This window comes from Pseudomonas sp. PDM28 (assembly GCF_019219115.1).
GTDB lineage: Bacteria > Pseudomonadota > Gammaproteobacteria > Pseudomonadales > Pseudomonadaceae > Aquipseudomonas > Aquipseudomonas laurylsulfatiphila.
The window spans coordinates 227,175-282,605 of record NZ_JAHUWG010000012.1 but is presented as its reverse complement, the minus strand read 5'-3'; the positions used below and the strand labels follow the sequence as shown (position 1 = coordinate 282,605).

Genomic DNA, 55,431 nt, shown 5'->3' with positions numbered 1-55,431 from the left:
AAGGTACGCCGGTGCTGATCATGACCAGCTACGCGAGCCTGCGCTCGGCAGTCGACTCGATGAAAATGGGTGCGGTGGATTACATTGCCAAGCCATTCGACCACGACGAAATGCTGCAAGCCGCCGCACGAATCCTGCGTGACCGACAAACGGCACAAACCGGTGGTGAAGCGGTTGCCGGCAAAACCGCCAACAACGGTGCGGCGAAGTCCGGTGCCGACAACAGCAACGGCGAAATCGGCATTATCGGCTCATGTCCGCCGATGCAGGACCTGTATGGCAAGATCCGCAAAGTCGCGCCGACCGATTCCAACGTGCTGATCCAGGGCGAATCGGGCACCGGTAAAGAACTGGTGGCCCGCGCCCTGCACAACCTGTCCCGGCGCGCAAAGGCACCGATGATTTCGGTGAACTGCGCAGCCATTCCGGAAAGCCTGATCGAGTCCGAACTGTTCGGCCACGAAAAAGGCGCATTCACCGGCGCCAGCGCCGGGCGCGCCGGCCTGGTGGAAGCAGCGGACGGTGGCACCTTGTTCCTCGACGAAATTGGCGAACTGCCACTGGAAGCCCAGGCTCGCCTGCTGCGCGTATTGCAGGAAGGCGAAATTCGTCGCGTAGGTTCGGTGCAGTCGCAAAAAGTCGATGTGCGCCTGATCGCCGCGACTCACCGCGACCTCAAGAGCCTGGCGAAGATCGGCCAGTTCCGCGAAGACTTGTATTACCGCCTCCACGTTATTGCGCTGAAGCTGCCAGCCCTGCGCGAACGCGGTGCGGACGTCAACGAAATCGCCAACGCCTTCCTCGCGCGGCAAAGTGCGCGAATCAACCGCACCGACCTGAAGTTCGCCGCGGATGCCGAGCAAGCCATTCGTCACTACTCCTGGCCGGGCAACGTTCGCGAACTGGAAAACGCCGTCGAGCGCGCGGTTATCCTGTGCGAAAGCCCGGAAATCTCCGCCGAGTTGCTGGGCATCGACATCGAACTGGGCGACCTGGAAGATGACGAATTCATTGGCCTGCCCCCACAACAGGGCAATGGCAATGCCAGTAACAGCAATCACGAGCCGACCGAAGACCTCTCCCTGGAAGACTACTTCCAGCATTTCGTCCTCGAGCATCAGGACCACATGACTGAAACCGAGCTGGCCCGCAAACTCGGGGTCAGCCGCAAATGCCTGTGGGAACGCCGTCAGCGCCTGGGCATCCCTCGACGCAAGACCGGGGTGGCCAGCGAAAGCTGAACCCCACCTGTCTCATGTGCGGGTAACACGTGACATTGTGAAAAAACTGTTACCTCAGCTTTTTCACGTAACAGAAGCCGGGGCTTACGGTAACGAAGCCCCGGCTTTTTTTCGCCTTCGAAATGCCTGGCAACCGGCCTAACCCCTTGTTTTATTGGGTTTCGCAAAAGTTGGCACGCACCCTGCTATATGTTTGGTACAAGAACAATAACAAGCAATGCACAAGACAATAAAAATAAGACGAATCGACTCACGCACAATAAAAACAAGACGGCGAGAGGCGCAGCTAACTGATTCTTTTGGAGAGGCGTTGTATTTGGGGCTTGCCCCACGACCAGGCCGAGAACAACAAAAACTGTCCTAAGACAGAGCCTGTACTGGTTGGATCGAAAGATCACTGCAATTCAGCGACCAAAGCAATCCGTTTGCTCTTGGCTCCCGATTGGGAGGGTCATGAAGGAAAGCTTCATGGCAAGGGCACTTAACAAAAACAAAAAGCCCGAAACCAAAAATAAAAATAGAGCATGCAACTACTTCTTGGGGAGCTTCGGCTCCCCTTGTAGTTTCTGCGATTCAGAAAAACCCGCGTATCACTGTAGGAGCGAGCCTGCTCGCGAAAATCCCACAGACACCTCGGGGCATCTGGTTTTACGCGTAATCGTTCACGTCCATCGCGAGCAAGCTCGCTCCTACACCCTGCGCCTTACAGCTCATATCTGCTGTGTCCTACACCATCCCCCGACTAAATGCTAGAATCCCCGCCCATCATGCGGTCATTCTTCTGTTATGGCCGAATATTCCTTCAAACAGTGCATCCCATGCTGAAGAAGCTGTTCCAGTCATTCCGTTCTCCCAAGCGTCCTACGCAACACATTCGCAGCACGCCTGAAGTGCTCAACAGCGGCCAACACTCGCTGCAAAAGGCGCAATTCAGCCGCTATGCGGTGAATATCGTTGAACGCCTGCAGAGCGCCGGTTATCAGGCTTACCTGGTGGGCGGCTGCGTGCGCGACATGTTGCTGGGCATTACACCGAAAGATTTCGACGTTGCCACCAGTGCCACCCCCGAGCAGGTACGGGCCGAATTCCGTAACGCTCGAATCATCGGGCGTCGGTTCAAACTGGTGCACATCCACTTCGGCCGCGAAATCATCGAAGTCGCGACCTTCCGCGCCAATCACCCGCAAAACGAAGACGAGGAAGACAGCAACCAGTCTTCGCGTAACGAAAGCGGGCGCATCCTGCGCGACAACGTCTATGGCACCCTGGAAGAAGACGCGCAACGTCGCGACTTCACCATCAATGCCCTGTATTACGATCCGGTCAGCGAGCGCATTCTCGATTACGCCAACGGCGTTCACGACATCCGCAACCACCTGATCCGCCTGATCGGCGATCCGAAGCAACGCTACCAGGAAGACCCGGTACGCATGCTGCGGGCCGTGCGTTTCGCCGCCAAGCTTAATTTCGGTATCGAAAAGCACAGTGCCCTGCCGATCCGCGACCTGGCGCCGATGCTGCGCGAGATCCCGTCGGCTCGCCTGTTCGAAGAAGTGCTCAAGCTGTTCCTCTCCGGCCACGCCGCGGATACGTTTGAAATGCTGGTCGACTTGCAGTTGTTCGATCCACTGTTCCCGGCCAGCGCCGAAGCACTGGAATACAACCCGACCTACACCCACACCCTGATCAGCGAAGCCCTGATCAATACCGACCTGCGGATCAAGCAGAACAAACCGGTCACCCCGGCGTTCCTGTTTGCGGCCCTGCTCTGGCCTGCCCTGCCGGCGCGCGTCCTGCGTCTGCAGGAGCGTGGCATGCCGCCGATTCCGGCGATGCAGGAAGCAGCGCATGAGCTGATTTCCGAACAGTGCCAGCGAATCGCGATTCCGAAACGCTTCACCATGCCGATCCGCGAGATCTGGGACATGCAGGAACGCCTGCCGCGCCGCAGCGGCAAGCGTGCCGATCTGTTGCTGGACAACCCGCGCTTCCGCGCCGGCTATGACTTCCTGCTGTTGCGCGAGAGTGCGGGCGAGCAGACTGACGGCCTCGGCGAATGGTGGACCGACTATCAGGACGCCAATGAAAGCGAGCGCCGCGACATGATCCGCGACCTCAGCGGCAAGGAAGAAGGCACTGGCGCCCCGCGCAAGCGTCGCCGCAGCGGTGGTTCCAAGCGCAAGCGCGCCGCCGGTGCTTCGAGCAACACGGGCGAGTAATCCATGGAACGCATCTACATCGGCATGGGCAGCAATCTGGCTGACCCCGCCGAACAATTGCGCAGCGCCGCCGAGGCGCTGGCGTCCTTGCCGCAATCCCGACTGGTCGGGGTTTCTGCGTTTTATCAAAGCGACTCGCTGCTTCCCGGACAACCGCGCTACACCAATGCGGTGGCCGCTCTCGACAGCACGCTGGCACCTCTGGAATTGCTGGATGCCTTGCAGGCCATCGAAAACGGCCAGGGTCGCAAGCGCCTTGAACGCTGGGGACCGCGTACGCTGGACCTCGACATCTTGCTGTTCGGTGATCGCCTGATCGACGAACCGCGCCTCAAGGTTCCCCACTACCACATGCAGGAACGGGCCTTCGTGCTATATCCATTGGCCGAGCTGGCACCTGCCGATCTGCAGCTGGCCGATGGCCGGACCCTGGCCGAACTGCTCAATGCATGCCCGTTCGTCGGCCTGGAACGCCTGCTCCCGACGTGACACAAATCACCTGTGGGAGCGGGCTTGCTCGCGAAAGCGGTGTGTCATCCAGAATCAATGTTGACTGAAACTCCGCCTTCGCGAGCAAGCCCGCTCCCACATTGGTTTTGTGTCGGGCACAAGATCTGCTGCTGAATCGCATCAGTTACTCCGGTAACACCCCACCCGTAACAATGCGGTAACACACGCAATTGACTTCCCTCGTTCTCCTCACGACTATAGGCGTCCCGCTGCCGCCAACACGGCGTTCAAGGGCGCAATCCAGGCCTTAAAAGCACGACGAAAGAGCGTGCGCCTGTATTCAACGAAGAATCACGCGCGTTACTCGCAGTAGTTTCCACAGCGCCTGAATGAGGAACTTTTCATGCCAGCCATCACCCTGACCACCCTGCAAGGTCTGAAGCAAAAAGGTGAAAAGATCACCATGCTGACCTGCTACGACGCAACCTTCGCCCACGCCTGCAACCAGGCCGGCGTCGAAGTGCTGCTGGTGGGCGACTCCCTCGGCATGGTTTTACAGGGCCACGACAGCACCTTGCCTGTCACCAGCGCAGAAATGGCTTACCACGTGGCTGCCGTCAAACGCGGTAACAGCGATGCCCTGATCCTCGCCGACCTGCCTTTCATGGCCTATGCCACCACCGAACAAGCCATGACCAACAGCGCCCTGTTGATGCAGGCCGGCGCGCACATGGTCAAGGTCGAAGGAGCGTTGTGGCTGGCCGATTCGATTCGCCTGCTGGCCGAGCGCGGCATCCCTGTCTGCGCGCACATGGGTCTGACGCCGCAGTCGGTGAACATCCTTGGCGGCTACAAGGTCCAGGGTCGCAATGAAAATCAGGCGCGGCAGATGCGTGCCGACGCGATCGCCCTGGAACAGGCTGGCGCGGCCATGCTGCTGCTCGAGTGCGTCCCGAGCGAGCTGGCTGAAGAAATCACCCAGGCGGTGAAGATTCCGGTGATCGGGATTGGCGCCGGCAATCGCACCGACGGCCAGGTGCTGGTTCTGCACGACATGCTGGGGCTGTCCATTACCGGCCGCGTGCCAAAATTCGTGAAGAACTTCATGACTGGCCAGACCAGCATTGAAGCTGCATTGAATGCCTACGTGACTGAAGTCAAGGCGGCGACTTTCCCTGGAATCGAACACGGATTCTCTGCATGAACACCGTAAAAACCGTACGTGAACTTCGGGCCGCTGTGGCCCGTGCCCGTAGCGAAGGCAAGCGCATTGCCTTTGTGCCGACCATGGGCAACCTGCACAGCGGTCACGTTGCGCTGGTGACCAAGGCCTCCCAACGGGCGGACTTCGTGGTGGCGAGCGTTTTCGTCAACCCGCTGCAATTCGGTGCTGGCGAAGACCTCGACAAGTACCCGCGCACCCTCGCCGCCGACCAGGAAAAACTGCTCCAGGCCGGTTGCCATCTGCTGTTCGCGCCGACCGTCGAGGAGATGTATCCCGACGGCATGGCCGGCCAGACCCGCGTCAGTGTCCCGCAATTGTCCGAAGGCCTGTGCGGCGCAAGCCGGCCGGGGCATTTCGAAGGCGTGGCGACGGTGGTCAGCAAGCTGTTCAACATGGTTCAGCCGGACCTTGCAATCTTTGGCGAGAAGGACTTCCAGCAACTGGCGGTGATTCGCGCGCTGGTACATGACCTGAACATGCCGATCCAGATCATCGGTGAGCCGACCGTACGGGCGGCCGATGGCCTGGCGCTGTCGTCGCGCAACGGGTTCCTCAACGAACAGCAACGCGCTGTGGCACCGGTGGTCTACCGCACGCTGAATGCGATCAGCGAGGCGATCAAGCAGGGCGAACGCGATTTCCCGGCGCTGATCGACACGCAGGTCAAACAGCTCGAAACGGCTGGCCTGCGTCCTGACTATCTGGAAATCCGCCATGCCCTGACCCTGCGCCCGGCGACGGCTCAGGATCGTGACCTGGTGATTCTGGTGGCGGCGTTCCTCGGTACGACGCGGTTGATCGACAACCTGCACCTGAACCTCGACGCGCCAATCTAGACAACAAAAAAACCTGTGGGAGCGAGCCTGCTCGCGATAGCGGATGTTCAGTCACAACAGTTTTGCCTGATCCACCGCTATCGCGAGCAGGCTCGCTCCCACAGGGGTTCTGCTGCGCCCATACAGACCTTACTGACGCCCACAAACCCTTCGGGCCACTTGCCCGCCGACCTGGGAAACATTCATGCACGCCATCATGCTCAAAGCCAAGCTGCATCGCGCCGAAGTCACCCACGCTGTACTCGATTACGAAGGCTCCTGCGCCATCGACGGTGAATGGCTGGACCTGTCCGGTATCCGCGAGTACGAACAGATCCAGATCTACAACGTCGACAACGGCGAGCGCTTCACCACCTACGCCATCCGTGGCGAAGAAGGTTCGCGCATGATCTCGGTCAACGGCGCCGCGGCGCACAAGGCCAAGGTCGGTGATCGCGTGATCATCTGCGCTTACGCTCATTACAGCGAAGCCGAACTGCTCAACTTCAAGCCGCGCATGCTCTACATGGCACCGGGCAATGAACTGAGCCACACCAGCAATGCCATTCCGGTCCAGGTCGCCTGATCCGAGCCCTGTCTCTTCCGTTTGTCGGACCATTCCTAACTTCGATGTTAAAAAAGTACCGGAAACAGGTCAGACAAAGTCAAGACAGATCATTGCGCGGGGTTTACTGTATTCGCCCTGCGCCATGAAATCGTGTCGACGCAGTTGACCGGAACGCCCACCCACAGCGCTCCGGGATTTTTAGTGTTCTAAAGGCCGTTCAAGTAATAAGGAAACCCGCAGCGATGGCGTATTACCGCACTCCTCACGACGTTACCGCTCTGCCCGCCTGGCAAGCGTTGAATGACCACCGCCAAGCCATGCAGGATTTCAGCATGCGCGAAGCCTTCAATGCCGATCCGCAGCGCTTTACTCAATTCACCCTCAGCAGCTGCGGCCTGTTTCTCGACTATTCGAAAAACCTGATCAACGCCGAGACCCGCAACCTGCTGGTGGGCCTGGCCAACGAAGTCGACCTCAAGGGCGCGATCAAATCGCTGTTCGATGGCGAAATCGTCAATGCTTCCGAAGGCCGTCCAGCCCTGCATACCGCGCTTCGCCGCCCGGTCGGCGACAAGCTGTCGGTCAATGGCGTCAACGTGATGCCGGAAGTGCACAAGGTGCTGAACCAGATCACCGACCTCGTCGGCCGTATCCACGACGGTCTGTGGCGCGGTTACACCGAGAAGCCGATCACCGACGTGGTGAACATCGGCATCGGTGGCTCCTTCCTCGGCCCCGAACTGGTGTCCGAAGCCTTGCTGTCCTACGCCCAGAAAGGCGTGCGTTGCCATTACCTGGCGAACATCGACGGCAGCGAATTCCACGAACTGACCATGAAGCTGCGTGCCGAAACCACGCTGTTCATCGTCTCGTCGAAATCCTTCAACACCCTCGAAACCCTGAAAAACGCCCAGGCCGCCCGTGCCTGGTACCTGGCCCAGGGGGGTTCGGAAGCCGAGCTGTATCGCCACTTCATCGCGGTATCGAGCAACAACGCCGCCGCCGTGGCGTTCGGCATTCGCGAAGAAAACATCTTCCCGATGTGGGACTGGGTCGGCGGCCGTTACTCGCTGTGGTCGGCCATCGGTTTGCCGATTGCCCTGGCCATCGGCATGTCCAACTTCAAGGAGCTGCTGTCCGGTGCCTACACCATGGACCAGCACTTCCAGAGCGCACCGTTCGAACAGAACATGCCGGTGCTGCTGGCCTTGCTCGGCGTGTGGTACGGCAACTTCTGGGGCGCGCAAAGCCACGCGATCCTGCCGTACGATCACTACCTGCGTAACATCACCAAGCACCTGCAACAGCTGGACATGGAATCCAACGGCAAGAGCGTGCGCCAGGACGGCAAGCCCGTGTCCACCGATACCGGGCCGGTGATCTGGGGCGGCGTCGGCTGCAACGGTCAGCACGCCTACCACCAGCTGCTGCATCAGGGCACCCAACTGATTCCGGCCGATTTCATCGTGCCGATCGTCAGCTTCAACCCGGTGTCCGACCACCACCAGTGGCTGTACGCCAACTGCCTGTCGCAAAGCCAGGCGCTGATGCTCGGCAAGACCCTGGCCGAGGCCGAAACCGAGCTGCGCGACAAAGGCATGAGCGAAGCCGAGGTACACAAACTCGCGCCGCACAAGGTGATCCCGGGCAATCGTCCGAGCAACACCCTGGTGGTCGAGCGCATCAGCCCGCGTCGCCTCGGCGCACTGGTGGCGATGTACGAACACAAAGTCTTCGTGCAAAGCGTGATCTGGGGCATCAATGCCTTCGACCAGTGGGGCGTGGAGCTGGGCAAAGAGCTGGGCAAAGGTGTCTACAACCGCCTGGTCGGTAGCGAGGAAACCCCGGCCGAGGACGCCTCGACTCAAGGGCTGATCAACTACTTCCGCGGTCGTCACCGCGGGTGATTTGAAGCCTGCCCACAAAGGGTGTATTGAGTACAAACTTTGTGGGCAACGGATATCCAGTGTGGGAGCGGGCTTGCTCGCGAAGGGGCCGGTACATTCAACAACCTTGTTGACTGAACCACCGTCTTCGCGAGCAAGCCCGCTCCCACAGTTGTTTTGTGTACGGCTTGAACCCATTGACCACTCGGCGCATCTTTATCTTTGTCGCAAAACAAGAATAAGGAACCGTCATGTTCGATATCAGCAAGTTCCCCAAAGCCGATGCCGTCCGCCGGGCTGCACAACTGAGTCAAGACGACTATCAGCGCCTGTACCGCGAATCCATTGAACACCCCAGCACCTTCTGGGCCGAACAGGCCACGCGTTTTCTCGACTGGAGCGCGCCCTGGGAAACCGTCCAGCGCTACAACCTGAAGACCGGTGAGGCCAGCTGGTTTGCCGGTGCGCAATTGAATGTCAGCTACAACTGCATCGACCGGCACCTGGAGAAACGCGGCGATCAGGTCGCCATCATCTGGGAAGGCGACGACCCTGCTGACTCGACATCGATCACCTACAAACAACTGCATGAAAACGTCTGCCGCCTGGCCAACGTGCTGAAAAGCCGTGGCGTGAAAAAAGGCGACCGCGTGTGCATCTACATGCCGATGATTCCCGAGGCGGCCTACGCCATGCTTGCCTGTACCCGCATCGGTGCGGTGCACTCGGTGGTGTTCGGCGGTTTCTCCCCGGACTCGTTGCGCGACCGCATTCTCGACGCTGACTGCCGCACCGTGATCACCGCCGACGAAGGCGTGCGCGGCGGCCGGCCCGTGCCACTCAAGCAGAACGTCGACAAAGCGCTGCAAAGCTGCCCGAACGTGAGCACCGTGCTGGTGGTCGAGCGTAGAATTGCACAGGTGAACTGGATCGAAGGACGGGACATCAAGTACCAGCAGGCCCTGCGCGAAGTCAGCGCCGATTGCCCGCCCGAGCCGATGGACGCCGAAGCCCCGCTGTTCATCCTCTACACCTCCGGTAGCACCGGTAAACCCAAAGGCGTGCTGCACACCACCGGCGGCTACCTGCTGCAAGCGACGATGACCTTCAAGTACGTGCTGGATTACCGCGATGGCGAGGTCTTCTGGTGCACCGCCGACGTCGGTTGGGTCACTGGCCACAGCTACATCGTCTACGGTCCGCTGGCCAACGGCGCGACCACGCTGATCTTCGAGGGCGTGCCGAGCTACCCGACGACCTCGCGCTTCTGGCAGGTAATCGACAAGCACAAGGTGAACATTTTCTACACCGCCCCGACGGCCCTGCGCTCGTTGATGCGCGAAGGGCCCGCCGCGTTGAAGGGAACCTCCCGCGCCAGCGTCAGGTTACTCGGTACGGTCGGCGAACCGATCAATCCGGAAGCGTGGGAGTGGTACTTCCATGAGGTGGGCGAAGAGCGTTGCCCGATCGTCGATACCTGGTGGCAGACCGAGACCGGCGGCATCATGCTCAGCCCTTTGGTCAGCGCCCAACGAATCAAGCCCGGTTGCGCCACACAACCGATGTTCGGCGTGCAGCCAGTGCTGCTCGACGAGCAAGGCAAGGAAATCCAAGGCGCCGGCAGCGGCGTACTGGCCATAAAATCCAGCTGGCCGGCGCAGATCCGTAGCGTCTATGGCGACCCGCAGCGCATGGTCGACACCTATTTCAAGCCGTATCCCGGCTACTACTTCACCGGCGATGGCGCGCGGCGCGATGAAGATGGCGACTACTGGATCACCGGGCGCATCGACGATGTGATCAACGTGTCCGGCCACCGTATCGGCACGGCCGAAGTGGAAAGCGCCCTGGTGCTGCACGACAGCATTGCCGAGGCCGCTGCGGTCGGTTACCCCCACGACATCAAGGGCCAGGGCATCTATGTCTTCGTCACGCCCATGAACGGCGTCGAAACCAACGATGAACTGAAGCAGCAATTGCTGGCCCTGGTCGGCAAGGAAATCGGCAATTTCGCCAAACCGGACTTGATCCAGTGGGCGCCGGCCTTGCCGAAAACCCGCTCAGGCAAGATCATGCGGCGCATTCTGCGCAAGATCGCCTGCAACGAACTCGATAGCCTGGGCGATACTTCGACCCTGGCCGACCCGAGCGTGGTGCAGGGCCTGATCGATAAACGCCTGCATCAATAATGCTCGCTCTTTGTAGGAGCTGCCGCAGGCTGCGATCTTTTGACTTTGCTCTGCAGGATCAAAAGATCGCAGCCTGCGGCAGCTCCTACAGGAAATTACCGGGACACCATGGAATTCATCCGCAGCCGCATCGAAACCCAGATCATGAGCCTGACCGGTTTGTCCCTGGGCAAGCTCGACCTGGAGAACCCCAAGGGCGACCCGGGGCTGTTCGGACCGGACTCGGTGAGCTGGCAAGTCCATGGCGATTTCAGCAGCATGCTGATCGGTGGCATCAGCGCCCTGATGCTGCAGGCCCTGCACCCGCTGGCATTGGCCGGGGTGTGGGACCATTCGAATTTTCGTGAAGACATGCTCGGTCGCTTGCGTCGCACCGGGCAGTTCATCTCCGGTACCACCTTCGGTTCGCGGCAAGACGCCGACTGGTTGATCGAGAAGGTTCGCACCATCCATTTGCAGGTGACCGGCACGGCGCCGGATGGACGCCCCTATGCCGCCAGCGATCCCGACCTGCTGACCTGGGTGCACGTCGCCGAGGTCAGCAATTTCCTCGCTGCGCATTTGCGCTATCGCAACCCGCATCTGTCCCTAGTCGATCAGGATCGCTATTACGCAGAGATCGCCTTGGTCGCCGAGCGTCTTGGTGCCCGGGATGTGCCCCGTTCGCGGCAGGCAATTGCCGACTACCTTGAGCGCATCCGCCCGCAACTGCTGTGCGACGAGCGCAGCCGCGAGGTGCTGCGCCTGTTGTTGAACGCGCCCTCTCCCAGTCGATTGGCCAGGCCGTTCGGCGGGTTGATGATGCAGGCGGGGATCGATCTGCTGCCGGATTGGGCCAGTGACATGCTCGGCGTCAGCCAGAACCCGCTGCAACGCAAGCTGATCCGCGCCAGCGTCAATCGCAGCGCGCCAATGCTGCGCTGGGCGGTGCGTAATGGATCGGTGCATCGGGCCAAGCGACGGATGGGGATATTGACCTAGCAGGTATTGCTGCGATTTTTTCTGTGGCGAGGGGGCTTGCCCCCGTTGGGCTGCGAAGCGGCCCCCAGCTCTCGAGCGTTTCCGAAATTTTGCCAGTGCTACGCACTGGAACGGGGGCAAGCCCCCTCGCCACAGTGTTAAACTCCCGCGCCCAATTCTCTCCTGCAAGGCGCCCAGCATGTCTTCCTTGAATCAGGCGCTGCGCGCCGCCCTCGATCAACGCCAGGACTTGCTCGCCGAACTGCACCAGCAGGGTACCGACTGCTATCGCCTGTTCCACGGCAGCCAGGAGGGTGCCGGTGGCTTGACCATCGACCGCTACGGCCCGCAATTGCTGGTACAGAGCTTCCACCAGCCGCTGGAGCGCGAGGCGCTGCTGCAACTGCACGAAGCGATCAACCAATACCTGGGCTTTGAAACCCTGCTGGTCTACAACGACCGCTCCCGCGGAAACTCGCGCATCGATCGCGAAGACATTGTCTACCGCGCCGACGAAGCCGCCCTGCAAGACCTGGTAGGCCACGAATGGGGCCTGAACTATCGAGTGCGTGGCCGCCATGCCGGACAAGACCCGCTGCTGTTCCTCGACCTGCGCAACACCCGCGGCTGGGTCAAGGATCACAGCAAGAACAAAAGCGTTCTGAACCTGTTCGCCTACACCTGTGGCGTCGGCCTCAGTGCCGCGGCCGGTGGTGCGCGCGAGGTGTGCAACCTGGACTTCGCCGAAGGCAACCTGGCGGTCGGTCGCGAGAACGGTTTACTCAACCCGCAGTTGCCGACTATGGAGTTTATCCAGTCCGACTACTTCCCGGCCATTCGCCAACTGGCCGGCCTGCCGATCAGCCAGCGCCGCGGGCAAAAACTGCCGAGCTATCAGCGCCTGGACCAGCGCCAGTACGATCTGGTGCTGCTGGACCCTCCGGCCTGGGCCAAGAGCGCTTTCGGCACCGTCGACCTGCTGCGTGACTATCAGAGCCTGCTCAAGCCGGCCTTGTTGACCACCGCCGACAACGGCGTGCTGATCTGCTGCAACAACCTGGCGAAAGTCAGCATGGACGACTGGCGCGAACAGGTTTTGCGTTGTGCGGAGAAGGCCGGGCGGCCAGTGCGTGAGTGGAGCGTGATGAAACCAGGCGCCGACTTTCCGTCGATGGATCAGCAACCACCGCTGAAAACCCTGATTCTGCAGCTCTGACAGCTGTGGGAGAAATCTGAAACTTCCTCGACAGGTCAATCACTTCGGAACCGGAAACGCGTGCCATACTCCAAGGCACTCCGATTCAGACAGATGAAGCCGCACATGTACAAAGGATTGATTCGCGCTATCGGCGCCTTGTTGACTGCTCTGGCCCTCTACAGCTTGCTGGGTTTTCTGATTTTACCGGGTGTGGCGTTGCGCGTTGCCAACCAGCAACTGGCCAACTACGCCACCACCCCCGCCACGATCCAGCGGATCGAGTTCAATCCGTTCAGCCTTGAACTGACCCTCTGGGGCTTGAACATCGGCGAGCCCGGCAAGGAGCAGGTCGCTTTCGAACGCCTGTACGCCAATCTGCAACTCGACAGCCTGTGGACCAAGGCGGTGCATCTGTCCGATGTCGAACTGGACAAGCCCAAGACCGAAATCCTGTTCGGCAAGGATGGCAAACTCAATCTGCTCGGGCTGTTCAAACTGCCAGCAAGCGAACCCACGCCCGCCGACCCGAACGCCCAGCCGTTTCCACTGCGCATCGAGCGGATCAAGCTGGCCGGCGGCGCCCTGCACTTTGTAGACGCCCGGCCCAGTGAGCCCATCGAATTTCTCTACGACTCCCTCGATTTCGAACTGAAGAACCTCAGCACCCTGCCCGATGACAGCGCCGACATGACCCTGGTGGCCGTCGGCCCCAACGGCGGACAGATCGACTGGACAGGCAACTTCAGCCTGATCCCGATCGCCTCCGAAGGTAAGCTGAAAATCACCGATGGCAAGATGAAAGCCTTTTGGCCCTATGTGCGCGATGCCGTGCCACTGGACCTCGAAAGCGGCATCATGACCATCAGCACCGACTACAAGCTCAACCTGTCCAAGCAAACCGAGCTGCTGTTGAGCAATGTAGCGGTCACTGTCGCCCCCTTCGCGATCAAGGCGCCGGATGGCCGGCCGCTGGTAAAGCTTGAGCGTCTGGACGTCAGCGAAACCACGGTGGACCTGGCCAAACAGCAGGTGGTGGTGGGCAAGATCCGCAGCCACAAACTGGAAACCTGGGCCGCACTGGAACCGGACGGCCAACTCGACTGGCAGAAACTGTTCGCCAGCCAACCGTCCAAGTCCACCGCCAAAGCCAAGGCGGATGCCGAACCGACCAACACTCCGGCGGCGGCAGACTCACCGAAACCCGAACCGGGCGCACCCGACAAACCCTGGCAGGTGGTGATCAAGGATGTGCAGCTGCGCGACTACAAGGTGCATCTGGCTGACCGCAAGGCACAGCCTGCCGTCGCCCTGGACCTGGCTCCGCTGAACCTCGACCTGCAAAACTTCGACAGCCTCAACGGTTCGCCCTTTACTCTCAAGCTCGATACCGGCGTGGGCAAGCAAGGCAAGATCATGGCCGACGGCGAGGTCAACCTGGCCCCGGTCAGCGCCAGGCTGAAGGTGCAGACCAAAGACATCGACCTGCGGGTCGCCCAGTCCTACATCACGCCATTCATTCGCCTGGAACTGCGCAGCGGCATGCTCGGCAGCGATCTGGCGGTCAATCTCAAAAGCACCGAGCCCCTGGCCTTCAACGTCACCGGTCGCGCCCAGGTCGATCAGTTGCATACCCTGGACACCCTGAAAACCCGCGACTTCCTCAAGTGGCAACAGGTCGTGGTCGAAGGCCTGAACTATCAGCATGGGGACAGCCTGTCGATCGACAAGGTCAACCTGTTCCAGCCCTATGCGCGTTTCATGATCAACGATGATCGCACCACCAACATCGACGATCTGCTGATTCCGCAACCGGCGGACTCCGGGGCAAAACCGGCAGCGAGCAAATCGACAAGCAACGAAAAACCGCTAGGCATCCACATCGGCGGCATTTTCATCAATGACGGTTCGGCCAACTTCGCCGACTTCAGCCTGACCCCGAACTTCGCCACCGCCATCCAGCAACTCAACGGGCAGATCGGCACCATCGACAGCCGCCAGCCGAAACCGGCCAGTGTTGACGTCAAGGGCAAGGTCGACCGCTACGCGCCGGTGACCATCAAGGGCTCGGTCAATCCGTTCGACCCGATGGCCAGCCTCGACATCGCCACCAGCTTCAAACGCGTGGAGCTGACCACACTGACCCCCTACTCCGGCAAGTTCGCCGGCTACCGTATCCGCAAGGGCCGGCTCAATCTCGACCTGCATTACCAGATCACCAAGGGGCAGCTCAAAGCCGAAAACAAAGTGGTGGTCGAGCAACTGCAGCTGGGTGAAAAAGTCGACAGCCCGGATGCCGTGAGCCTGCCGCTGAAACTGGCGATTGCCTTGCTCAAGGACGTCGACGGCAAGATCTCCATCGAGCTGCCGGTCACCGGCGATCTGAACAACCCTCAGTTCAGCGTCATGCCGATTATCTGGCAGACCCTGCGCAACCTGATCGTCAAAGCCGCAGCGGCACCGTTCAAACTCATTGGCGGGCTAGTCAACGGTGGTGGTTCGGAAGACCTGGGCAGCGTTTCATTCGCGGCGGGTTCCAGCGAGTTGGGCAAGGACGCCGAAGGCGCTCTGGACAAACTGTCCAATGCGCTCAAGGAACGCCCGGCCCTGCGCCTGGAAATCGAAGGCACTGCCGCTCAGAGCAGCGATGGCCCGCTGATCGCCGAGCAACGCCTGGAACGGGAATACCAGTACAACTACTACAAAATGCTCCAGCGCCGCGGTGACAAGGTCCCGGCCCAGGCTTCGTTGCTGGAAGTGCCGGACGGGGAAAAAGGTCCGTTGCTCGAAGGTATCTACCGTACCCGCCTTAAAACCCAGCCCCCTGCCGAATGGAAGGACCTGGGCAAGGAAGAGCGCACCGCGAAAATGCGCGCCGAGGTGATCAAGTTCTGGAGCTCCAGTGACGTACTGTTGCGTCAACTGGGCCAGGAGCGCGCCAGCAGCATCAAGGATTACCTGGTCGACAAGGCCAAACTGGAAGATGAGCGGGTGTACTTCATCGACGCCAATCTGGGCGAAGCGGAAAGTGACGGCCGCGTGGTGACACCGATGCATCTGGATGCCGAGTGATGATGCGGCGGCTGGCAAGCCTGGTCCTGGCGCTATCCGCCAGCCAGGCCTGGGCGGCCGATACCCTGCGCTGCGGCAGCCAATTGATCAGCGTCGGCGATCGCTCGAGTGAGGTGGTGCAGAAATGCGGTGAACCGGTGAGTCGCGATCTGCTGGGTTACAAGCGCAGTGCAGACCGGCGCGAGGAATTTCAGCTCGAGGAATGGACCTACGGACCGAATGGCGGCATGTATCAATACTTGCGGTTCGAAGGTAATCGGTTGAAACAGATCACCAGCAAACGCGGCAATTGATTAACCACGATTCAAAGTGGGAGCGGGCTTGCTCCGGGCGGCGATCCGACGAAGGCGGACTGACATTCAACACAGGCGTTGAATGAAAAACCGCTTTCGCGAGCAAGCCCGCTCCCACAATTGTTTACGGCGCACCACATAAAACAGGCCCCGGCAAAAATGCGCGGGGCCTGTGGCGGCCAACATCCGTTTGGCCCTTCGCATGAACACTCAGGTTGCAACAGACGTATGACTCGGCCCGTCTGTCGCGCCTCCTCCCGGTCCAGGCGAGAAGTCTTGCCTTACTCGGCTTTCAGGCCGTCAGCGGAGACCGCCTTGACGCCTTTGATTTTCTTGGTAATGGCCACAGCCATTTCTTTTTGCGAATCGGTTACGGCGGTGGTCGACGACAGCGATACCACACCTTTGTTGGTTTCAACCTTGATGTCGCTACCTGGAATGCCTTTTTCGGTCATCAGGTCAGCTTTGACTTTGGTGGTGATCCAGGTATCGGAAGTAGCTTCTTTCGCTTCGGTCATCTCACCGGCAGCCAGCACCATTGGCGACTGGGTTGCCTGGGTGGTTTGAGCAAACGCGGCGTTGGCCATGGTCAGGGTCAGCGCGGTAGCAGCAGCGGCAGTGATAGCGAACTTCTTCATACGAGTAACTCCTGTTTTTCGGAAAGTCTGCCGGGTGTCTTATCGGCAGGGTTACCAAGGATATTGCGAACGCTGTGCCAACTTTGAAACCGAGAATAAAACCTTATAAATCAATGAATTATAAAATCAGCCAATTTTCGTAATCATGCAAAATGCACGAGATGCACAAACACTGCATGCAAGTTGCGGGTTTATGAAAAGTTCCTAAGATGCTGAAATTTCTGTGCTTTATGACCGGCTTTTGACGACCACCAGTCGACAAACAGGAAAAACCCCGCAAAAGCGGGGAATTGATTCAGCAACTCATGCCGCAGAACCGGAACACCCTTTAGGCAAGTAATCCGGGGAAACACTGCTCTTGCATGACCAGCCTAGGGTTTCGTCCCGTGTCAGGGTGACGGTTTTGCCCTGGATCACCCCCGGGGCATTGTGCAACGTACAGACGATTGATCCCGCGCCCTCCGGCGTTGTAGCCGTCACAGACAAAGTGCAATGGGTGGTCGATGCCGCACCGGCGGGCGCCACGTTGGCAATGGTCGGAGTTTCCCCCTGATTGACCACATCCTCGAACGGCACTTTCATCGCAGTCAGCTCGGCCAGCGCCGCCGTGACCTTGGCCCGGGCCTGGTACTTGGAATACATCGGCAGGCCCAGTGTTGCCAGGATCCCGATGATCGCCACCACGACGAGCAACTCGATCAGGGTAAAACCTTTCTGATTGTTCATGTACAAGCTCCATGCATGAGTCGAAGGCTCATGACCTGCCCCATGGCAGCACAGCCTGTGCCAAGGTCGGAAGCCCCTGTTGGCAGTGGGTGTGGTGGTCGCAAGGCCCTTACGCACTGCCAGGATCAGCACTATCTGACGTTTTTTGTCACCTCACCCTGGCGGGTTTGGCCCCATCCTTTGACTAGGCTATAAGAGCAACTCAATCGGAATACCCAGGACTGAACATGGCGGTCAAGGCAGCGAAAATCAGCGTGTATGCATGGGAAGGCATCGACCGCAAAGGCACAAAAGTGACCGGCGAACTCAGCGCTCAAAACCCGGCGCTGATCAAGGCGAAACTACGCAAACAAGGCATCAGTCCGGGCAAGGTTCGTAAAAAAAACCCATCAATTTTCAGCATGGGCAAACGTATCAAGGCCCAGGACATTGCCCTGTTCACCCGGCAAATGGCGACGATGATGAAGGCCGGCGTGCCGTTGTTGCAGTCCTTCGACATCATCGGCGAGGGCTTCGACAATCCGGCCATGCGCACGCTGGTGGACGAACTGAAACAGGAAGTTGCGGCAGGCAGCAGCTTCGCCGCCGCCCTGCGCAAGAAGCCCCGGTATTTCGATGAACTGTATTGCAACCTGGTGGATGCCGGCGAACAGGCCGGTGCCCTCGACACCCTTTTGGAGCGGGTCGCGACCTACAAGGAAAAAAGCGAATCCCTCAAGGCCAGGATCCGAAAAGCCATGACCTACCCGCTGGTGGTGGTATTCGTCGCGGCGATTGTCACCGGGATTCTGCTGGTCAATGTCGTGCCGCAGTTCGAGTCGGTGTTCAAAGGCTTCGGCGCCGAACTGCCGGCCTTTACCGTGATGGTCATTGGCCTGTCGCAATTCATGCAGGCCTGGTGGTGGTTGGTCCTTGGCGCGCTGCTCACGATGGCCTTCGGCATGCGCCACGCTCTCGGGAAGTCCCCGGCCTTGCGTGACCGGATGGACACCTGGCTGCTGAAACTGCCGCTGGTGGGCACCCTGATGCACAAGTCCGCCGTGGCCCGGTTCGCCCGCACACTGTCGACCACTTTCGCTGCCGGCGTGCCGCTGATGGAGGCCCTGCAATCAGTGGCCGGTGCGACCGGCAATAGCGTGTTCAAGCGCGCTGTGTTGCGCATCCGGCAAGACGTTTCGACCGGCATGCAATTGAATTTCGCCATGCGTACCTCCGGCGTCTTTCCGAACATGGCGATACAGATGACGGCCATCGGCGAAGAGTCAGGCACCCTGGACGCCATGCTCGACAAAGTCGCGGGATTCTACGAAGACAACGTCGATAACATGGTCGATAACCTCACCAGCCTGATGGAGCCGTTCATCATGGTGGTGCTGGGTGTTATCGTCGGTGGATTGGTAGTTGCCATGTACCTGCCCATCTTCCAACTTGGCTCAGCGATCTGACATGCCCTTGAATGAAATCCTGATTCACTCTCCGCTGGCCTTTGTCCTTCTCGCAGGCATCACCGGCCTGCTGGTCGGCAGTTTCCTCAATGTCGTGATCTGGCGCCTGCCGAAAATGCTCGAACGCGACTGGCGTGAGCAGGCCCATGACATTCTCGGGCTGCCTGGCGAAACGCCGCTGCCGACCTACAATCTGTTGCTGCCCCACTCCCAGTGCCCGCACTGCGATCACCGAATCCGCGCCTGGGAAAACATCCCGCTACTCAGTTATGTGTTTTTGCGCGGCCGCTGTTCAGCCTGTGCGGCGGCGATCAGCCCGCGCTATCCATTGACCGAATTGGCCTGCGGGTTGTTATCGGCGTTTGTTGCCTGGCACTTCGGCTTCGGTTGGCCGGCCGGCCTGGTACTGGTCCTGAGCTGGGGATTGCTGGCGATGAGCCTGATCGACGCCGAGCATCAGATATTGCCGGACGTGCTGGTGCTGCCATTGATGTGGCTGGGGTTGGTCGTCAACAGTTTCGGCCTGTTCGTGTCGTTGCACGAGGCACTGTGGGGGGCGATAGCCGGATACGGCCTGCTGTGGTCGGTGTTCTGGCTGTTCAAACTGATCACCGGCAAGGACGGCATGGGTCACGGCGATTTCAAACTGCTGGCGATGCTGGGCGCCTGGGGTGGCTGGCAGATTTTGCCGCTGACCATCCTCCTGTCCTCGCTGGTGGGAGCAATCATCGGGTTGATCACCCTGCGCTTGCACCATGCAAAAACCTCGACGCCTATCCCTTTCGGTCCCTATCTGGCCATTGCCGGCTGGATTGCCTTGCTCTGGGGTGGTCAAATAACCGATCTCTATTGGCAGTATGTCGGTTTGAAATGAATACCCCTGTGGAAAAACCCTGGATTCTCGGCCTGACCGGCGGCATCGGCAGCGGTAAAAGCGCGGCCGCCCAACACTTCATCGATCTGGGCGTGCACGTGGTCGACGCCGATCATGCCGCTCGCTGGGTCGTTGAACCCGGCCGCCCGGCACTGGCACAAATCGCCGAGCACTTCGGACCCGGCGTGTTGCAAGCCGACGGACAACTGGACCGCGCGGCGCTACGCAAATTGATCTTCGAAGTGCCTGAAGAGCGCCGCTGGCTGGAGGCCCTCCTGCATCCACTGATCGGCGAGGAAATCGCTCATCACCTGGCGCTGGCAAAATCACCTTATGCGATTCTGGTATCGCCGCTGCTGATCGAATCCGGCCAATACGCCATGACCCAACGGGTGCTGGTGATCGATGCCCCGGAACAATTGCAGATCGAACGCACCCTGCACCGTGACCAGACCAGCGAGCAGCAAGTCCAGGCGATCCTCAAGGCCCAGTCCAGCCGCCAGGATCGCGTGAGCCATGCCGACGACGTCGTGGTCAACGACCGCGACCTTGCCTGGCTGCACAGCGAGGTCGAACGCCTGCATCACTTTTATCTTACTTTGCGTGGAGGCCAGTCATGAGCCAACCAACAACCGTCGAATGCCCAACCTGCGGCGCCCCCGTGGAATGGACAGCCGAGAGCAAATTCCGGCCATTCTGCTCCGATCGCTGCAAACTGATCGACCTCGGCGCCTGGGCGTCCGAAGAACACAAGATTCCAGTGGCTCCCGATGCCGAGGACGAGATGTTCAGCGGTGACTTCGATCCGCGCCACTGATCCAACGGGTCGACGATTTCAGGGCTTGGGGTCGTCGTCCTTCCAGGGCGCCGAGAGGTAGCGAGTGCGGTTGAACGTCTCAAGCCACTCCGGACAAAACACGACCAGCGCACTGACGATCATGCCGTTGATAAACGCTTCGGGAAAAATGATCAGCCATAGATATCCGACAAAATCTTCCAGCCAGTACGGCATGGCAAAACGCTCGTCGAACCATAGCAAGCAAAGCGCCAGCAGCAGACACAGCAACGCCGACAGCGCGGCGGCAAAAAATCCGGAAACGAAGATATACACGAAGGGATTTCGCGGCTGCGCGCGCTCCACCAGGATCTCGCAGCACTCGGTGACCAGCACCGGTAACGCAATCAGCAGCGCACCATTGACCCCGACCGCAACCAGATCCTGACGCCCGAGCAACACCAGCCCCAACTGCGCGACCAGCCCGCCAACGATCGCCAGCGGCCAGTCCAGCAGCAGTGTCACCGCCGTCATTCCGATGAAGTGGTAAGACACACCGGTATCGAAATCCCGCCGCACCAGCCACAGCATGAACAACGCGAATACCGTGCCGAACAATAAATGCTGGCGACGGCTGTCTGTGAACAGTTCAACCCAGGGCGCGCGCCACATCGCCCAAAGCAGCACCGGCACATAGATCATCCAGCCGACTGTCAGGCTCTGCGGTGACAGCAGCTCAGCGCCGATCATGGACCAGACGTCTCCAGCGCTTCACGCAATTGCGCAGCCGTGGCGTATTCGTGCTGATTGATCAATCGACCATCCTTGAGCTGTAACCACAACACTTTATCCACAGCGCCGGGGTAACGCGGTGCGACACGACCTTCACGATCCAGCATCACCCGATAGGAGTAATCGCGCATGGCCGGTACTGCGAACATTTTCGCGATCAAGCGTGGCATTCGCTGGATGTCCGCAAGAAAGACCGCGTGCCGGGCCTCCAGATAGCCTTTGGGCTGACCTTGCAACGCCGCATCGACCAGTTTCGCCGCTTCCATGCTGCGCGCCACCAGCAGCGTCTGAGTGCGACTGTCAAGGGTGAAGGCCTGATCGAACTGATCAAGCAATGTCCATGGCGCCAGCCGCTCGCCGACCTCCAGCGCATTGGCCCACAGCGGCAGCAGACTGAGTACTAATAGCGACCAATATTTCACCTTGAACCCCCTTGTTCTATCGCAGGCGCGTAATGGCCATCAGTCTACACCGCCCGTTCCGTGTGCCCAGCGATGCTGATTGATGCTTAACGCTTTCTGCTTGTCGCAATTGAACGCTAAGCTTGGGCCTATGGATGACTCAGATTACTTACGCCTGCTGACCATCGCGGCCGAGCAAGCCAACGCGTTCCTGTCCAATGCCCGCAAATGGGAGCGTGAGCGTTGGGTGTGCCAGCGCCTGTTGCAAGGTTTGAACATTCCCTATCGCGCCGATGAGTTCGCCCCCGCCGGGGAGCCGCCGGATGTGTTGTTTCGCGATGCCAGTTTCGAGGTGTTCTTCGTGCTCGACGAGGGCCGGCGCCTCAACGATGAATGGCGCGACGAACTGCAACGCCGACGCAGCGCGTTTTCCCTGAGCCAGCTGGTACGCCGCGAGGCCAAGCCACGACGCATCCCCGCCAACGAGTTCTTGCTGCGATTGGCGCCGACCTTGCGCAAAAAAGCGCACAACTACAAAGAGCGCGGCATGGATCTGGGTGAACTGGACATCATTGCCTTCGCCAGCCTCAAACGCGAAGTATTGGACCTCAACAGCCATTTCCCGCCGCCGACCGAGTACCTGCGCCAGGGCTGGCGTTCGCTGTCCTTGGTCGGGCCGACATTTGCCCGCGTGCTGTTCGCTCACCCGGATGCGCCGGACTTCTTGCGCAGCAACCTGGGACGCAGCATTGTCTTCGACGTCGGTATCAGCCTGTGAGCCCGCTGCAGGCGCTGATCGCCGAGGTGCCGCAACAAGGTCGTGTGCGCTGGATCGGCGTGCGCCCGCAATCACGTTCGGCGATGCTTGAACTCGATGCCGTGGAAGCGCGCCTGGAGGCCGGCCTGACCGGCGACCACGCCCGCCCCGGCGTGCGCAATGCGCGGCAGGTCACGCTGATTCAGTGGGAGCATCTGGCGGTGATCAGTTCGCTGATGGGGCGTGCACAGGATCATCCGGTCCGGCCTGAAGATCTGCGGCGCAATCTCGTTATCAGTGGCATCAATCTGTTCAGCCTCAAGGGCCGCCGCTTCCGGATTGGCCAGGCAACGTTCGAAACTACCGGCTGGTGCCAACCCTGCGCGCGCCTTGAAAGCAACCTGGGCATCGGCACCTTTCAGGCCGTGCGCGGACATGGCGGAATCACTGCCCGGGTGTTACAAAGTGGAATCATTCGCCTGGACGATATCGTCAGCGTCGAACCCGTTCCAGACAGCGGCTATGCTGCGTTCAACCCTGGGTAAAAACACTGTAGCTTCTACACATTCAGCAACGTCTACCTTTGACGAGGCCCGATATGACCAGCCGCCTGAACCCCGACGACCAAAAGCATGTCGAAGAGTACCTGCAGTTGTCCCAGCACCAAGTCGAGCGCCGGCCTTTCCGGCCGTGGATGCTCCTTGTTCTGGTATTGGCAGTGACCATTGGCCTGGGCCTGTTGAGCCGACTTATCAGTTACCTGACGCTATGAGCTGCCTTGCGCTCGCTTGGGTAATTGCACCGATTTCTTTTAGCCTTGCGAGTTATCCCCATGTCCCATCGTATTGTCATTGTCGGCGGCGGCGCCGGCGGTCTGGAGTTGGCTACCCGTCTGGGTAAGACTCTGGGCAAGCGCGGTACGGCCAGCGTGATGCTGGTCGACGCCAACCTGACCCACATCTGGAAACCGTTGTTGCACGAAGTGGCAGCCGGTTCCCTGAACTCTTCCGAAGACGAACTCAACTATGTCGCCCAGGCCAAATGGAACCACTTCGAGTTCCAGCTGGGGCGCATGAGCGGGCTCGATCGCGCGAATAAGAAAATCCAGTTGGCCGCCACCTACGACGAGGCCGGTCTGGAACTGGTCCCGGCCCGCGAAGTGCCTTACGACTCGCTGGTGATCTCCGTCGGCAGCACCACCAACGATTTCGGCACCCAGGGCGCAGCGCAACACTGCCTGTTCCTCGACACCCGCAAACAGGCCGAGCGTTTCCACCAGCAACTGCTCAATCACTATTTGCGCGCGCACGCCGGCCAGACCGATGCAGTCGAACAAATCAGCGTGGCCATCGTTGGCGCCGGTGCCACCGGGGTCGAGCTGGCCGCCGAGCTGCATAACGCCGCCCATGAACTGGCGGCCTATGGCCTGGACCGGATCAAACCGGAAAACATGCACATCACCCTGATCGAAGCCGGTCCACGGGTGCTGCCGGCGCTGCCGGAGCGGATTGGCGGACCTGTGCATAAAACCCTGGAGAAACTCGGGGTCAACGTCATGACCAATGCCGCGGTGAGCGAAGTAACGGCCGACAGCCTGATCACCGCCGACGGCAACGAAATCAAGGCCAGCCTGAAAGTCTGGGCCGCGGGGATTCGCGCGCCGGGTTTCCTCAAGGACATCGATGGCCTGGAAACCAACCGCATCAATCAACTGCAGGTGCTGCCGACCCTGCAAACCACTCGCGACGAGAACATCTTCGCCTTCGGCGACTGCGCCGCCTGCCCGCAACCAGGCAGCGACCGTAATGTGCCACCACGCGCCCAGGCCGCTCACCAACAGGCTTCGTTGCTGGCCAAATCGCTGAAACTGCGCATCGAAGGCAAGCCCCTGCCGGAGTACAAGTACACCGACTACGGCTCGCTGATCTCACTGTCGCGTTTTTCGGCTGTGGGTAACCTGATGGGCAACCTCACCGGCAGCGTGATGCTCGAAGGCTGGTTGGCGCGGATGTTCTACGTGTCGCTGTATCGCATGCACCAGATGGCACTGTACGGCCCGTTCCGCACGGCGATGCTGATGTTGGGCAGCAAGATCGGTCGCGGTACCGAGCCACGCCTGAAGCTGCACTAACCCCCCCCTGTGGGAGCGGGCTTGCTCGCGAAGAGGCCGTGTCATTCAACTCTTATGTCGACTGACACACTGCCTTCGCGAGCAGGCTCGCTCCCACAATTGGTTTTGCGGTGTTACGGGTTTCTCACAGACAAAAAAAATCCCCGTATCTTTCGATACGAGGATTTTTAATATGGTCGGGGTAAGGGGATTCGAACTCCTGACATCCTGCTCCCAAAGCAGGCGCGCTACCGGACTGCGCTATACCCCGGTAAAAAAAAGGCACCTTTGAAAGGCGCCTTCTGCGAACAGAGCTTTTGGCGTCTGATCTTAAGATTCAATTCCAGCGCTAACTGGTTTCAAAAATGGTGGGTCGTGTGGGATTCGAACCTACGACCAATTGGTTAAAAGCCAACTGCTCTACCAACTGAGCTAACGACCCAAATATGGTCGGGGTAAGGGGATTCGAACTCCTGACATCCTGCTCCCAAAGCAGGCGCGCTACCGGACTGCGCTATACCCCGGTTTGAAATTGGCTCCGTGACCAGGACTCGAACCTGGGACCCAATGATTAACAGTCATTTGCTCTACCGACTGAGCTATCACGGAACTACACATTTCAATTTACAACTTTGAAGCTTTACTGCGTTCTCTTCGACCCGTTCGCATCGCTGCGTTCGTGTGTCTGAGGCGCGCTATTCTACAATCTTCAGCACCTCTGTCAACCCCCTAAATTGCTTTCAAGTTAATGATTTGCAACTTATTTTGGATTCCTGCTTGGGGAGCGGAAACCCTGGCGGGTGACTGACTGCGGGGCGCACTTTACAAGCCTTTTCCTTTGAGTTCAACAGCCTAACGAAAAAAAGGCCTCGTTATGCGAGGCCTTTTCGATTTTGTTGCCGTTATGGATCAGACGAAGACGATTTCGTCGTTTTCCACCACACCTTGAGCGGTATCGCCCGGCATGAATCGGCCAGACAGAATCAACTGCGCCAGCGGGTTCTCGATCCAGCGCTGGATAGCGCGCTTGAGCGGCCGTGCACCGTACACCGGGTCGTAACCGACCGCGATCAGCTTGTCCATGGCCTCAGGGCTGAGTTCAAGCTTCAGCTCGCGCTCGGTCAGGCGGCTACGCAGACGACCCAACTGGATCTCGGTAATGCCGGCGATCTGATCCCGCGCCAACGGCTCGAAGATCACCACTTCGTCGACCCGGTTGATGAACTCCGGCCGGAAGTGGCTGGAAATCGCATCCATCACCGCCGCACGCTGCGCCTCACGATCACCGACCAGTTCCTGGATCTGCACCGATCCCAGGTTGGAGGTCATGACAATCACGGTGTTCTTGAAATCCACCGTGCGGCCATGGCTGTCGGTCAGACGGCCGTCTTCGAGTACTTGCAGCAAGATGTTGAACACATCCGGGTGCGCCTTCTCGACTTCGTCCATGAGGATCACCGAATACGGCTTGCGACGTACGGCCTCGGTCAGGTAACCGCCCTCTTCATACCCCACGTAGCCCGGTGGCGCACCGATCAGGCGAGCCACGGAATGTTTCTCCATGAACTCGGACATGTCGATCCGTACCATCGCCTCTTCGGTATCAAAGAGGAATTCGGCCAACGCCTTACACAGCTCGGTTTTACCGACACCGGTCGGGCCGAGGAACATGAAGGAGCCGCTCGGGCGATTCGGGTCGGACAACCCGGCACGGGAACGCCGCACCGCGTTGGAAACGGCCACCACCGCTTCATCCTGGCCGATCACACGCTGGTGCAACAGGCTTTCCATCTTCATCAGCTTGTCGCGCTCGCCTTCGAGCATTTTCGACACCGGAATACCGGTCCACTTCGACACGACTTCGGCGATCTCTTCTTCAGTCACCTTGCTGCGCAGCAACTGGTTTTCGGCTTTGCCATGCTGATCGACCATTTGCAGGCTGCGCTCCAGGTCCGGGATAACCCCGTACTGCAATTCGGCCATGCGGTTCAGGTCGCCTTTGCGGCGGGCCGCTTCCAGTTCCTGACGGGACTGCTCGATTTTCTGCTGGATCTGCGCAGAACCCTGGACTTCGGCTTTCTCCGAGTTCCAGATTTCTTCGAGATCCGAGTACTCACGCTCGTGACGAGCGATTTCTTCCTGCAATTTTTCCAGACGCTTCTTCGCCGCGTCGTCGCTTTCTTTCTTCAGCGCCTGGGATTCCACCTTCAGCTGAATCAGGCGACGCTCCAAACGATCCAGCACTTCAGGCTTGGAGTCGATCTCCATGCGGATACGGCTGGCAGCTTCGTCGATCAGGTCGATGGCCTTGTCCGGTAACTGCCGGTCAGTGATGTACCGATGGCTGAGCTTGGCCGCCGCAATGATCGCGCCGTCAGTGATGGCCACCTTGTGGTGAACCTCATAACGCTCTTTGAGGCCACGCAGGATGGCGATGGTGTCTTCTTCGCTCGGCTCGTCCACCAGCACTTTCTGGAAACGTCGCTCGAGAGCGGCGTCCTTCTCTATGTATTGGCGATACTCGTTCAGCGTGGTGGCGCCCACGCAGTGCAGTTCACCGCGGGCCAGGGCTGGCTTGAGCATGTTGCCCGCATCCATCGAGCCTTCGCCTTTACCGGCGCCGACCATGGTGTGCAGTTCGTCGATGAACAGGATGATCTGCCCTTCCTGCTTTGACAGTTCGTTGAGCAGGGATTTCAGGCGTTCTTCGAACTCACCGCGATACTTGGCACCGGCAATCAGCGCCCCCATGTCCAGGGACAACAGACGCTTGCCCTTGAGGCCATCCGGCACTTCGCCATTGATGATGCGCTGGGCCAGGCCTTCGGCGATGGCGGTTTTACCCACGCCAGGTTCACCGATCAGCACCGGGTTGTTCTTGGTACGACGTTGCAGCACCTGGATGGTCCGGCGAATTTCATCGTCACGGCCGATCACCGGATCGAGCTTGCCGTCTTCGGCGCGCTTGGTCAGGTCGACGGTGTACTTGTCCAGGGCCTGGCGTGCTTCCTCGTGGTTCGGGTCGTTGACGGCCTCGCCACCACGCAGGTTGTTGATCGCGTTTTCCAGGGCTTTCTTGCTCACGCCCTGGCCGAGCAACAGCTTGCCGAGCTTGCTGTTCTCGTCCATGGCGGCGAGCAGCACCAGTTCGCTGGAGATGAACTGGTCGCCCTTCTGCTGGGCCAGACGATCGGCCTGGTTGAGCAGGCGCGCCAGATCCTGCGACATGTTGACGTCGCCGGTCGGGTTCTGGATTTTCGGGAGCTGGTCGAGCTCTTTGGTCAACTCTTTACGCAGGCTGTTGACGTCGAAGCCCACCTGCATCAACAGCGGCTTGATCGAGCCGCCCTGCTGCTCGAGCAAGGCTTGCATCAAGTGCGCCGGTTCAATGGCCGGATGATCGTGGCCGACAGCCAGGGATTGGGCATCGGACAACGCTAACTGCAATTTGCTGGTTAAACGGTCTATACGCATGGGTCACCTTCCTTTTGAGCAGGCCGGACCTATAAAACATCCTGAATGAAGAAACCTGCCAGATACCACAATAGATGCGGTCGATTCTGGGAGTTTCAAGCGTCTTGACGTTGATGCAGATCAGACAAGTCTAGCGTTCGAGCCAAACCAGGGAGGCAAACCGACCAGTGCGAGGCGCACGGCGGTAAGAAAAGAAGCGCGGATCGGTCACGGTGCAGAACCCGCCACCATAAACGGCGGTGACACCGCGAGCGGCCAGACGCAAGCGCGCCAGCCTATAGATGTCGGCCATGAACTTGCCGGGGTTTTGGCTCGGCACAAAAGCCTCAGCCGCTTGCGGCAATTGCTCGACGAAGGTCTCGCGCACTTCCGGGCCGACTTCAAAGGCTTGCGGGCCGATGGCCGGACCGAGCCAGACCAATACATCTTCGGGCGCAACGTCCAGCATATCGAGCGTCGCTTCCAGCACGCCTGCCGCCAACCCGCGCCAACCGGCATGGGCCGCCGCGACACGAGTGCCGGCGCGGTCGCAGAACAGCGCTGGCAGGCAGTCGGCAGTCATTGCGGCACAGGCGATGCCGGGCGTCGCCGTCCAACTGGCGTCGGCGGTGACCACCCGATCTGGATCGGCATGAGCCACGACAATGCCGTGGACCTGCTGCAGCCAGGCCGGTTGAATGGAGAAATGATCGGTGAGACGACGGCGATTCTCGGCAACCGATTCAGGGTTGTCGTCGACGTGATCGCCGAGGTTGAGGCTGTCGAACGGCGCCACACTGACGCCGCCCGCACGGGTGGTCACACAGGCTTTGACCCCGGCCGGCGCGGGCCAGTCAGGAATCAGCCAGTCACTCATCCGATGAACGCCTCGCGGTCTTGCTTGAGCAGGGTCAGCAGCCAGACGAAGTCTTCCGGCAACGGCGATTCCCAGCTCATGCGCTTACCGGTGGTCGGATGATCCAGCTCCAGGAAACGCGCATGCAGCGCCTGACGCGGGAAGTTCTTCAGCGACTCGACCATGGTCGGGTTGGCGGCCGGCGGAATACGGAAACGACCGCCGTACGCGGGATCTCCGACCAACGGGTAGTTGATGTGCGCCATGTGCACGCGAATCTGGTGCGTACGACCGGTTTCCAGCTTCACCCGCACGTGAGTGTGGGAGCGGAAGCGCTCGAGCACGCGGTAGTGGCTGACGGCTTGCTTGCCACCTTCCATCACGGCCATGCGCTGACGCTGCTGGCCGTGACGACCGATCGGCGCGTTGATCTTGCCACCGGCCGTCACCACACCGATCACGATGCACTCGTAGATCCGGCTGACGCTGCGGCTCTGCAACTGTGTCACCAGCTGCGTCTGCGCTTGAATGGTCTTGGCCACCACCATCAGACCGGTGGTGTCCTTGTCCAGGCGATGCACGATACCGGCGCGGGGCACATTGATGATGTCCGGCACGTGGTGCAGCAAGGCGTTGAGCAAGGTGCCGTCGGCATGACCGGCAGCCGGGTGCACCACCAGGCCCGCAGGCTTGTTGATCACCAGGATGTCGTCGTCTTCGTAGACGATGTCCAGGGCTATGTCTTGAGCGACCCATTCGCCCTGAGCTTCCTGCTCGGCAGTCAACTCAAGGATGGCGCCACCATGGACGATGTCTCGCGGGCGGATAACCGCCCCATCCACAGTCAGGCGGCCGTCTTTGATCCAGGCGGAAAGGCGCGAGCGCGAGTGCTCAGCGAATAATTGTGCGGCGACTTGATCGAGGCGTTGGCCGCCCAATTCGGACGGCACCTCTGCGCGAAGTTCAATTTTATCGGACATGCTCAGACTAGGCGTCGGCACAGCCTTTGGTTTCGGCTGCGCGCTTGTGGTTAAATACGGCGTCTTTTGCCCCGAGGCTTTTCAACGGGGCGCTCATCATAACAGGACGGCCACGCCCAAGACAGCGGCCGTCATAGGGACGCAAGCCGCCATGCAAGTGAAACACCTGCTGCTGATCGCCATCCTCGCATTGACCGCTGCTTGCTCATCGAAGGAAGTCGTAGACGAAAACCTCAGTGAAGTCGAGCTGTACCAACAGGCTCAAAATGACCTGGACAACAGTAGCTACACCTCCGCCATCGCCAAGCTGAAGGCTCTGGAGTCGCGTTATCCGTTCGGTCGCTATGCCGACCAGGCGCAACTCGAACTCATCTACGCCAACTACAAGAACACCGAGCCAGAGGCGGCCAAGTCCGCGGCTGAGCGCTTCATTCGTCTGCACCCACAGCATCCGAACGTCGATTATGCCTACTACCTCAAGGGCCTGACTTCTTTCGACCAGGACGTCGGCCTGCTGGCGCGTTTCCTGCCGCTGGACATGACCAAGCGTGACCCGGGCGCCGCCCGCGACTCCTATAACGAGTTCGCCCAGCTGACCAGCCGCTTCCCGAACAGCCGTTACGCGCCGGATGCCAAGCAGCGCATGATTTACCTGCGCAACCTGCTGGCGGCCTACGAAATTCACGTGGCCGACTACTACCTGACCCGTCAGGCCTATGTCGCAGCGGCAAACCGCGGTCGTTACGTGGTGGAAAACTTCCAGGAAACCCCTTCGGTCGGCGACGGCCTGGCGGTGATGACCGAGGCCTATCAGCGCCTGCACCTGGACGAACTGGCTGCCACCAGCCTGGAAACCCTGAAGCTCAACTACCCGAACCACCCGACGCTGGTAGACGGCCAGTTCGTGCCGACCGTGGCCGAAGCCGACAACCGTTCGTGGCTGAGCAAGGCGACCCTGGGCCTGATCGAATCCCGTCCGCCGCTGCCACCGGGCGAAACCCGCGCCAACCAGGACGTGCAGAAGCAGTTCCAGGACGCCAAGGACGCCATCCCGGCCGAGCTCAAGCCTAAAGACGACAATGGCGACGCGATCGAAGAAGAAAATCACGAAGCGGAAGGCAACAACAGCGACCGCTCGTGGTTCAGCTACATGACCTTCGGCGTGTTCGACTGACACCTCGGGCTGTGCAAAAAGGGAGACTCTCGGGTCTCCCTTTTTTATTTCAGTGCTTTATTACACTGTGCGCCTGTCAGGTCCTTGGCTAAACTGCCGGATCATCAGTCGAAAAGCAGCTCACCATGCTTCGTTTATTGTTCTGGATTGTCCTGATAGCGGCTGCCGTATGGTTCTGGCGCAAATTCAAGGGTCAGGCTTCCACCCCCCGGTCCCCTGCCGAACGCGACGCAGCGCCCATGGTCCGTTGCGCCCATTGCGGCGTTCACCTGCCCCGTGACCGCGCGCTGAGTCTCGACCAACGGTGGTACTGCAGCCAGGCTCATCTCGAGCAGGACAAGGACTCCAGCGGCCGCTGACACGCTCCCGAAATGGCGGCCGATCGAGGACTATCGCTGACACCCAAGGAACTGAAGGGCACCGAGTGACGTCTGACGCAGATTATTCAAGACCTCTCTCTGCGAATGAACCGGGTAATCGAAAACGTCCTGTACCTGCAGCGCCGCGCGCCAATGTCGCCGCCATGGCTTGACCTGAAATCACTGGAAATACTCGATCACGAAGCCCTCGCCCCGTATATCAAGGGCCCGGGGCTTTATCTGTCCGGCCAGCCGGGCGAAAGCATTCTGTCCCGCCTAGACTTCAAGGCACGCCAGGAAAGCGGCTGCTTTTGCATGACCTTTGCTCACGGACGGAACCTAGCTTGAATACGAGACCACGACAAAAAGTCTTGATCGTCGATGACGAACCAGACATACGCGAACTCCTGGAAATCACCCTGGGAAGGATGAAACTAGAGACGTTCAACGCTCGCAATGTCGGCGAAGCGCAATCACTGCTGAAAAGCGAAACTTTCGATCTCTGCCTGACCGACATGCAATTGCCGGATGGCACCGGCCTGGAGTTGGTACAACACATCCAGCAACGTCACCCTCAGGTCCAGGTGGCGATGATCACCGCCTATGCCAGTCTCGAAACCGCAATCAATGTGCTCAAGGCCGGAGCATTCGACTTCCTCACCAAACCGGTGGACCTTCCGCGCCTGCGTGAACTGGTCACCAGCGCCTTGCTGCTTCCTGCCCGCGGGGGCGACATCGATCGCCGTTTGCTGGGCGACTCATTGCCCATGCGCAACCTGCGCAAGCACATCACCAAACTGGCCAACAGTCATGCGACGGTATACATCAGCGGAGAATCCGGCAGTGGCAAGGAATTGGTTGCGCACCTGATCCATGATCAAAGCCCCCGCGCCAAGCAGCCGTTCATTGCGATCAACTGCGCGGCGATTCCCTCGGAACTGTTGGAGAGCGAGTTTTTCGGCCATCGCAAAGGCAGCTTCAGCGGCGCCATCGAAGACAAACCCGGTCTGTTCCAGACCGCTCACGGCGGTACCCTGCTCCTCGACGAGGTGGCCGACCTGCCGCTGGCCATGCAAGTCAAACTGCTACGCGCCATTCAGGAGAAAGCCGTACGCAGCGTCGGCGGGCAGCAGGAAGTGGCGGTGGATGTGCGCATTCTTTGCGCCACACACAAGGACCTTGGCACCGAAGTCGCCGCCGGGCGATTTCGGCATGATCTTTACTACCGTTTGAATGTGATCGAACTCCGGGTTCCGCCCTTGCGCGAGCGTCGCGATGACATCGAGGTGCTGGCCAGCCACATACTCAAGCGCCTGGCCTCCGATACGGGGCAACCGGCAGCCAGACTCCACCCCCAAGCCCTTGATGCACTGAAAAGCTATCGCTTCCCGGGCAATGTGCGGGAACTGGAAAATATGCTCGAACGGGCTCATACCTTGTGCGAGGACAATCAGATCGAAGCAGGCGACCTGCGCCTGGCTGAGGGCAATTGCGCAGCTGAAGGAGGAATACCGGACCTGACCCGGATCGACAATCTGGACACCTATCTGGAAAACATCGAACGCCAACTGCTGCTCCAGGCCCTGGAGGAAACCCGCTGGAACCGCACGGCGGCGGCTCAACGGTTGAATCTGTCATTCAGGTCGATGCGTTACAGGCTCAAGAAATTGGGGTTGGATTGAGGCTTTAAAAAGATCGCAGCCTGCGGCAGCGCCTACAAGAGGTACGCTCCAATCATGTAGGAGCTGCCGCAGACTGCGATCTTTTTCGCTTGTTTCAAAGTCTCCCGGCAGGCGAATAAGGCGTCGGATCGATAATCGGCGTACGACCCAGCATCACATCGGCAAACAACTGACATGACGCCGGCGCCAACACCAATCCGTTACGGTAATGCCCACAGTTGAGCCAGAGCCCCTCAAACCCCGGCACCGGGCCGATATAGGGAATGCCCTCGGGTGATCCTGGGCGCAATCCGGCCCAGTGCCCCACCACTTCGGCATCGGCCAGTGCCGGAATCAATTCCACCGCCGACGCCTTCAGGCTTTCCAGCGCAGACCCGGTCGGCGTCTTGTCAAAACCTTCATGCTCCAGCGTACTGCCGATCAGTATGTGTCCGTCGCGCCGGGGAATCGCATAACGGCCCTTGGCCAGGACCATGCTTGGCAGGAAATCCGCCGCGCACTTGTAGAGAATCATCTGCCCTTTCACCGGCTCGACCGGCAGCGTCAGATCAAGACACTTGAGCAATTCACCGCTCCAGGCTCCCGCCGTCAGAACGACTTGATCGCCGAGAACAACACCGGTGGCGGTCTGCACGCCAACCACTTTGTTGCCGTCACGAACAAACCCGCTGACTTCGCATTGCTCATGGATTGTCACGTTCGGCAGCGCCAGCAACGCGGCCTTGAGCGACTTCACCAGACGCGGGTTACGCACGTTGGCGACATCGGCCATGTAGATCGCCCGGGAAAAACCGCTGCCCAGCACTTGCACCGCGTCGTGTGCCGCCGAGATATCAACGGCACTCAACGGACGATGCTCCCGGGCGGCCCAGGCCAGCGCTTCAGCCTCGTCATCCAGATCCAGCCAATACAGACCGGTGGTATGCACTTCAGGATCAACACCGGTGGCGGCGAACAAGCGCTCGCCCAGTTGTGGATAAAAGTCCTGGGACCAGTGAGCCAACGCAGTGACCGCCGGGCTATAGCGCCACGGGTAAAGCGGCGAAACGATGCCGCCACCGGCCCAGGACGACTCCTGACCGACGTTCGAGCGATCCAGCAGCACAACGCTTTGCACTTCGGAGGCGAGATTGAAGGCCGTCAGCAAGCCAATCACCCCACCGCCGACAATCACCACTTGCTGTTGCCTGGTCATGTTCTGATCCAATCGTTAAATAGACAGAGGGTGCAAATGGCACCCGAAAAAGAAACTCAGCGCCCCCAGCAATCTTTGCTGGTCAGGCCGGACTTCGCATTGACCATACCCAGTACACCGGTGTTGGTGATGGTCATATCACCGCATTTGTCAGTGGCCATGCTTGAGCCGGCCTTGCGTACCGCCGTCAGCAGAAAGGTCTGGTCGGTCAGGGCTGGAGTGATGCTGTAGTAGTCATTGCCGGCGCTGAGGCCCGTCGCATCGGTGTAGACATTTTTCTGCGAGTAGAAGCGCTCCAGGAGCTGCGCCTGCTCCGAAAGCAGCCCCGCCACTTCCGCGCGACGGCCCTTGTTCAGGTACTCGGTGAAACTCGGGGCGGCAATGGTCATGACAATCCCGATGATCGCAATCACGATCATGATTTCGATCAGGGTAAAACCGCGGTTGGAACTACGCATGCCTCAACTCTCACTTACTGTATTTGTCGCCACATGATGCGACGGCTGCCGCCGGATTTTTCCATCCCCGGCGTATCGTCGCCAGTGGAATCGTTTACGACCCCGCCATTGTCGCCGGTATCCTGGGTCGAATGCTCTCCGACGAAGATCACACCCTCGGACAGCGTGTCGAGGTTGTCGACCACGCCGTCGGCGTTGCTGTCGAGCATCTTAACGCTGATCGCTTCGGGCAGCTTCAGGCAGACGGCTTTCAAGCCCTGATTGCCATGATAGAAACCGTACCAGTTACCATTCGCCAGACAGGTTGGCCGGTTCAGCGCTGGCGAATCCGCTGGCGTGGCTGCATGCGCCGACATCGACAGGTCAAGCGCGACAACGACGCCGAGCAGGTGTGACCATAACCTGACAGGTCGTTCAGTACTTCGCATAGATACTCTCCACCACACTGCGCGAATGCCCCGCGATGCCGACTGCCGTTACCCGATACAAGGTCGCCGAGGTATTGATTGGCACATTCACCGCCTTCTTGCTGACACCGATGTTTTGCACGCCATAAAAACCTTTGCCCGATGCAATCCAGGTCACTCCGGAGGTGGCGTTGAAGCCGGCGGCGGTAATAGTCGAGGACTCGGACGGTGGTGCACATTGAACGATGCCGCTGCAAACAGGTAGCGCATAACCGTCCCGTTGCACTCCACTTTCGCCCACCCGCAATGCTGCCTCGGCGCTCTGGAACGACTGGTTGTGCAAGGCGACGCTAGCGGCCATCTTTTCCTGCAGGGTCGCGCTCTGCATCGAGGAGAGGCCAATCAGCGTCAGCAAGAGCAAGAACACCAGACTGACCAGCAGTGCCATGCCGCGCTGGGTGTAATACGTCATGGGAGAACGACTCAATGACATTCCCTCATGGCAAGCGGTTGCGCAGTGCGGCAACCACGTTGAAGGTTTGATCACTCACCCGGCGGCTCGGATCGGTGAGGGTCAGGCTCAGGCGAACGCTACGAATCAGCGCGGGGTCCGGCGGGTTGCTGCTGTAGCGGGATGCAGCCAGATCAGTGGCCGTACTGGCCAAGCCGAAGCTCACGTCGAAAGCGCCGACATTGTCCACCAGTACCTGGTCTGCTGCGGCCCCGCCCTTCATGAGCAATTGGTTGTTGCTGAACCTGTAAGTCAGCCGCCGGATCGGAAATGCCTGCTGCCCTGCCGCTGGCGTCCGACCTTCACTGTAGGCGGTCGAATGGGTTCTACAATCGGAAAGCACGGTCCAGTCCGGTTTGTCGCCATTACTGCCGACATCCGACATCACCAGCGTCAACTGGCGGCCGCCGTTGTCCCAACGAATCGGCATTGTACGACTGGCATGGAAATCACCTTTCTCACTTGAATCAGTGATCGTTTCCAGACAACCGAACATCCCGACCATGCGGATTTCCTTAATCATTTTGCTCAACACAAAACGTGCATCCTCCTGCATGTTCGCGGCCGCACTCTGACTGAGATAGGTGTTCTTGGCCGCGATGAAAACCTGCACCACGCCGAGCACCACGATCAGGCTCAATGCCAGGGCGATCAGCAACTCGACCAGGCCGAAGCCTTTGCTGCAACGAGTCATGGGGTCGCCCCCGGATCGACGGCCGTGCGGCTGGTCAGGACGAAGCTGCGCCGCGATTCGGCAGTCTTCGCGGCCCGTGAGTCGTCCCAGTTGATCGTGATGGTGTACACCTGCTGGTTGACGGTGACCCTGCCGGTCGCGGTGGCGCCGAGTGAGCTGACAATGTTGGCGTTGAAGTCAAAGAGGTCCTGATCCCGGGCAACGTCTGGATTGCCCGAAGCCGGAGGCGCAATGGTGTAGTCCGCAGCGGCATTGGCGCGAATGCGGTCCAGCATGTCGTAGGCGATAAAACTGGCCTGACTGGTCATGCGCGCGCTGTCCGTGTACTTCAGCGCATTGAGCTGAAACGCCGCTGCGCCCAGCAACCCCACCCCCAGAATGACTAACGCCACCAGGACTTCGACCAGCGTCATGCCCTCCTGCGAGCCTTGCATCCCTGCCCTCATCCGCAACGTCCACCCAATAGAATTCGTCCGTTCAAACACACTGTCAGCGTCCTGCTTTGTGTTCCCCGCCCATAGTTGATCACCACCTCCGAGGACGGTGATGACAATCCGCCCAGACTGTTGAAATCGATGGCAGTGACGCCAGAGGTTAGCGCCAGAGTTGCGCCGCTGCTCATTGCCGGAACAACCCGCAATACATTGGCCAAAGCGCCAGTACCGTCGTAAATCGCCAGCTCTCCACTCCAGGCATCCCCGCCGGCTGTCGGCCGCAGCCGCGTGGTATTGCCCCGATCGATGGCTTCGAGCCGGGCAACATTCAACGCTCGCTGCAGGTCCGCGACTTCGGTATCTGCCCTGGTTGTTTGCGTCGAGCGGGTAAACGCCGGGACGGCCATAGTCAGCAGGATCAGAAGAATCGCGAGCGCGATCAGCAACTCGATCAGCGTGAAACCTTTTGTACGATGCTCCATCGGGCCCTTCTGTTTCCTTCGGCTATACCTGCTGTTACGCAGCACAACGTTTGAACGATGCTGTGCGTTGCCATTTCTCGCGCACGGATTGCGCGAGCCACAGCACGCCAAGGAGGGATATGTCATGCGGCAACACGGCTTCAGCCTGATCGAACTGCTCATGGGACTGGCAATTACAGGAATTGTTCTGCATCTGGTGACTCCGGCGTTCGCAACGCTGATCGAGTCGAACCAAAGACAGCAAGCGGCGCAGGCTCTTTTCAGTGGTATTCGCACCGCCCGGAGCGAAGCCATCGTCCGCAACCAGGCCGTGGTGATTCACGGCATCAATGGCGACTGGAGCCAAGGCTGCGGATGATCCTGGATATCAGCGGCAAAGGGGAGATGGACAGCGACAATCCACTGCTGGCCGAACGCCAGAGCGGCGCACGCGTGTCGATTGCGGGGAACGGTTCGGTCGAAAGCTCAATACGATTCAGAGGTCAGGGCGAAGCACTGATTGGAGGGACGTTACACATTTGCGCGGTTCGCGAACCGGTAAGCCGACACCAAGTGGTGTTGGCACGGACCGGTCGCGTCAGCCTGCGCAACGACAAGGTTGAGCAGGCGTTATGCGAAAAAAGGACTGAATTCAGAGCAACGAGCGAACGCGCAGTTCTTTAGGCATCGAGAACGTGATGTTCTCCTCGCGACCCGCCAGCTCATCGGCACCGGTGGCCCCCCAGGCCTGCAACTGCTGGATCACGCCGCGCACCAGGACTTCCGGGGCGGATGCGCCAGCGGTGATGCCAATACGCTCGACGCCGTCGAACCAGCTCTTTTGCAGGTCTTCGGCACCGTCGATCAGGTAGGCCGGAGTGGACATGCGCTCTGCCAGCTCGCGCAAGCGATTGGAGTTGGAACTGTTCGGGCTGCCAACCACCAGCACCACGTCGCACTCGTCGGCCAGCTGCTTGACCGCGTCCTGACGGTTTTGCGTGGCGTAGCAAATGTCGTCCTTGCGCGGTCCGCCGATGGCCGGAAAGCGCGAACGCAAGGCATCGATAACGCGACTGGTATCGTCCATCGACAAGGTGGTCTGGGTCACGAAGGCGAGCTTTTCAGGGTTGTTCACCTGCAACGCCGCGACATCTTTCTCGTCTTCGACCAGGTAGATCGCGCCACCATTGCTGCCATCGTACTGGCCCATGGTGCCTTCGACTTCCGGGTGACCGGCGTGGCCGATGAGAATGCACTCTCGGCCGTCACGGCTGTAACGCGCCACTTCGATGTGAACTTTGGTCACCAGCGGGCACGTTGCATCGAACACTTTCAGCCCGCGGCCAGCCGCTTCGCTGCGCACGGCCTGGGAAACGCCGTGTGCACTGAAGATCACAATGACGTCGTCCGGCACCTGATCCAGCTCTTCGACGAAGATCGCGCCACGGGAGCGCAGGTCTTCGACGACAAATTTGTTGTGGACCACTTCGTGGCGCACGTAGATCGGCGGCCCGAAAACTTCCAGGGCGCGGTTGACGATTTCGATCGCCCGGTCCACACCGGCGCAGAAGCCACGGGGGTTGGCGAGTTTGATTTGCATGCTGTGCCTCGTGTCTTGCGCGCGAAATATTGGATCACTGCAATCCCTGTGGGAGCGGGCTTGCCCGCGATGAGGGCCTGACAGCCAACTTTGATGTCGGCTGATGTACCGCTATCGCGGGCAAGCCCGCTCCCACAGTGGTCTGCTTTGTTTCTTACAGCGCTTTGACGGAAATGATTTCCACGTCAAAGGTCAGCGTCTTGCCCGCCAGCGGGTGGTTGAAGTCGATGGTCACTTGCGCGTCGTCGAACTCTTTCACCACGCCCGGCAGTTCAGTATTGGCCGCATCGTTGAAGATCACCAGCAAACCCGGCGACAGTTCCATGTCTGCAAACTGCGAGCGCGGAATGATCTGCACGTTTTGCGGGTTTGGCTGGCCGAACGCGTTTTCCGGCTCGATGCTCAGTGTACGCTTGTCACCGGCCTTGAAACCGAACAGGGCTGCTTCGAAACCTGGCAACAGGTTGCCGTCACCGACCTTGAAGGTCGCCGGGGCTTTGTCGAAGGTGCTGTCCACCGTGTCGCCATTCTCCAGGCGCAATGCGAAATGCAAGGTGACTTCCGTGTTCTGGCCGATGCGTTGCTCAGCCAATACCTGTTCAGTCATGAACGGTTTCTCCGGTCTTTTTACTTTTGAACATATCCAGTGCCAGCATGACAGCACCTACCGTGATTGCACTGTCGGCAAAGTTGAACGCCGGGAAATACCAGCGGTTCTGCCAATGCACCAGAATGAAATCGATCACATGGCCCAAGGCAATGCGGTCATACAGATTGCCCAGCGCGCCGCCGAGCACCAGCGCCAGCGCGACCGCCAGCCAGGTCTCGTTGCGCCCCAGACGCTTGAGCCACACCACCAGCACCGCACTGACCACCACCGCGATCAAGGCGAACAGCCAGCGCTGCCAGCCGGAGCTGTCAGCCAGGAAGCTGAATGCCGCACCAGTGTTGTAGGCCAGGGTCCAGCTGAAGTAATCGGGGATGATCACGATCTGCTGGTACATCTGGAGCTTGCCTTCGAAGTAGAACTTGCTGGCCTGGTCGATGACCAGGACCAGCAAACTCAACCAGAGCCAGCTCAGCCGTCCGAAACGGCCAACGGCATTAGGCATAGTGACGGACCTCGCCCGCGCCGCTGATGTTGTCCACGCAACGACCGCAGATTTCCGGATGCTCCGGGTTCACGCCGACATCTTCGCGGCAGTGCCAGCAACGGGCGCATTTGGCGTGGGCCGACTTGACGATCTTCAGCTTCAGGCCGCTGACTTCAGTAGCGACCGCGTCCTCTGGTGCCTTCACAAACGGTGCAACGCTGGCAGTCGAGGTGATCAGCACGAAACGCAGTTCGTTGCTCAGCTTGGCCAGGTCGGCAATCAGCGCGTCTTCGGCGAACAGCGTCACTTCGGCTTGCAGGTTGCCACCGACAGCCTTGGCTGCACGCTGGATTTCCATCTCTTTGTTGACCGCAACCTTCACTTCCATGATGCGGTCCCAGTAGGCGCGACCCAACTCGAAGCCTTCCGGCAGTTCGCTCAGGCCTTCGTACCAGGTGTTGAGCATGACGGACTCGTTACGCTCGCCCGGCAGGTACTGCCACAGTTCGTCGGCGGTGAACGCGAGGATCGGCGCGATCCAGCGCACCAGCGCCTCGGAGATGTGGAAAAGCGCGGTCTGGCACGAACGGCGGGCCTTGCTGTCGGCGCCGGTGGTGTACTGGCGATCCTTGATGATGTCGAGATAGAAGCCACCCAGCTCCTGCACGCAGAAGTTGTGGATCTTCGAGTACACGTTCCAGAAGCGGTATTCACTGTAGTGCTCTTGCAGCTCACGCTGCAGCAGCAGGGTGCGATCCACGGCCCAACGGTCCAGCGCCAGCATTTCTTCGGCCGGCAGCAGGTCGGTGGCCGGGTTGAAACCGGTCAGGTTCGACAGCAGGAAGCGCGCGGTGTTACGGATACGCCGGTAGGCGTCCGCACTACGTTGCAGGATCTGCTCGGAAACCGCCATTTCACCCGAGTAATCGGTCGAGGCAACCCACAGGCGCATGATGTCGGCGCCCAGGGTATCGTTGACTTTCTGCGGTGCGATCACGTTGCCCAGGGACTTGGACATCTTGCGGCCGGACTCGTCGACGGTGAAACCGTGGGTCAGCAGTTCGCGGTACGGCGCGTGGTTGTCGATGGCGCAACCGGTCAGCAGCGACGAGTGGAACCAGCCGCGGTGTTGGTCAGAGCCTTCCAGGTACAGGTCGGCGCGCGGGCCGGTTTCGTGGCCCATCGGGTGCGAACCGCGCAGGACGTGCCAGTGCGTGGTGCCCGAATCGAACCAGACGTCCAGGGTGTCGCTGATCTTGTCGTACTGCGGTGCTTCGGCGCCCAGCAGCTCGGCGGCGTCCAGCTTGAACCAGGCTTCGATGCCTTCGACTTCGACGCGCTTGGCAACCTCTTCCATCAGCTCGACGGTGCGTGGGTGCAGTTCGCCGCTTTCCTTGTTCAGGAAGAACGGGATCGGCACGCCCCAGTTGCGCTGACGGGAGATGCACCAGTCCGGACGGTTGGCGATCATCGAGTGCAGGCGCGCCTGGCCCCAGGCCGGGACGAACTGGGTGTCTTCAATGGCCTTGAGCGAGCGCTGGCGCAGGGTGTCGCCGGTGGTCGGCTGCTTGTCCATGCCGATGAACCACTGCGCGGTGGCGCGGTAGATCAGCGGGGTCTTGTGGCGCCAGCAGTGCATGTAGCTGTGTTCGATGACGGTGGTGTGCAGCAGCGCACCGACTTCGGTCAATTTGTCGACGATGGCCGGGTTGGCCTTCCAAATGAACTGGCCGCCGAAGAACTCCAGCGAAGGCACATACACGCCATTGCTCTGGACCGGGTTGAGAATGTCGTCGTTGACCATGCCGTATTTCTTGCAGGTCACGAAGTCGTCCACGCCGTAGGCTGGCGAGGAGTGAACCACACCGGTGCCGGCGCCCAGTTCAACGTAGTCGGCCAGGTAAACCGGGGACAGACGGTCGTAGAACGGGTGACGGAAGTTGATCAGTTCCAGCGCCGAACCAACGGCGGTAGCGATCACCGAACCTTCCAGCGAGTAGCGCGCCAGGCACGACTCGACCAGCTCTTCAGCCAGCACCAGCAGCTTGTCGCCGACGTCGACCAGGGCGTAGTTGAATTCCGGGTGGACGTTCAACGCCTGGTTGGCCGGGATGGTCCACGGGGTGGTGGTCCAGATCACGATCGAGGCCGGTTTGCCCAGGGCAGGCAGACCGAAGGCGGCAGCCAGCTTGGCTTCGTCGGCAATCGGGAACGCCACGTCGATGGTCGAGGACTTTTTGTTCTCGTACTCGACTTCCGCTTCAGCCAGGGCCGAACCGCAGTCGAAGCACCAGTTCACGGGCTTCAAGCCCTTGAACACGAAACCGCCCTTGACGATTTCAGCCAGGGCACGGATTTCCCCGGCCTCGTTCTTGAAGTCCATGGTCTTGTACGGGTTGGCGAAGTCGCCCAGCACGCCCAGACGGATGAACTCGGATTTCTGCCCTTCGATCTGCTCGGTGGCATAGGCTCGGCACAGTTCGCGGGTCTTGTCCGCGCCCAGGTTCTTGCCGTGGGTCACTTCGACCTTGTGCTCGATCGGCAGGCCGTGGCAGTCCCAGCCTGGGACATAAGGCGCGTCGAAGCCCGACAGGGTCTTCGAGCGGATGATCATGTCCTTGAGAATCTTGTTCAGTGCATGACCGATGTGAATCGTGCCGTTGGCGTACGGAGGGCCGTCGTGCAATACGAACTTCGGACGATCCTTGCCAATCTCGCGCAACTTTCCGTACAGGCCAATACTGTCCCAGCGCTGCAGGATCTGCGGTTCGCGCTGTGGCAGGCCGGCCTTCATTGGGAAGGCGGTGTCCGGAAGGTTTAGCGTGGCTTTATAGTCGGTCATTTAAGGCTCTTCATTAGCGATGGGCGCTAGGTGCGGCTAGTGCACGGGCGGCGGCGACATCCGCGCTGATCGCCGTTTTCAGTGCCTCCAGAGAGGCGAAACGCTGCTCTTCACGCAGCTTGTGGTGGAAAACCACCGTTAAACGCCGGTCATACAGATCGCCGGCAAAATCTAAAAGATGCACTTCCAGGTGGGCTTTGCCATCACCTTGAACCGTGGGCCGCACGCCGATATTGGCGACGCCGGGCCAGGTCTTGCCATCGATCTCGACGTCCACCAGGTAAACCCCGGTAAACGGTACGCGACGGCGCTTGAGTTGTATGTTGGCCGTGGGCGTACCCAACTGCCGAGCAAGCTTCTGGCCATGCAATACGCGACCGGCGATCCGGTACGGCCGCCCGAGGAGCCGTTCGGCCAGGGCGAAATCCGCGGCAGCCAAGGCATTGCGGACCTGCGTGCTGCTGACCCGGATGCCATCCAGCTCGACGGTTTGCGCCGCTTCGACGGTAAATCCCTGAAGGATGCCGGCCTGTTGCAGGAAATCGAAATCTCCCGCGCGATCACAACCGAAACGGAAGTCATCACCGACCTCCAGGTGCTGGACACCCAGGCCATCGACCAGAATGGTATCGACGAACTCGCTGGCGCTGAGCTTGCTCAGGCGCTGGTTGAAAGCCAGGCACAGAACGCGGTCGACGCCTTCGGCGGCCAACAATTGCAGCTTGTCCCGCAGACGGGCCAGACGGGCCGGTGCGGTCTCCGGCGCGAAGAACTCGCGCGGTTGCGGCTCGAAAATCACCACGCAACTGGGCACGCCCAACTCGAGCGCACGCTCACGCAGCCGCGCCAGGATAGCCTGGTGGCCACGGTGTACACCGTCAAAGTTGCCAATAGTGGCGACACAGCCCCGATGCTGGGGGCGCAGATTGTGGAGGCCTCGAACCAGCTGCATAACGCGCTTCTTGCTCATAAAGTGGTCGATTATAACCACACCCGGCGGCCGACGACAGGCAACACCGTAACCCAAAGTGATCGAACCGACAAAACCGCCGGTTCGCCCGTGTTTATCGAGGCCGGAACCTCAGCCAAGCGTCTTGCGATTGAAGTCGCGCAAACGGAAGCCCATCAACACTAACATGCCGAAATAAGCCACCACACCGGCAACGACCAAGGCACCCAGACGCAGGAAACGCTCAAGCATCTGCCCTTCACCCCAGGCCGGCATGAAATGCATCCCGGCCAGCAACACGCCAGACATCACCGCCACCGCAATCACCAGCTTGAAGCCGAACTTTGCCCAGCCCGGTTGCGGCTGGTACATCTGCTGTTTACGCAGCTGATAGAAGAGCAACCCCGCATTGAGGCAGGCGCCGGCGCTGATGGCGAGCGCCAGGCCCGCGTGGGCCAGAGGACCAATCAGCAACAGGTTAAACAACTGAGTGACGACCAGCGTGAAAATTGCGATTTTCACCGGTGTGCGGATGTTTTGTTGCGCATAAAAGCCCGGTGCCAGCACTTTAATCACGATAATCCCGAGCAACCCTACGGAATAGGCGATCAACGCACGCTGGGTCATGGCCGCATCATGGGCATCGAACTGACCATACTGAAACAGGGAAACCGTCAGCGGTTCGGCCAGAATCCCCAGCGCCAGGGCGCAAGGCAATACCAGCACGAAGCATAGACGCAGGCCCCAATCGAGGATGCGCGAGTATTCGTGGCGATCCTTGCTGGCGTAGGTCTTGGCCAGGGTCGGCAGCAAAATCGTCCCCAACGCCACGCCCAACACCCCGGACGGCAGCTCCATCAAACGGTCGGCGTAGTACATCCACGAGACGGAACCGGCCACCAGGAAAGACGCGAAGATCGTGTTGATGATCAGCGAAATCTGGCTCACCGAGACACCGAGAATGGCCGGCAACATTTGCTTCATGACGCGCCACACACCGCTGTCACGCAGGTTCAGGCGCGGCAGTACGAGCATGCCGATCTTTTTCAGGTGCGGTAGCTGATAGAGCAACTGCGCCAGGCCGCCGACCAGTACCGCCCAGCCAAGCGCCATGACGGGCGGATCGAAGTACGGCGTCAAAAACACCGAAAAGATGATCATGCTGACGTTCAGCAGGGTCGGCACGAAGGCCGGCACTGAAAAGCGGTTCCAGGTATTGAGGATCGCGCCGGCCAACGACGACAGGGAAATCAGCAGGATGTAGGGAAAAGTCACCCGCAACAGACTGGAGGTCAGTTCGAATTTTTCCGGTGTGTCGGTGAAACCCGGCGCGGTGACCCAGATGACCCACGGCGCGGCGATCATGCCCAACGCCGTGACCAGCGCCAGTACCAGCGTCAGCAGGCCCGAGACGTAGGCGATGAAGGTACGCGTCGCCTCTTCGCCCTGCTGGCTTTTATATTCGGCAAGAATCGGCACGAACGCTTGGGAAAACGCCCCTTCGGCAAAGATCCGCCGCAGCAGATTGGGCAATTTGAAGGCGATAAAGAAGGCGTCAGTCGCCATTCCTGCGCCAAATGTGCGCGCGATGAGGGTGTCTCGGACAAATCCCAGAATCCGGGAAAGCATCGTGATAGAGCTGACGGCGGCCAACGATTTGAGCAGATTCATGGAAAGAGTTTGTGCCTGTCGATAAACAGCAGGCGAACTAAGCGCCTACTTGTGCGATACTCCGCGCCGCAACAGCACAGAGCCAAAGCTCGCGAGTTTACAGGTCACACGCCGGAAAGAAATATCCCGTCGCACCACGCCTACCACTTAGCGGAACGTTTCAAGCGCCCTTGACAAGACTTCAACTCATCGGCATGATTCGCGGCCTATTTTGTTTGCTATTTCCTAAAAAGTCTTTCGAGGAGCTCGACGGTGGCCAACTCACCTTCCGCCAAAAAACGTGCAAAACAGGCTGAGAAGCGTCGCAGCCACAACGCCAGCCTGCGTTCCATGGTTCGTACCTACATCAAGAATGTAGTTAAGGCCATCGACGCAAAAGACGCTGCCAAAGCTCAAGCCGCTTACGTTCTGGCTGTGCCAGTTATCGACCGTATGGCCGATAAAGGCATCATCCACAAGAACAAGGCCGCTCGTCATAAGAGCCGCCTGAATGGCCACGTGAAGGCCCTGAACGTTGCCGCTGTTGCCTAAGCGACACGCTCATTAAAAAACCGACCTCAGGGTCGGTTTTTTATTGCCTGCGAATTGATAGGCACATAAAAAACTGTGGGAGCGAGCTTGCTCGCGATGACGGATTAACATTCAGCACTTGTGCTGGCTGGATATCCGCTATCGCGAGCAAGCTCGCTCCCACAGTTTGATTTGCGTGAAATTACTGGACGTGCGCCCACGGCAAAATCGGGATCGCCGTCACCGCATTCTGCGGACTGCCCTCGATCAAGCGATCGCTGTACACCAGGTACACCAGCGTATTGCGCTTCTTGTCGAGGAAGCGCACTACCTGCATGGTCTTGAACACCAGGGACGTGCGCTCCTTGAACACCTCGTCACCATCCTTGAGCTCACCCTTGAAGCTGATCGGCCCGACCTGCCGGCAAGCGATGGACGCCTCGGCACGGTCTTCGGCCAATCCAAGACCACCCTTGACCCCGCCCGTCTTGGCGCGTGACAGGTAGCAGGTCACACCCTCGACCTTGGGATCATCAAAAGCCTCGACCACGATCCGGTCATTTGGCCCGACGAACTTGAACACCGTCGACACCTGACCGATTTCCTCGGCCGAAGCCAGCAGCGGCATCGCCAACAGCAATCCCAACAATCCTTTTGCCACGCGCATTCAGGTATTCCTTCAGACCAGGATCAGGTTATCGCGGTGAACCAGTTCCGGCTCCGCCATGTAACCCAGCAGACCGACAATCGCCTCGGACGACTGACCGATGATTTTTTGCGCTTCCAGCGCACTGTAGTTGGCCAGGCCGCGGGCAATCTCACGACCGTCCGGCGCTACGCAGACCACCATCTCGCCGCGACGGAAGCTGCCCTGCACCAATTTGACCCCGACCGGCAGCAAGCTCTTGTTGCCCTGGGACAACGCGGTCACCGCGCCGGCATCCAGCACCAGGGTGCCACGGGTTTGCAGATGACCGGCCAGCCACTGCTTGCGTGCCGCCAGCATGCCGCGCTCCGGCGACAGCAGGGTGCCAATGCGCTCGCCCGCCTTGAGGCGATCCAGCACACGCTCAAGCCGCCCACCGACGATGATGGTGTGAGCACCGGAACGGGCCGCCAGGCGCGCCGCGCGCAGCTTGGTCTGCATACCGCCACGCCCCAGCGCCCCACCCGTACCGCCCGCTACCGCATCGAGCGCCGGATCATCGGCACGCGCTTCGTAAATCAGTTGGGCATCCGGATTGTTGCGCGGATCGGCGTCGAACATGCCATCGCGATCCGTCAGGATCACCAGCAAATCCGCCTCGACCAGGTTTGCCACCAGCGCCGCCAGGGTGTCGTTGTCGCCGAAACGGATTTCGTCGGTGACCACGGTGTCATTCTCGTTGATGACCGGAATGACTTTGAGCTCGACCAATGCGCGCAAGGTACTGCGGGCGTTCAGGTAGCGCTTGCGGTCGGACAGGTCGTCGTGGGTCAGGAGAATCTGCGCGGTATGCCGGCCATGCTCGGCAAAGCTCGACTCCCAGGCCTGCACCAGCCCCATCTGGCCGATTGCAGCAGCGGCCTGAAGCTCGTGCATCGCACTGGGTCGCGAAGTCCAGCCCAAGCGGCTCATACCGGCCGCCACTGCCCCGGAGGACACCAGCACCAGTTCGACACCCGCCTCATGCAAGGCCACCATCTGCTCAACCCAGACACCCATTGCCGCGCGATCCAGGCCCTTGCCGTCCGCCGTCAGCAAAGCGCTGCCGATCTTCACGACCCAACGCTGCGCACCTGTCACCTTGCTCCGCATCATCTTCAACCTTAGCTTGAGGACAGCGCGACCTGGCACTGCCCGTGACGTTATTCGTGGCTATTCGCGACCAACGATTTACAGATACTAAAACGCCGCTCGATTGAGCGGCGCTTAAGTTTATCGCAACGAATCAGTCACGCACGTAAATGATTTCCGGACCGTCTTCGTCATCCACATCTTCTTCGTCCCAATCATCGTCGCCGATGTCGTGAACCGACTTCACGCCGCTGCGACGCAGGGCACGCTTGTCATCCAGCGCCTGCAGCTGCGCGCGGGCTTCGTCTTCGATGCGCTGATCGAGATCGGCCAGCTCTTCCTTGTAGGCCGGATCATTGGCCAGGCGATCAGCACGATCTTCCATGTAACGCATGATGTCGTGGCACAGACGCTCGGTACCGAGCTTGGAGATGGCCGAGATCACGTACACCGGACCAGTCCACTCCAGGCGATCGACGATCTCCTTGACGCGAGCATCGTGCTCCTCATCAAGGATCTGGTCGCACTTGTTCAGGACCAGCCAGCGATCACGCTCCGCCAGGGACGGGCTGAACTTGATCAGCTCGTTGACGATCACTTCAGCGGCATCCGGTGCGCTGGCGTCATCCAGCGGCGCCATGTCCACGAGGTGCAGCAGCAGACGCGTACGCGCCAAGTGCTTGAGGAAGCGAATGCCCAAACCAGCACCTTCGGAAGCGCCTTCGATCAAACCCGGAATATCGGCAATGACGAAGCTCTTCCAGCGATCGACGCTGACCACACCCAGGTTCGGCACCAGCGTGGTGAACGGGTAGTCGGCAACTTTCGGCTTGGCAGCCGAAACCGAGCGGATAAAGGTACTTTTACCGGCGTTCGGCAAACCCAGCAGACCGACGTCAGCCAGTACTTTCATTTCCAGCTTCAGGTCGCGCTGCTCACCCGGCTTGCCCGGAGTAGTCTGGCGCGGCGCACGGTTGGTACTGGATTTGAAACGGGTATTGCCCAGACCGTGCCAGCCACCCTGCACCACCATCAATTTCTGACCAGCCTTGGTCAGGTCGCCGATAACCTCCTGAGTCGCGGAGTCGATCACCGTGGTGCCGACCGGAACGCGCAGGATCAGGTCTTCACCCTTCTTGCCGGTGCAGTCGGTGCTGCCGCCGTTGGAGCCACGCTCGGCATCGAAGTGCCGGGTGTAACGGTAGTCCACCAGGGTATTGAGGTTTTCGTCGGCCATCATGTAGATGGAACCGCCATCACCACCATCACCACCGTTCGGACCACCGTTTTCGATGAATTTTTCCCGACGGAAACTCATGGCGCCATTGCCGCCATCACCGGCCTTTACTCGAATCGATACTTCATCAACAAACTTCATAACAAACGCCTCTCGCCATACGGACGAGCCGAAAAACAATCAAGACATAAGACTCTTGCAAAAATGAGCGCAGCGACCCCAAACCACGACATCTACATCGTACGCCGACAGCCCATACAAACAGCTTTGCAAGAGACTCACCCCACAAACGAAAAAGCCCCGTCGCGAGACAGGGCTTTTCCAGCGATCGCGCAATTAAGCTGCGACTACGCTCACGTAACGACGACCGAAGGCGCCTTTTACTTCGAACTTGATCACGCCTTCGACTTTAGCGAAGAGGGTGTGATCTTTACCCATGCCAACGCCGTAGCCAGCGTGGAATTGGGTACCGCGCTGACGCACGATGATGTTGCCTGCTTTGATAGCCTGGCCGCCATACATCTTCACGCCAAGGCGTTTGGCTTCTGAGTCGCGACCGTTACGGGTACTACCACCAGCTTTTTTGTGTGCCATGAGTTCAATTCTCCTAGTGAGGAATTAGGCTGAAATTAAGCCTGAATACCGGTGATTTTGATCTCGGTGTACCACTGGCGGTGGCCCATACGCTTCATGTGGTGCTTACGGCGACGGAACTTGATGATGCGGACTTTATCGTGACGACCTTGGGAGATCACTTCAGCCACAACGGTAGCGCCAGCAACAACTGGAGCGCCGATATTCACGTCGTCACCGTTGGCAACCAACAGAACGCGATCAAAGGTAACGGATTCGCCGGTAGCGATTTCCAGTTTTTCGATCTTCAGGTATTCACCTGGGGCGACTTTGTACTGCTTGCCGCCAGTAACGATTACTGCATAAGACATGGTATTTCTCCGATAATCCTGCTCACCCAGCTCTTTATAAGAAGAGGTATTGGCTGGCATGGCTGCATGGGGCTGGAAGGCCCGCTTGCAATTGCGTAAGGCAGGTGCTGCCCAGGAAGTTCAGGGTGCGCGATTGTACGCAAGCCACGCCAGCCTTGCAAGGGGCCGTCCATCGCGCCTTGACACCTGCTGGCGTGGGTCCTAGCATGCCGCGCAACCCTTCTGGAGCGACTGTCGCTGATGCAACCCCAAGCTTTCTACCGCGCGGTGGCGGACGATTTTAGCGCCGTCGACGGCATCATCAAGAAGCAGCTGACTTCGCGGGTGCCGCTTGTATCGAAAATCGGCGATTACATCACCTCGGCCGGCGGTAAACGCCTGCGTCCCTTATTAGTGCTGCTGTGTGGCAAGGCCCTGGGCCGTGAAGGCGACGAACTGCGCCTGTTGGCCGCCACCATCGAGTTCCTGCACACCGCCACCCTGCTGCATGACGACGTGGTCGACATGTCCGGCATGCGTCGTGGCCGCTCGACCGCCAACGCCATGTGGGGCAACGCGCCAAGCGTGCTGGTCGGTGATTTCCTGTATTCGCGCTCCTTCGAAATGATGGTCGAACTGGGCTCCATGCCAGTGATGAAGATCCTTTCGCAAGCCACGCGCATCATCGCCGAAGGCGAAGTGTTGCAGCTGTCGAAGGTGCGGGACGCCAGCACCACCGAAGAAACCTACATGGAAGTCATCCGCGGCAAGACCGCGATGCTCTTCGAAGCCTCGACCCACAGTGCCGCCGCCCTGTGCGAAGCCACGCCGGAACAGGCCGAAGCCCTGCGTACATTCGGGGATCACCTGGGGGTGGCCTTCCAGCTGGTCGACGACCTGCTTGACTACAAAGGCGACGCCGAGACCCTGGGCAAGAACGTCGGTGACGATCTGGCCGAAGGCAAGCCGACCCTGCCACTGATCTACACCATGCGCGAAGGTACGCCGGAACAGGCCGCCTTGGTGCGCAAGGCGATCCAGAAAGGCGGAATCGAAGATCTGGAAAGCATCCGCGAAGCCGTGGAAGCCTCGGGTTCGCTGGAGTACACCGCGCAACTGGCCCGCGATTATGTGGCCCGCGCGATCAAGTGCCTCGAAGCGCTGCCCGCCAGCGAATACCGCGATGCGCTGGTTGAACTGAGTGAGTTCGCGGTAGCCCGTACGCACTGACAATACTGCAAAACCCTGTGGGAGCGAGCTTGCTCGCGTTTAGGCACTTACATTCAACATTGTTGTTGACTGAAAGGACGCCATCGCGAGCAAGCTCGCTCCCACAGGTATGTTCCCCACAGGTTTTCCTGCGCCGTGCCCTCTCCCACCTAAAACCCTATATAATGTGCGCTTTTAGCGATCCTGAATCCAAGGAGCCTTAGTGAGCACGCTGCCACCCTGCCCAAAATGCAATTCCGAATACACCTACGAAGACGGCACCCAACTGATCTGCCCCGAGTGCGCCCACGAATGGTCCGCCAGCGGTGAAGCCGAAGCGGCGTCCGATGACACAGTGAAAAAGGATTCGGTGGGCAATGTCCTGCAGGACGGCGATACCATCACCGTGATCAAGGACCTCAAGGTCAAGGGTACGTCCCTGGTGGTCAAGGTCGGCACCAAGGTCAAGAACATCCGCCTGTGCGATGGCGATCACGACATCGACTGCAAGATTGACGGCATCGGCCCGATGAAACTCAAGTCCGAATTCGTCAGAAAAGTCTGATCCTGCTGTTATCCATCCCGCGCCCGGCACGGGATGGAACTCCCTCCCCCGCCTCACCCGGTCAATCCAGGTAATAGCCAGACGCCAGTCCTTTTGACCTGACGCAATCTTTACCCGGGAAAAAGCGCAAACCGCCAATAGGCCCTTGCTATTTGATGAATAAGAATTATTCTCATCAGACCCTCGGTGGAGATGAGAACCATGACTTATTTGATCGATGCCTGGCTGGACCGCCCACACCCTTACCTCAGGATCCTGCATCGGGAAACCGGGGAAGTCTGTGCCGTACTGGAAGAAGAAGCCTTGAACGAGCTGCAGGACCAGGGTGACCTGGACGTCAACGGTCTGAGCTCAAGCGAGCCGGTGGTGCTCAAGGAACTGGTGCGCAATCTGTTTCTGTTCTGCTATGCCCGGGCGTTGCGCCCGCACAGTGAACTGCACCACAAGATCGAAGTATGAGAAACGTCGCAAGACTCTGTAGAAGCGAGCCTGCTCGCGAAAAACTCAAAGACACGCGCTCATTCAGAATGCCCGCGTAATCGTTGACGCCCATCGCGAGCAAGCTCGCTCCTACAGGTAATCGGTATTACAGAACGTCAAGCAGCTCGACGTCGAACACCAGTACGCTGTGCGGCGGGATGCCGCCAACGCCTTGAGCGCCGTAAGCCAGTTCGCTCGGCACGTACAGGCGCCATTTGCTGCCGGCGTTCATCAGTTGCAGGGCTTCGGTCCAGCCGGCGATCACGCCACCAACCGGGAATTCTGCAGGCTGGCCGCGCTCGTACGAGCTGTCGAACACAGTGCCGTCGATCAGGGTGCCGTGGTAGTGAGTACGCACGGTGTCTTCGCGGGATGGCTTGGCGCCTTCGCCAGCGGTCAGAACTTCGAACTGCAGGCCGGAAGCCAGAGTGGTGATGCCTTCACGCTTGGCGTTTTCAGCCAGGAAAGCCAGGCCTTCGCCAGCGGCCGCTTCAGCCTTGGCTGCAGCTTCGGCCTGCATGATTTCACGGATGACCTTGAAGCTGGCGGACATTTCTTCCTGACCCACACGGCTTGGCTTGCCGGCGAATGCGTCGGTCAGACCCGCCAGGATCGCGTCCAGGCTGACACCCGGTGGCGGGTTGTCACGCAGCTGGTCGCCCAGCTGACGGCCAATGCCGTAGCTGACGCGGGTTTCGTCGGTGGACAGATTTACTTCGGACATGACACTGCTCCGCTGTGCGGACGGCCTGGAACTCGCCGTGCGTGCACAGCGCGTCCCGGAGCGCCCGGAACCAAAAGGGCCAGCAGACTAGCACAGATGACATGCCATTGATGAGGGACGTCAGGCGATCGGCACCTTCAGGGTATCCTGCACATCGGCTACCAGCCCGCACATCTCGTCATGCACGACAGTGTGCACAAGGTTGAAGTGCAGCTTCGGAAAGGAGCGCAGCACATCACGGGCATGCTCCACCGAACGCAGGCTCATCGTGTGCCCGTGCATATCGTTCAAGGGATACGCCGCGCCATGCATCCGTGCTTCCAGCAGGTAGATACCACCTTCCATGGAGATCAGGTTCAGCTCATCGACCTTCCCGGCGACGGCATAGGCATTCAACTCTTGCAGGTTCATGTACGCACCTCACGCAATGGCGAGCCAACATACTTACAGGGATAGGCTTCGGTGCATCAAAGCACAAGCCACAAACGGCGCCGCCCGTCTGTTTTGCAACCCTGTGGGAGCGTGGCCTGCCCGCGATGGCATCACCGCGGTTCATCGACAGACCGAGGTGATGCCATCGCGGGCAAGCCACGCTCCCACAATGGAAGTTGAAATCAGTGCTTGGTGACTTTATCCAGGTAACCCATGGCGAATGCCGAGACCACGAAGGTCATGTGGATGATCACATACCACTGCAGATGCTCGGGGTCGACGTTCTTGGCGTCCATGAAGATGCGCAGCAGGTGAATGGACGAGATTGCCACGATCGACGCGGCCACCTTCATCTTCAGCGACGAAGAGTCCATGGTGCCGAGCCAGTTGAGCTTTTCCTTGCTGTCGTCGATGTCCAGTTGCGAGACGAAGTTCTCGTAGCCGGAAATCATCACCATCACCAGCAAACCGCCCACCAGCGCCATGTCGATCAACGACAGCAGCACCAGGATCAAGTCCGATTCGGCCATCGAGAACACGTTCGGGATGACGTGGAAGACTTCCTGGAAGAATTTCAGCGCCAGCGCCAACAGCCCGAGGGACAGGCCGAAATAGATCGGCGCCAGCAGCCAGCGCGAGGCGTACATTGCATTTTCGATAAAGCGTTCCATTGAAACTCACATGTGGACTGGAAATGGCGGCGAGTATATCAGTCGCCCGCCCCTATCCAGAAGCTGCCAGAAAACGTCGAAAAATCCGCCACCTGCGCCTGTGTACCAAGGTTTTTCTGCTAGTGTCCAAATCATTGAACGCTCAGTGATATTGGACAGGAAGACTGGAAATGGATGTGCGATTGCCTTTGACCAGTGCCGGCATTTGCCTGGCACTGCTGCTAAGTGGCTGCTCACCCAGCGATGAAAAACGCCAGGTCAGCCTCGAAGAAAAAACCGCGCAGTTCGAAAAGTCGCTGGACACCATCCAGGATCCGAAGCTCAAGGATGCCGTGTCGGAGCTGGGCGGCTCACTGCTGCTGCTCGAGCGCGCGCAACTCAAGCTCGACAGCAAACCGGTGGAAACCGAATACGGCGAAGACGCCCTTGCCATGCTCAAGCACTACCCGACCCCGCAAGCCCTGGTCGACACCTATATCAACGGGTTGTTCGTGCTGCAAAAGGATTCCAGTTCCGACTACCTGACCGATCTGCAACCGGTGTTTCCCTTCACGTTCAGCGTTCCTGCCGCGTTTTTGTTTCCCCACGGCCTGGAATGGCAGTCCGTCACCCTGAGCAATAAACGGGTCATTGCCTTCCAGCCGGAATGGTCGGAAACCGACCCCGGCATTCAACTCAGCCCATCGAGTTCCAACCTGACCAACCCCGACGACCTGACAGTGGCCTACCCCTTCATCGAAGGCCTCGACATCGACAAAAAAAATCAGCCGCAGCCGGTGAGCCTGCAGGGTAAGGTCGAAGTCATCGCGCCCCGCCGGCTCTACAGTTTCGACCTGACGAAAAACGACATTGGCCAGACCCGCACCAATGACAACCTGAGCGTCACCTTGCTCACACTGACGAACAACTACGCGGAAATCGAATACAACAACAGTGCGCCGCTGGCGCCTGAAGTCAGTGAAACACCACTGAACCCGTTGATCGTCCAGGCCAGGGACAGCACCGGGCAATACATCACGCGCGCAGGCTCGATCAACGAGACCGCGGCACAAATTGCCTTCTATCGGCAGCAACTGGCCAAGATGCAGCAACAAAAGAGCTGGAGCGAGGCGCTGGAAAAGCAACTCGACGAAGAACAACGCACCTTTGAGGAACAGCAGGCCCGACGCTATTCAAAGGTGTATTTCAACGGGACGATCGAAACCCTCGAAGTCAGCATGCTGGATTTTTCCGCCGCCACGGTCACTCGCAAGGACCTCGACCTGCCGGTCCGGCGCTTCGATGCCGAGACCCCGGACAAGGGCATTCAGCCCTTGAACCTGCCCGTGGTGGTCTATGACGACCAGGCGGCAACCTGGCTAAAAGGGGCAACGCTGAGCGAGGAACAACTGAAAAAGAACGTCAGCATCAGTCAGTCGGTCGACGACCCCAGCGCTGCTCGAATCGAATTCA

The 55,431-nt window shown here is 59.6% G+C and carries 57 protein-coding genes, 4 tRNA genes and 1 pseudogene (2 of these 62 running past the window's edge); 30 read left to right on the top strand and 32 right to left on the bottom strand.

Annotated elements, in window-relative coordinates; translation table 11 throughout:
* The 12 genes from KW841_RS26530 to KW841_RS26475 form a co-directional block, all read left to right on the top strand.
* Positions 1-1,241, top strand: the 3' portion of a protein-coding gene (locus KW841_RS26530; protein ID WP_218480328.1) for a sigma-54 dependent transcriptional regulator. 202 nt of this gene lie to the left of the window's left edge; only the last 1,241 of its 1,443 coding nucleotides appear in the window; its start codon lies beyond the left edge, outside the window; it ends in the stop codon at positions 1,239-1,241.
* Positions 1,242-2,059: 818 nt separating this feature from the next.
* Positions 2,060-3,460 carry a polynucleotide adenylyltransferase PcnB gene (locus tag KW841_RS26525; protein WP_218480327.1) on the top strand — a complete coding sequence of 467 codons (1,401 nt, stop codon included), beginning with the start codon at positions 2,060-2,062 and terminating at the stop codon, positions 3,458-3,460.
* Positions 3,461-3,463: 3 nt separating this feature from the next.
* Positions 3,464-3,949, top strand: a complete 486-nt coding sequence (folK, locus tag KW841_RS26520) for a 2-amino-4-hydroxy-6-hydroxymethyldihydropteridine diphosphokinase (protein WP_218480326.1) — start codon at positions 3,464-3,466, stop codon at positions 3,947-3,949.
* A 364-nt stretch (positions 3,950-4,313) separates the two neighbouring features.
* Positions 4,314-5,114: a 3-methyl-2-oxobutanoate hydroxymethyltransferase gene (panB, locus tag KW841_RS26515; protein WP_116581787.1), complete on the top strand. Its 801-nt coding sequence runs from the start codon at positions 4,314-4,316 to the stop codon at positions 5,112-5,114.
* Positions 5,111-5,971 carry a pantoate--beta-alanine ligase gene (gene panC / locus KW841_RS26510; RefSeq protein WP_218480325.1) on the top strand — a complete coding sequence of 287 codons (861 nt, stop codon included), beginning with the start codon at positions 5,111-5,113 and terminating at the stop codon, positions 5,969-5,971. The genes panB and panC overlap by 4 nt, the downstream gene beginning before the upstream one ends.
* 184 nt (positions 5,972-6,155) lie before the next feature.
* On the top strand, positions 6,156-6,536 hold the full coding sequence (panD, locus tag KW841_RS26505; protein WP_003228271.1) for an aspartate 1-decarboxylase: 381 nt from the start codon (positions 6,156-6,158) through the stop codon (positions 6,534-6,536).
* Positions 6,537-6,760: 224 nt separating this feature from the next.
* Positions 6,761-8,425 (top strand): glucose-6-phosphate isomerase, encoded by a 1,665-nt coding sequence (gene pgi, locus KW841_RS26500; RefSeq protein WP_102701626.1) that lies wholly within the window; start codon positions 6,761-6,763, stop codon positions 8,423-8,425.
* 230 nt (positions 8,426-8,655) lie between these two features.
* Positions 8,656-10,593, top strand: coding sequence for an acetate--CoA ligase (gene acs, locus KW841_RS26495; protein ID WP_218480324.1), 1,938 nt, complete (start codon positions 8,656-8,658; stop codon positions 10,591-10,593).
* 108 nt (positions 10,594-10,701) lie between these two features.
* The gene (locus KW841_RS26490; RefSeq protein WP_218480323.1) at positions 10,702-11,574 is read left to right on the top strand and encodes an oxygenase MpaB family protein; all 873 of its coding nucleotides are present in this window, start codon (positions 10,702-10,704) and stop codon (positions 11,572-11,574) included.
* Between the two features lie 178 nt (positions 11,575-11,752).
* The gene (locus KW841_RS26485) at positions 11,753-12,769 is read left to right on the top strand and encodes a class I SAM-dependent rRNA methyltransferase (RefSeq protein WP_218480322.1); all 1,017 of its coding nucleotides are present in this window, start codon (positions 11,753-11,755) and stop codon (positions 12,767-12,769) included.
* 93 nt (positions 12,770-12,862) lie between these two features.
* A complete protein-coding gene (locus tag KW841_RS26480; protein WP_218480321.1) occupies positions 12,863-15,820 on the top strand; it encodes a DUF748 domain-containing protein in 2,958 nt (985 codons plus the stop codon).
* A complete protein-coding gene (locus tag KW841_RS26475) occupies positions 15,820-16,113 on the top strand; it encodes a DUF2845 domain-containing protein (RefSeq protein ID WP_218480320.1) in 294 nt (97 codons plus the stop codon). The genes KW841_RS26480 and KW841_RS26475 overlap by 1 nt, the downstream gene beginning before the upstream one ends.
* Positions 16,114-16,394: 281 nt before the next feature.
* On the opposite strand, the gene KW841_RS26470 is transcribed toward KW841_RS26475, so the two are convergent.
* Both KW841_RS26470 and KW841_RS26465 read right to left on the bottom strand, forming a co-directional pair.
* The gene (locus KW841_RS26470) at positions 16,395-16,751 is read right to left on the bottom strand and encodes a BON domain-containing protein (RefSeq protein WP_056728649.1); all 357 of its coding nucleotides are present in this window, start codon (positions 16,749-16,751) and stop codon (positions 16,395-16,397) included.
* A gap of 303 nt (positions 16,752-17,054) precedes the next feature.
* Entirely contained in the window at positions 17,055-17,477 is a 423-nt protein-coding gene (locus KW841_RS26465; RefSeq protein WP_218480319.1) for a pilin, read from the bottom strand.
* Positions 17,478-17,704: 227 nt separating this feature from the next.
* Here KW841_RS26465 and KW841_RS26460 point away from each other — a divergent pair, with 227 nt between their 5' ends.
* From KW841_RS26460 to yacG, 4 genes are read left to right on the top strand one after another with little or no spacing between them, the layout of a single operon-like run.
* A complete protein-coding gene (locus tag KW841_RS26460) occupies positions 17,705-18,922 on the top strand; it encodes a type II secretion system F family protein (protein WP_218480318.1) in 1,218 nt (405 codons plus the stop codon).
* Position 18,923: 1 nt separating this feature from the next.
* Positions 18,924-19,796 (top strand): A24 family peptidase, encoded by an 873-nt coding sequence (locus KW841_RS26455; RefSeq protein ID WP_218480317.1) that lies wholly within the window; start codon positions 18,924-18,926, stop codon positions 19,794-19,796.
* On the top strand, positions 19,793-20,416 hold the full coding sequence (gene coaE / locus KW841_RS26450) for a dephospho-CoA kinase (RefSeq protein WP_218480316.1): 624 nt from the start codon (positions 19,793-19,795) through the stop codon (positions 20,414-20,416). The genes KW841_RS26455 and coaE overlap by 4 nt, the downstream gene beginning before the upstream one ends.
* Positions 20,413-20,613 (top strand): DNA gyrase inhibitor YacG, encoded by a 201-nt coding sequence (gene yacG, locus KW841_RS26445; RefSeq protein WP_007970539.1) that lies wholly within the window; start codon positions 20,413-20,415, stop codon positions 20,611-20,613. The genes coaE and yacG overlap by 4 nt, the downstream gene beginning before the upstream one ends.
* An 18-nt stretch (positions 20,614-20,631) precedes the next feature.
* Here the strand turns inward: yacG and KW841_RS26440 are convergent, their stop codons facing one another.
* Both KW841_RS26440 and KW841_RS26435 read right to left on the bottom strand, forming a co-directional pair.
* Positions 20,632-21,321 carry an energy-coupling factor ABC transporter permease gene (locus KW841_RS26440; protein WP_218480315.1) on the bottom strand — a complete coding sequence of 230 codons (690 nt, stop codon included), beginning with the start codon at positions 21,319-21,321 and terminating at the stop codon, positions 20,632-20,634.
* Complete coding sequence (locus KW841_RS26435) at positions 21,318-21,785, bottom strand: FAD/FMN-containing dehydrogenase (protein ID WP_116581800.1); 468 nt, start codon at positions 21,783-21,785, stop codon at positions 21,318-21,320. Before KW841_RS26435 ends, KW841_RS26440 begins: the two co-directional genes overlap by 4 nt.
* Before the next feature lie 130 nt (positions 21,786-21,915).
* Between KW841_RS26435 and KW841_RS26430 the strand changes: the two genes are divergently transcribed.
* The 4 genes from KW841_RS26430 to KW841_RS26415 are packed head-to-tail and all read left to right on the top strand — an operon-like array spanning position 21,916 to position 24,652.
* On the top strand, positions 21,916-22,542 hold the full coding sequence (locus tag KW841_RS26430; RefSeq protein WP_007970534.1) for a DUF1780 domain-containing protein: 627 nt from the start codon (positions 21,916-21,918) through the stop codon (positions 22,540-22,542).
* Positions 22,539-23,066, top strand: coding sequence for an MOSC domain-containing protein (locus KW841_RS26425; protein ID WP_116581802.1), 528 nt, complete (start codon positions 22,539-22,541; stop codon positions 23,064-23,066). Before KW841_RS26430 ends, KW841_RS26425 begins: the two co-directional genes overlap by 4 nt.
* Positions 23,067-23,119: 53 nt before the next feature.
* Positions 23,120-23,293 carry a DUF3094 domain-containing protein gene (locus tag KW841_RS26420; protein WP_007970531.1) on the top strand — a complete coding sequence of 58 codons (174 nt, stop codon included), beginning with the start codon at positions 23,120-23,122 and terminating at the stop codon, positions 23,291-23,293.
* A 60-nt stretch (positions 23,294-23,353) separates the two neighbouring features.
* Positions 23,354-24,652, top strand: a complete 1,299-nt coding sequence (locus KW841_RS26415) for an NAD(P)/FAD-dependent oxidoreductase (RefSeq protein WP_007970529.1) — start codon at positions 23,354-23,356, stop codon at positions 24,650-24,652.
* 173 nt (positions 24,653-24,825) lie between these two features.
* Here the strand turns inward: KW841_RS26415 and KW841_RS26410 are convergent.
* From KW841_RS26410 to rluD, 7 genes are all read right to left on the bottom strand, one after another.
* Positions 24,826-24,902: transfer RNA gene (locus tag KW841_RS26410), tRNA-Pro, on the bottom strand.
* A 95-nt stretch (positions 24,903-24,997) separates the two neighbouring features.
* Positions 24,998-25,073: transfer RNA gene (locus tag KW841_RS26405), tRNA-Lys, on the bottom strand.
* Positions 25,074-25,078: 5 nt separating this feature from the next.
* Positions 25,079-25,155 (bottom strand) — tRNA-Pro (locus tag KW841_RS26400).
* Positions 25,156-25,164: 9 nt separating this feature from the next.
* Positions 25,165-25,240: transfer RNA gene (locus KW841_RS26395), tRNA-Asn, on the bottom strand.
* Between the two features lie 300 nt (positions 25,241-25,540).
* Positions 25,541-28,105 carry an ATP-dependent chaperone ClpB gene (gene clpB / locus KW841_RS26390; RefSeq protein WP_218480314.1) on the bottom strand — a complete coding sequence of 855 codons (2,565 nt, stop codon included), beginning with the start codon at positions 28,103-28,105 and terminating at the stop codon, positions 25,541-25,543.
* 130 nt (positions 28,106-28,235) lie between these two features.
* The gene (gene pgeF, locus KW841_RS26385; protein WP_218480313.1) at positions 28,236-28,961 is read right to left on the bottom strand and encodes a peptidoglycan editing factor PgeF; all 726 of its coding nucleotides are present in this window, start codon (positions 28,959-28,961) and stop codon (positions 28,236-28,238) included.
* Positions 28,958-29,920: a 23S rRNA pseudouridine(1911/1915/1917) synthase RluD gene (gene rluD, locus KW841_RS26380; protein ID WP_007990414.1), complete on the bottom strand. Its 963-nt coding sequence runs from the start codon at positions 29,918-29,920 to the stop codon at positions 28,958-28,960. The genes pgeF and rluD overlap by 4 nt, the downstream gene beginning before the upstream one ends.
* A gap of 151 nt (positions 29,921-30,071) precedes the next feature.
* On the opposite strand from rluD, the gene KW841_RS26375 reads away from it, so the two are divergent.
* From KW841_RS26375 to KW841_RS26360, 4 genes are all read left to right on the top strand, one after another.
* Entirely contained in the window at positions 30,072-31,094 is a 1,023-nt protein-coding gene (locus KW841_RS26375) for an outer membrane protein assembly factor BamD (RefSeq protein WP_218480312.1), read from the top strand.
* Positions 31,095-31,219: 125 nt separating this feature from the next.
* Positions 31,220-31,453: a PP0621 family protein gene (locus tag KW841_RS26370; protein ID WP_218480311.1), complete on the top strand. Its 234-nt coding sequence runs from the start codon at positions 31,220-31,222 to the stop codon at positions 31,451-31,453.
* A 105-nt stretch (positions 31,454-31,558) separates the two neighbouring features.
* Positions 31,559-31,801, top strand: coding sequence for a hypothetical protein (locus KW841_RS26365; RefSeq protein WP_218480310.1), 243 nt, complete (start codon positions 31,559-31,561; stop codon positions 31,799-31,801).
* Positions 31,798-33,135 (top strand): sigma-54 dependent transcriptional regulator, encoded by a 1,338-nt coding sequence (locus KW841_RS26360; protein WP_218480309.1) that lies wholly within the window; start codon positions 31,798-31,800, stop codon positions 33,133-33,135. The genes KW841_RS26365 and KW841_RS26360 overlap by 4 nt, the downstream gene beginning before the upstream one ends.
* A gap of 94 nt (positions 33,136-33,229) precedes the next feature.
* Here the strand turns inward: KW841_RS26360 and thiO are convergent, their stop codons facing one another.
* The 7 genes from thiO to KW841_RS26325 are packed head-to-tail and all read right to left on the bottom strand — an operon-like array spanning position 33,230 to position 37,316.
* A complete protein-coding gene (gene thiO, locus KW841_RS26355) occupies positions 33,230-34,330 on the bottom strand; it encodes a glycine oxidase ThiO (protein WP_218480308.1) in 1,101 nt (366 codons plus the stop codon).
* Between the two features lie 56 nt (positions 34,331-34,386).
* Positions 34,387-34,788 (bottom strand): type IV pilin protein, encoded by a 402-nt coding sequence (locus tag KW841_RS26350; protein ID WP_218480307.1) that lies wholly within the window; start codon positions 34,786-34,788, stop codon positions 34,387-34,389.
* Between the two features lie 14 nt (positions 34,789-34,802).
* On the bottom strand, positions 34,803-35,216 hold the full coding sequence (locus tag KW841_RS26345; RefSeq protein WP_218480306.1) for a hypothetical protein: 414 nt from the start codon (positions 35,214-35,216) through the stop codon (positions 34,803-34,805).
* Positions 35,203-35,682 carry a PilX N-terminal domain-containing pilus assembly protein gene (locus KW841_RS26340; protein ID WP_218480305.1) on the bottom strand — a complete coding sequence of 160 codons (480 nt, stop codon included), beginning with the start codon at positions 35,680-35,682 and terminating at the stop codon, positions 35,203-35,205. The genes KW841_RS26345 and KW841_RS26340 overlap by 14 nt, the downstream gene beginning before the upstream one ends.
* Positions 35,683-35,692: 10 nt before the next feature.
* The gene (locus KW841_RS26335; protein WP_218480304.1) at positions 35,693-36,400 is read right to left on the bottom strand and encodes a PilW family protein; all 708 of its coding nucleotides are present in this window, start codon (positions 36,398-36,400) and stop codon (positions 35,693-35,695) included.
* Positions 36,397-36,846, bottom strand: a complete 450-nt coding sequence (gene pilV, locus KW841_RS26330; protein ID WP_218480303.1) for a type IV pilus modification protein PilV — start codon at positions 36,844-36,846, stop codon at positions 36,397-36,399. Before pilV ends, KW841_RS26335 begins: the two co-directional genes overlap by 4 nt.
* Positions 36,843-37,316 carry a GspH/FimT family protein gene (locus KW841_RS26325; protein ID WP_218480302.1) on the bottom strand — a complete coding sequence of 158 codons (474 nt, stop codon included), beginning with the start codon at positions 37,314-37,316 and terminating at the stop codon, positions 36,843-36,845. Before KW841_RS26325 ends, pilV begins: the two co-directional genes overlap by 4 nt.
* 124 nt (positions 37,317-37,440) lie before the next feature.
* Between KW841_RS26325 and KW841_RS26320 the strand changes: the two are divergent.
* A pseudogene (locus KW841_RS26320) lies at positions 37,441-37,979 on the top strand (GspH/FimT family pseudopilin).
* On the opposite strand, the gene ispH reads toward KW841_RS26320, so the two are convergent.
* The 6 genes from ispH to murJ form a co-directional block, all read right to left on the bottom strand.
* On the bottom strand, positions 37,948-38,895 hold the full coding sequence (gene ispH / locus KW841_RS26315; protein WP_102701727.1) for a 4-hydroxy-3-methylbut-2-enyl diphosphate reductase: 948 nt from the start codon (positions 38,893-38,895) through the stop codon (positions 37,948-37,950). The pseudogene KW841_RS26320 and the gene ispH sit on opposite strands and share 32 nt — an antisense overlap.
* A 154-nt stretch (positions 38,896-39,049) precedes the next feature.
* A complete protein-coding gene (gene fkpB / locus KW841_RS26310; RefSeq protein WP_172435717.1) occupies positions 39,050-39,487 on the bottom strand; it encodes an FKBP-type peptidyl-prolyl cis-trans isomerase in 438 nt (145 codons plus the stop codon).
* A gap of 7 nt (positions 39,488-39,494) precedes the next feature.
* The gene (lspA, locus tag KW841_RS26305; RefSeq protein WP_007970932.1) at positions 39,495-40,007 is read right to left on the bottom strand and encodes a signal peptidase II; all 513 of its coding nucleotides are present in this window, start codon (positions 40,005-40,007) and stop codon (positions 39,495-39,497) included.
* Positions 40,000-42,831: an isoleucine--tRNA ligase gene (gene ileS, locus KW841_RS26300; RefSeq protein ID WP_218480301.1), complete on the bottom strand. Its 2,832-nt coding sequence runs from the start codon at positions 42,829-42,831 to the stop codon at positions 40,000-40,002. The genes lspA and ileS overlap by 8 nt, the downstream gene beginning before the upstream one ends.
* Before the next feature lie 13 nt (positions 42,832-42,844).
* The gene (gene ribF, locus KW841_RS26295; RefSeq protein WP_104451400.1) at positions 42,845-43,783 is read right to left on the bottom strand and encodes a bifunctional riboflavin kinase/FAD synthetase; all 939 of its coding nucleotides are present in this window, start codon (positions 43,781-43,783) and stop codon (positions 42,845-42,847) included.
* Between the two features lie 129 nt (positions 43,784-43,912).
* Entirely contained in the window at positions 43,913-45,451 is a 1,539-nt protein-coding gene (gene murJ / locus KW841_RS26290; RefSeq protein WP_102701730.1) for a murein biosynthesis integral membrane protein MurJ, read from the bottom strand.
* 252 nt (positions 45,452-45,703) lie between these two features.
* Between murJ and rpsT the strand changes: the two genes are divergently transcribed.
* Entirely contained in the window at positions 45,704-45,982 is a 279-nt protein-coding gene (gene rpsT, locus KW841_RS26285; protein WP_218480300.1) for a 30S ribosomal protein S20, read from the top strand.
* A 181-nt stretch (positions 45,983-46,163) separates the two neighbouring features.
* Here the strand turns inward: rpsT and KW841_RS26280 are convergent, their stop codons facing one another.
* From KW841_RS26280 to rplU, 5 genes are all read right to left on the bottom strand, one after another.
* The gene (locus KW841_RS26280) at positions 46,164-46,628 is read right to left on the bottom strand and encodes a CreA family protein (protein ID WP_150701499.1); all 465 of its coding nucleotides are present in this window, start codon (positions 46,626-46,628) and stop codon (positions 46,164-46,166) included.
* A gap of 12 nt (positions 46,629-46,640) precedes the next feature.
* A complete protein-coding gene (gene proB, locus KW841_RS26275; RefSeq protein WP_033047437.1) occupies positions 46,641-47,759 on the bottom strand; it encodes a glutamate 5-kinase in 1,119 nt (372 codons plus the stop codon).
* Between the two features lie 133 nt (positions 47,760-47,892).
* Positions 47,893-49,116, bottom strand: coding sequence for an Obg family GTPase CgtA (cgtA, locus tag KW841_RS26270; RefSeq protein WP_008052064.1), 1,224 nt, complete (start codon positions 49,114-49,116; stop codon positions 47,893-47,895).
* 195 nt (positions 49,117-49,311) lie between these two features.
* On the bottom strand, positions 49,312-49,569 hold the full coding sequence (gene rpmA / locus KW841_RS26265) for a 50S ribosomal protein L27 (protein ID WP_003281574.1): 258 nt from the start codon (positions 49,567-49,569) through the stop codon (positions 49,312-49,314).
* Positions 49,570-49,604: 35 nt separating this feature from the next.
* Positions 49,605-49,919, bottom strand: a complete 315-nt coding sequence (gene rplU, locus KW841_RS26260; protein ID WP_003176051.1) for a 50S ribosomal protein L21 — start codon at positions 49,917-49,919, stop codon at positions 49,605-49,607.
* Between the two features lie 240 nt (positions 49,920-50,159).
* Here rplU and KW841_RS26255 point away from each other — a divergent pair, with 240 nt between their 5' ends.
* From KW841_RS26255 to KW841_RS26245, 3 genes are all read left to right on the top strand, one after another.
* A complete protein-coding gene (locus KW841_RS26255; protein ID WP_007970914.1) occupies positions 50,160-51,128 on the top strand; it encodes a polyprenyl synthetase family protein in 969 nt (322 codons plus the stop codon).
* 202 nt (positions 51,129-51,330) lie between these two features.
* The gene (locus KW841_RS26250; protein ID WP_007970912.1) at positions 51,331-51,672 is read left to right on the top strand and encodes a zinc ribbon domain-containing protein YjdM; all 342 of its coding nucleotides are present in this window, start codon (positions 51,331-51,333) and stop codon (positions 51,670-51,672) included.
* A gap of 201 nt (positions 51,673-51,873) precedes the next feature.
* Entirely contained in the window at positions 51,874-52,131 is a 258-nt protein-coding gene (locus tag KW841_RS26245) for a hypothetical protein (protein ID WP_218480299.1), read from the top strand.
* A gap of 127 nt (positions 52,132-52,258) precedes the next feature.
* Here KW841_RS26245 and KW841_RS26240 read toward each other — a convergent pair whose 3' ends face one another.
* From KW841_RS26240 to KW841_RS26230, 3 genes are all read right to left on the bottom strand, one after another.
* A complete protein-coding gene (locus KW841_RS26240; protein WP_007970907.1) occupies positions 52,259-52,876 on the bottom strand; it encodes an FKBP-type peptidyl-prolyl cis-trans isomerase in 618 nt (205 codons plus the stop codon).
* A 120-nt stretch (positions 52,877-52,996) separates the two neighbouring features.
* The gene (locus KW841_RS26235) at positions 52,997-53,287 is read right to left on the bottom strand and encodes a DUF6482 family protein (protein WP_007970906.1); all 291 of its coding nucleotides are present in this window, start codon (positions 53,285-53,287) and stop codon (positions 52,997-52,999) included.
* 203 nt (positions 53,288-53,490) lie between these two features.
* The gene (locus tag KW841_RS26230) at positions 53,491-53,979 is read right to left on the bottom strand and encodes a TIGR00645 family protein (RefSeq protein WP_007970904.1); all 489 of its coding nucleotides are present in this window, start codon (positions 53,977-53,979) and stop codon (positions 53,491-53,493) included.
* A gap of 170 nt (positions 53,980-54,149) precedes the next feature.
* Here KW841_RS26230 and KW841_RS26225 point away from each other — a divergent pair, with 170 nt between their 5' ends.
* Positions 54,150-55,431, top strand: partial view of a hypothetical protein gene (locus KW841_RS26225; protein ID WP_218480298.1) — the 5' portion only. It continues 548 nt past the right edge of the window; the window shows 1,282 of its 1,830 coding nt (coding positions 1-1,282); the start codon lies at positions 54,150-54,152; its stop codon lies beyond the right edge, outside the window.

What these genes read in the sequence shown, in the direction of transcription:
- KW841_RS26525 (WP_218480327.1), top strand. Translation starts at nt 2,060, where the DNA reads ATGCTGAAGAAGCTGTTCCAGTCATTCCGTTCTCCCAAGCGTCCTACG.
- folK (WP_218480326.1), top strand. Translation starts at nt 3,464, where the DNA reads ATGGAACGCATCTACATCGGCATGGGCAGCAATCTGGCTGACCCCGCC.
- panB (WP_116581787.1), top strand. Translation starts at nt 4,314, where the DNA reads ATGCCAGCCATCACCCTGACCACCCTGCAAGGTCTGAAGCAAAAAGGT.
- panC (WP_218480325.1), top strand. Translation starts at nt 5,111, where the DNA reads ATGAACACCGTAAAAACCGTACGTGAACTTCGGGCCGCTGTGGCCCGT.
- panD (WP_003228271.1), top strand. Translation starts at nt 6,156, where the DNA reads ATGCACGCCATCATGCTCAAAGCCAAGCTGCATCGCGCCGAAGTCACC.
- pgi (WP_102701626.1), top strand. Translation starts at nt 6,761, where the DNA reads ATGGCGTATTACCGCACTCCTCACGACGTTACCGCTCTGCCCGCCTGG.
- acs (WP_218480324.1), top strand. Translation starts at nt 8,656, where the DNA reads ATGTTCGATATCAGCAAGTTCCCCAAAGCCGATGCCGTCCGCCGGGCT.
- KW841_RS26490 (WP_218480323.1), top strand. Translation starts at nt 10,702, where the DNA reads ATGGAATTCATCCGCAGCCGCATCGAAACCCAGATCATGAGCCTGACC.
- KW841_RS26485 (WP_218480322.1), top strand. Translation starts at nt 11,753, where the DNA reads ATGTCTTCCTTGAATCAGGCGCTGCGCGCCGCCCTCGATCAACGCCAG.
- KW841_RS26480 (WP_218480321.1), top strand. Translation starts at nt 12,863, where the DNA reads ATGAAGCCGCACATGTACAAAGGATTGATTCGCGCTATCGGCGCCTTG.
- KW841_RS26475 (WP_218480320.1), top strand. Translation starts at nt 15,820, where the DNA reads ATGATGCGGCGGCTGGCAAGCCTGGTCCTGGCGCTATCCGCCAGCCAG.
- KW841_RS26470 (WP_056728649.1), bottom strand. Translation starts at nt 16,751, where the DNA reads ATGAAGAAGTTCGCTATCACTGCCGCTGCTGCTACCGCGCTGACCCTG.
- KW841_RS26465 (WP_218480319.1), bottom strand. Translation starts at nt 17,477, where the DNA reads ATGAACAATCAGAAAGGTTTTACCCTGATCGAGTTGCTCGTCGTGGTG.
- KW841_RS26460 (WP_218480318.1), top strand. Translation starts at nt 17,705, where the DNA reads ATGGCGGTCAAGGCAGCGAAAATCAGCGTGTATGCATGGGAAGGCATC.
- KW841_RS26455 (WP_218480317.1), top strand. Translation starts at nt 18,924, where the DNA reads ATGCCCTTGAATGAAATCCTGATTCACTCTCCGCTGGCCTTTGTCCTT.
- coaE (WP_218480316.1), top strand. Translation starts at nt 19,793, where the DNA reads ATGAATACCCCTGTGGAAAAACCCTGGATTCTCGGCCTGACCGGCGGC.
- yacG (WP_007970539.1), top strand. Translation starts at nt 20,413, where the DNA reads ATGAGCCAACCAACAACCGTCGAATGCCCAACCTGCGGCGCCCCCGTG.
- KW841_RS26440 (WP_218480315.1), bottom strand. Translation starts at nt 21,321, where the DNA reads ATGATCGGCGCTGAGCTGCTGTCACCGCAGAGCCTGACAGTCGGCTGG.
- KW841_RS26430 (WP_007970534.1), top strand. Translation starts at nt 21,916, where the DNA reads ATGGATGACTCAGATTACTTACGCCTGCTGACCATCGCGGCCGAGCAA.
- KW841_RS26420 (WP_007970531.1), top strand. Translation starts at nt 23,120, where the DNA reads ATGACCAGCCGCCTGAACCCCGACGACCAAAAGCATGTCGAAGAGTAC.
- KW841_RS26415 (WP_007970529.1), top strand. Translation starts at nt 23,354, where the DNA reads ATGTCCCATCGTATTGTCATTGTCGGCGGCGGCGCCGGCGGTCTGGAG.
- clpB (WP_218480314.1), bottom strand. Translation starts at nt 28,105, where the DNA reads ATGCGTATAGACCGTTTAACCAGCAAATTGCAGTTAGCGTTGTCCGAT.
- pgeF (WP_218480313.1), bottom strand. Translation starts at nt 28,961, where the DNA reads ATGAGTGACTGGCTGATTCCTGACTGGCCCGCGCCGGCCGGGGTCAAA.
- rluD (WP_007990414.1), bottom strand. Translation starts at nt 29,920, where the DNA reads ATGTCCGATAAAATTGAACTTCGCGCAGAGGTGCCGTCCGAATTGGGC.
- KW841_RS26375 (WP_218480312.1), top strand. Translation starts at nt 30,072, where the DNA reads ATGCAAGTGAAACACCTGCTGCTGATCGCCATCCTCGCATTGACCGCT.
- KW841_RS26370 (WP_218480311.1), top strand. Translation starts at nt 31,220, where the DNA reads ATGCTTCGTTTATTGTTCTGGATTGTCCTGATAGCGGCTGCCGTATGG.
- KW841_RS26365 (WP_218480310.1), top strand. Translation starts at nt 31,559, where the DNA reads ATGAACCGGGTAATCGAAAACGTCCTGTACCTGCAGCGCCGCGCGCCA.
- thiO (WP_218480308.1), bottom strand. Translation starts at nt 34,330, where the DNA reads ATGACCAGGCAACAGCAAGTGGTGATTGTCGGCGGTGGGGTGATTGGC.
- KW841_RS26350 (WP_218480307.1), bottom strand. Translation starts at nt 34,788, where the DNA reads ATGCGTAGTTCCAACCGCGGTTTTACCCTGATCGAAATCATGATCGTG.
- KW841_RS26345 (WP_218480306.1), bottom strand. Translation starts at nt 35,216, where the DNA reads ATGCGAAGTACTGAACGACCTGTCAGGTTATGGTCACACCTGCTCGGC.
- KW841_RS26335 (WP_218480304.1), bottom strand. Translation starts at nt 36,400, where the DNA reads ATGACTCGTTGCAGCAAAGGCTTCGGCCTGGTCGAGTTGCTGATCGCC.
- pilV (WP_218480303.1), bottom strand. Translation starts at nt 36,846, where the DNA reads ATGAGGGCAGGGATGCAAGGCTCGCAGGAGGGCATGACGCTGGTCGAA.
- KW841_RS26325 (WP_218480302.1), bottom strand. Translation starts at nt 37,316, where the DNA reads ATGGAGCATCGTACAAAAGGTTTCACGCTGATCGAGTTGCTGATCGCG.
- ispH (WP_102701727.1), bottom strand. Translation starts at nt 38,895, where the DNA reads ATGCAAATCAAACTCGCCAACCCCCGTGGCTTCTGCGCCGGTGTGGAC.
- lspA (WP_007970932.1), bottom strand. Translation starts at nt 40,007, where the DNA reads ATGCCTAATGCCGTTGGCCGTTTCGGACGGCTGAGCTGGCTCTGGTTG.
- ileS (WP_218480301.1), bottom strand. Translation starts at nt 42,831, where the DNA reads ATGACCGACTATAAAGCCACGCTAAACCTTCCGGACACCGCCTTCCCA.
- ribF (WP_104451400.1), bottom strand. Translation starts at nt 43,783, where the DNA reads ATGCAGCTGGTTCGAGGCCTCCACAATCTGCGCCCCCAGCATCGGGGC.
- murJ (WP_102701730.1), bottom strand. Translation starts at nt 45,451, where the DNA reads ATGAATCTGCTCAAATCGTTGGCCGCCGTCAGCTCTATCACGATGCTT.
- KW841_RS26280 (WP_150701499.1), bottom strand. Translation starts at nt 46,628, where the DNA reads ATGCGCGTGGCAAAAGGATTGTTGGGATTGCTGTTGGCGATGCCGCTG.
- proB (WP_033047437.1), bottom strand. Translation starts at nt 47,759, where the DNA reads ATGCGGAGCAAGGTGACAGGTGCGCAGCGTTGGGTCGTGAAGATCGGC.
- cgtA (WP_008052064.1), bottom strand. Translation starts at nt 49,116, where the DNA reads ATGAAGTTTGTTGATGAAGTATCGATTCGAGTAAAGGCCGGTGATGGC.
- rpmA (WP_003281574.1), bottom strand. Translation starts at nt 49,569, where the DNA reads ATGGCACACAAAAAAGCTGGTGGTAGTACCCGTAACGGTCGCGACTCA.
- rplU (WP_003176051.1), bottom strand. Translation starts at nt 49,919, where the DNA reads ATGTCTTATGCAGTAATCGTTACTGGCGGCAAGCAGTACAAAGTCGCC.
- KW841_RS26255 (WP_007970914.1), top strand. Translation starts at nt 50,160, where the DNA reads ATGCAACCCCAAGCTTTCTACCGCGCGGTGGCGGACGATTTTAGCGCC.
- KW841_RS26245 (WP_218480299.1), top strand. Translation starts at nt 51,874, where the DNA reads ATGACTTATTTGATCGATGCCTGGCTGGACCGCCCACACCCTTACCTC.
- KW841_RS26240 (WP_007970907.1), bottom strand. Translation starts at nt 52,876, where the DNA reads ATGTCCGAAGTAAATCTGTCCACCGACGAAACCCGCGTCAGCTACGGC.
- KW841_RS26235 (WP_007970906.1), bottom strand. Translation starts at nt 53,287, where the DNA reads ATGAACCTGCAAGAGTTGAATGCCTATGCCGTCGCCGGGAAGGTCGAT.
- KW841_RS26230 (WP_007970904.1), bottom strand. Translation starts at nt 53,979, where the DNA reads ATGGAACGCTTTATCGAAAATGCAATGTACGCCTCGCGCTGGCTGCTG.